Raw genomic sequence first — 57,373 nt, 5'->3', positions numbered from 1 at the left:
CGGTCACGCCGCCCTGGCCCGGGCCACCGGTGGTGCCACCGGGAGCCGGCGTGGTGGCCGTACCGCCGGGAGCCGGTGTGGTGGGCGTACCGCCCGGGACGGACGGCGTGCCCGGGGCGGGCGTTCCGCTGCCACCCGGGCTCGGGGTGCCGCTGGCGCTGGCCTGCGGGACCGGCACACCCAGCTCCTCGGCCAGGGCCACCAGCTCGTCGTAGTGGGCCTGGATCACCGGCAGGACGTCCTGTGCCAGCTGGATCACGGACTGCTCGGAGCCCTGCGAGATCTCGGTCTGGGTGGCCTGGATGGCCTGAACGTGCCCGGCCAGCTCGGCGGTCACCCACTGCCGGTCGAACTCGGCGCCGCTGACATTGTTCAACTGGTCCACCACGGCCTGCTGGTCGGCGGTCGGATCGGTCGGCAGCTTGACGCCGAGCTGCTTCGCCGTGCTCTGCACGGTCTGGTCGAGCTGGGTGTGGTCCGTGACGAACTGGGCGCCCAGGTCCTTCACCCGCTGGTTCTGCCCCTTCTGCTGGGCCAGCTTGCCCATGACCATTTCGGCCAGGTTCACCTGGTGGATCGCCTGTAGGTACTGCCGGTCCTGCGTGGACGGCTGGGCCGCCTGGGCCGCGGCTGCGGGCGCCAGCCCGACCAGGACCAGGGCGGCCAGCACCCCGAGCCGTTTGATACCCAACATCTTCCCTCCCCGTTGTCGTTGGACCGCACGGATACCCCGCTGAACGGGTTTAACCCCCGGTGCCGGGACGGGTGGTGCGGGCGGTACGCGGACCGCACGTGGGCGGGAAACGGACGTGGGCGGGAAACGGACGTGGGCGGGAAACGGACGTGGGCGGGAAACGGACGTGGGCGGGAAACGGACGTGGGCGGGAAACGGACGTGGCGCCCGCCGGGAATCCGGCGGGCGCCACGGGTGCTGCGGTGGGTCGGTGGATCAGCGACGGCTCGGGCCGCTGCCGATCTCCTCCCGCTCGGGGCGGGGCTCCACGGGCGGGTGCCCCGGGGAGACCGGCGCCTCGACCGGTTTCTCGATCGGGTAGAAGAAGCCCCGGATGGCCGGTCCGAGGGCACCGAGCCGGTTCATCTTCTTCGGCACCACCCAGCCGACGTACTCCAGTTCGCCGTGGCCGTGGCCGTCACCCATGCTGAGCGGCTGGTGGACCTCCTCGAACCGGCCGTCCGGCAGCCGCCGGATGATGCCGGTCTCCACGCCGTGCGCGAGGACCTCACGGTCGTGCTGCTGGAGGCCGAGGCAGATCCGGTGCGTGACGTAGTACGCCAGCGGCGGCAGGATCAGCAGCCCGATCCGGCCGGCCCAGGTCATCGCGTTCAGGCTGATCTGGAACTTGTCCGCGATCACGTCGTTGGCGCCGGAGAGCGTCAGGACGAGGTAGAAGGCGATGGCCATCGCGCCGAGACCGGTGCGGTGCGGGACGTCCCGGGGCCGCTGGAGCAGGTTGTGCGCCCGGTTGTCCTTGAGCTGTCGCGCCTCGATGAAGGGATAGAGCAGCGACAGATTCACCAGGATGCCGGGGAGCACCACCGTCGGCCAGAACAGCGGCGGAATGACGTAGCCGTCGCCGAGCGGGATGTTGATCTCCCAGGCGGGCATCAGTCGGGTCGAGCCGTCGAGGAACATGACGTACCAGTCGGGCTGGCTCGCCGCCGACACCACCCACGCCTCGTACGGGCCGAACAGCCAGATCGGGTTGATCTGGAACAGACCGCCCATCAGCGCGATGACGCCGAAGACGACCATGAAGAAGCCGCCCTGCTTGAGCACGTAGCGCGGGAACATCCGCTCGCCGACCACGTTGTCGTTGGTCCGGCCGGGGCCGGGCCACTGGGTGTGCTTCTGCTTGAAGACCAGCCCGACGTGGGCACCGATCAGCGCGAGCAGCAGACCCGGGATGAGCAGCACATGGGCGATGTAGAACCGACTGATGATGATCATGCCCGGGAACTCGCCGTCGAAGATCGACGAGGTGACCCAGGAGCCGACCACCGGGATGGAGAGCATGATCGCGGAGGCGATCCGCAGACCGGTGCCGGAGAGGCCGTCGTCCGGGAGCGAGTAGCCGGTGAAGCCGGCCAGGAAGCCCACCCAGAAGAGCAGCGAGCCGATGATCCAGTTCGTCTCACGCGGCTTGCGGAACGCGCCGGTGAAGAAGACCCGGAGCATGTGCACCACGATCGCGGCCATGAACAGCAGCGCGGACCAGTGGTGCATCTGCCGCATGATCAGGCCGCCACGGACGTCGAACGAGATGTCCAGGCTGGAGGCGTACGCGGCCGACATCGGGGTGCCCCGCAACGGCGCGTAGCTGCCGTTGTAGACGACCTCGGTGAGCGCGGGCTCGAAGAAGAAGGTCAGGAAGACACCGGTCAGCAGCAGGACGATGAACGAGAAGAGCGCGATCTCGCCCAGCAGGAACGACCAGTGGTCCGGGAAGACCTTGTTCAGCACCCGGCGCAGCGGTGTCGACACGCCGAAGCGGTCGTCCACCTCCGCAGCGGCCTTACCGGGCACCGCTGCCATGTCAAACTTTCGGCGCTTCATGGCCGCTCCCAGAAGTCTGGCCCGACGGTCTCGGTGTAATCGGACTTTGCCACGAAGAAGCCCTCGGCGTCTACCTCGATGGGCAACTGCGGCAGGCGCCGGCTGGCCGGACCGAAGATGGGCCGGGCATTGTCGGTGATCAGGAACTGCGACTGGTGGCAGGGGCAGAGCAGGCGGTTGGTCTGCTGCTCGTAGAGGCTGGCCGGGCAGCCCGCGTGCGTGCAGATCTTGGAGTAGGCCGCGTAGTTGCCCCACATGTAGTCACCGTGGCCAGCCCGCTCGTTCGCCTGGCGGGCCTCCACCGCGTCGGCCTCCCGCAGGTGGATCAGCAGGGTCACCGAGTCGGCGTGCTTGTTGCTCACCCCGTGCTCGATGCCCGGGAAGACGGTGATCTGGCCGCCGGCGCTGATGTCGGCCGGGCGGACCGGCCGACCGTCCTCACGGATCAGGCGGATCTTCTCGCCGTTCTCACCGGGGTGGAAGCCGGTGGTGAACATCTGGTTGTTCTCGTGCGGGTGCTTGATCAGACCACCCACCAGCGGCGCGGCGGCAACCGCGCCCACCGGCGCGAGCCCGGCCAGCAGCGAGATGCCCAGCAGCGGACGACGCTTCACACCCAGCTCGTCGGCGACGAACAGCATGGTCTGCCCGGTGATCTTGCGATCCACCTGGTCGACCTCGCCCTCGTGCCGGTCCTGGATGGCGACCTCCTTGGGCAGCAGCTTCTTGCCCCAGGTGAGGATGCCGAAGCCGATGCCGAGCAGGGCCACGCCCAGGGTCACACCGAGCAGCGGGGTGTAGAACTTGTCACCGCCGCTGCCCGGCTCGTACTCCCAGGGCCACCAGATGTAGATGACCAGGAAGGCGGTCGCGGCGAGGCCGGTCAGCAGGAAGAACGAGGAGACCAGCCGGGCGGTGCGACGCTCGGCCTTGCTGCCCGCGACGAACTGCGGCTCGTAGTGGACGATCTCGATGTCGTCCCGGCGCAGGCCCTCCTGGAAGACGTCGAAGCGGGTCAGCTTCGGGTCGTCCAGGTCGAGCGGCTCCCCGGCCGACTTCTCGGTGTGCGTGCTCATGCCGTCACCTCGCTACGGGCGGTGCCGAGCGCGGGCACCACGGCGCTGAATCGAATGATTCGCTCGGTCACGACTTGCCCGCAATCCACAGGGCAGCGAAGACGAGCGCGACGATGCCGACCAGGAAGATGGCCAGACCCTCGGTCGAGGGGCCGTACCGACCCAGGTTGAACCCACCCGGGTCCCGGTCGTTCTTCAGGGTCTCCTGGATGTAGGCGATGACGTCCGCCTTCTGCTCCGGAGTGATCTGGTTGTCGCCGAACACCGGCATGTTCTGCGGGCCGCTGAGCATCGCGGCGTAGATCTGCCGGTCGCTGGCGGGCCGGAGACTGGGGGCGTACTTTCCGGAGGAGAGGGCACCGCCGCCGCCACCGAACGCGTGGCACTGCGAGCAGTTGATCCGGAACAGCTCGCCGCCCTTGGCGATGTCGGCGTCCGCACGCAGGTCACCCTGGGGGACCTCCGGGCCGCCACCGAGCTCCTGGATGTACTGGGCGAGCTGACGGGTCTCCTCGTCGGTGAAGACCGGGGTCTTCCGCTCCGCCTGCGCCTCCTGGCGCGCCATCGGCATCCGACCCGAGCTGACCTGGAACTCGACCGAGGCCGCGCCGACGCCGACGAGGCTCGGCCCGCGCCCCTCGACCCCCTGCGCGTTCCGACCGTGGCAGCTCACGCAGCTCACGTCGAAGAGCGCCTTGCCCTCGGCGGCGGCCCCGGTGAGCGGCGGGTTGTCCTGCGCCTGGGCGCCCGGGGCGAAGGCGGTGTAGGCACCGCCGGCCAGCATGAGCGCGGCGATCAGTCGGACCGCGGCACCCAGCCGGCGGCGGCCCCTGCTGGGCGCCACGGACCGCTGGCGGCGCAGCCGCGCGAGCAGGCCGCGTCGGCGGTCGTTGTCAGAAGTCATGACCTGTGTCCTTAACCGGTTGGACCTTGTGTCTCGGGGACGGAGCGGCGCCGCGGCGCCAAGATCACTGAAGCCAGTAGATCATGATGTAGAGACCGATCCACACGACGTCGACGAAGTGCCAGTAGTACGACACGACGATGGCCGACGTGGCCTGGGCCGGCGTGAACCGGCCCATGGTGGTGCGGATCATGAAGATGATGAAGGCCACCAGACCGCCGGTCACGTGCAGGCCGTGGAACCCGGTGGTCAGGTAGAACATCGACCCGTACCCGTCCGAGTTGATCTTGATGCCGTGGTGGACCAGCTCGCGGTACTCGTTGAGCTGACCGAGCACGAAGATCAGGCCCATCACGAAGGTGATCGTGAACCAGCGCCGCAGCGCGTGCACGTCCCCCTTCTCGGCGGCGAACACCCCGAGCTGGCAGGTCACCGAGGACAACACCAGGATCACCGTGAAGGTGGTCGCGTACGGGATGTTGAGTTCCTCGGTGTGCTCCGCCCACTGCTCCGGTGCCGCCGCGCGGATGGAGAAGTACATCGCGAACAGCGCCGCGAAGAACATGAGCTCGCTGGAGAGCCAGACGATCGTCCCGACGCTGACCATGTTGGGTCGCGTCAGGGAATGGATCCGGCTCTTGTCAATGGCTGGGGCCGCAGTCACGCGGTCATTATTGCGCCCGATCAGGCCCGGCGAGCATCGGGGTGGCATAACGGTCTTTCCGACGGGCCGACGGACGGCGTCCGGTTCGCCTGGCCTAGCCTGAAAAGCGTGTGGCACCTCGATGCGATCATGACAGCCGCCCCGGCCGCCGGGGCGGGCCCCACGCTCGCCGCCGAGCCCCCGCCGCCGTTCGAGGTCACCCGGTTCTTCACCGAGACCCGGTTGGACTCCTGGCTGGCCGTCGGCCTGGTCCTGGCCGCCGGTCTCTACCTGTACGGGGTGCACCGGCTGCGGCTGCGCGGCGACCGGTGGCCGATCGCCCGGACGGTGTTCTTCCTCGGACCGGGCCTGGGCGGTGTCGCCTCGGTCACGGTCAGCGGGCTGCACGCGTACGACACCACGCTCTTCTCGGTGCACATGGTCCAGCACATGGTGCTCTCCATGATCGCGCCGATCTTCCTCGCGCTCGGCGCGCCGGTCACCCTCGCGCTGCGCACCCTGCCGAAGAACCCGCGCAAGCGGCTGCTGGCGGTCGTGCACAGCCGGGTCGCCCGGATCTACACCTTCCCGCTGGTCGCGTTCACGATCTTCGTGTTCAACCCGTTCGTGCTCTACTTCACCGACCTCTACCGGTACACCCTGGAGCACGCCTGGGCGCACGAGGTCGTGCACGCGCACTTCATCATGACCGGCTGCGTGTTCTTCTGGCCGCTGCTCGGCCTCGACCCGATCCCCAACCGCTGGCCGTACCCGGGCCGGGCGTTGCTGATGCTGCTGTCGGTGCCGTTCCACACCGTGCTGGGGCTCACCATCATGCAGAGCACCACCCTCTTCGGTGGCGACTGGTACCCGTCGCTCGGCCTCGACTGGACCGACCCGTGGGACGACCAGGTGGTGGCCGGCGGCATCGTGTGGGCCGGCGGCGAGTTCGTCAGCATCACCATGCTGGCGGTGCTGGTGGTGCAGTGGGTCCGCCAGTCCGAGCGGGAGGCCCGCCGGATCGACCGCGACCTGGACCGGCAGGAGGCCCGGGAACGCGCCGCCCGCACCCCGGCGTGACCTCCCCCACCAACAGCCGCCACCGCCCGTCACGGACCGATCCGGCCCGACCGGTACGATCACCCCGCAGCTACGACCTGGGAGCCAAGCCAGCGATGAGCGATCGTCTTTACACCGTCCTGCTCTACAGCGACGACCCGCAGGTGCGGGACCGGATGCGGCTCGCGGTGGGCACCCGTCCCGCCGCCGACCTGCGCGTCGAGTTCGTCGACGCGGCCAGCTACGCCGAGTGCATCCGACTGTTCGACGACTACGAGATCCACCTGATGGTGCTCGACGGCGAGGCGACCCCGGCCGGCGGCATCGGCATCGCCCGCCAGGTCAAGGACGACCGCGCCGACGCTCCCCCGACCTGCGTGGTGATCGCCCGCGCCGCCGACCGCTGGCTGGCCGCGTACGCCGAGGTCGACGCGACCCTGGTGCACCCGCTGGACCCGGTGACCACCGGCGCCACCGTCGCCGAGTTGCTGCGGCGGCACGCGGGCGCCGACCAGGCCGCCTGAGCCGGGCGCCCCGTCCCACGGTCCGGGCCCGCCCGGGGTCCGCGATCGCCCGGCCCGGTCCGTCACCGTCGACGCCGGTGCCGTCACCCGCACCCCACCGCCTGCTCGGGAGGCCCACCATGGGCGATCGGACCTGGCCGCACCTGCTCGCCTCGCTGCTGCGGGACGAGGAACTCTCCACCGCCGACACCGCGTGGGCGATGGGCGAGGTCATGACGGGCTCGGCCGCACCGACCCAGATCGCCGCCCTCGCCGTCGGGCTGCGGGCCAAGGGGGAGACGCCGGCCGAACTGGCCGGCCTGGTCGAGGCGATGCTCGCCAACGCCGTCCCGGTCGAACTGCCCGAAGAGGTCCGCGCCACCGCGCTCGACGTCGTCGGTACGGGCGGCGACCTGGCCCACACGGTGAACATCTCCACCATGGCGGCGCTGGTGGTGGCCGGCACCGGGGTCCGCGTGGTCAAGCACGGCAACCGGGCCGCCTCGTCCTCCTGCGGCACCGCCGACGTGCTGGAGTTCCTCGGTGTCCCGCTGGACCTCGACCCGGCCGGGGTGGCCCGCTGCGTCACCGAGGCGGGCATCGGCTTCTGCTTCGCCGCCCGGTTCCATCCGGGGATGCGCCACGCCGGCCCGGTCCGCCGCGAACTCGGCGTGCCCACCTTCTTCAACTTCCTCGGCCCGTTGACCAACCCGGCCCGGCCCCGGGCTGGCGCCGTCGGCTGCTTCGACCTGCGGATGGCGCCGGTGATGGCCGCCGTCTTCGCCGCCCGGGGCGACTCGGTCCTGGTGATGCGCGGCGAGGACGGGCTGGACGAGTTCAGCACCGCCGCCCCCACCCGCTTCTGGGTGGCCCAGCAGGGCACCGTGAGGGAGTCGCTGATCGACGCGACGGAGCTCGGGGTACCCCGGGCCACCCTGGCCGACCTCCGGGGCGCTGACGCGGCGTACAACGCCGGGGTGGTCCAACGGCTGCTGGCCGGTGAGCGGGGGCCGGTACGGGACGCGGTGTTGGTCAACGCCGCCGCCGCGCTCGCTACCCAGGGACCGCTCGACGGTGACCTGCCCACCGCCCTTCGGGCCGGACTGGACCGGGCCGCCGAGTCGATCGACTCCGGCGCGGCCGCGCGTGCGCTGGACCGCTGGATCGAGGTCGCCCGCTCGCTGTGAGCCGGACGGCGGCGGTGGCGTCCGCCACGACCGGCCCCAGGGTTGTCGGACCCCCGTGCCAAACTACAGCCGAGTAGTTTTCGCTGCTGCCGCGACGTCCACGCCCCGTCGATCTCGGTTCCCAAGCGACGTCGGCCTTCGTGGGTGGGCGGTCCCGCCGCCTGGCGTGCGCCGTCCGTGTCGACCGACGGTCCCACGACCGGCAGCCCGCACAGAGAGGAGACGCCCGTGTCCGAGCGCGAGCTGTACTGCGACAGCTGCCAGGGCGTCCAACTGTTCGAGGTCCCGCCCTGCGCGGACGGCCACGGGGCGGACTGCCCCGAACTGGTCTGCACCAACTGCGGCGCGGCGTTGCTGATCGCCACCTTCCGGTTCGGCCCTGCCCGGCTGGCGCGCCGTCCCGCCCCGCGAGGCGGATACCGGCACGCCGCCTGACCCGGCGCCGCCTGCCCGCTCGTCCCCACCGGGTTCGCCGCACCCGCTCCGAATGGGCCGCGTCGGCTCCGGGCGACGCCCCGGACCGCGCCCGGACGGCCGGGCGGGTACCACCCGGGCGTGTCCCGAGCAGGTCGGCGGTGCGGCGCTGGTCGTACTCGCCGATCGGTGGCCGGTACTTCGGTGCACACGACGAAGGCCGCCTCCCGGTCGGGAGGCGGCCTTCGTCGTGGTCCGGTCAGTGCTCGGCGGTGCGCCGGGTGCCGGTGTAGTACTCGAAGAGCAGGCCCGAGGCGGCCAGCACGACCGCCACCATGCCCAGTCCGATCAGCCAGAACTGCCAGATCACCAGGCCGAAGCCGGCGACGGCCGCGGCGAGCGCCAGGCCGAACGGCCAGTAGCTGCCCGGGCTGAAGAAGCCGATCTCGCCGGCGCCGTCGGCGATCTCACCGTCGGCGCGGTCCTCCGGACGCAGGTCGATCCGGCGGGCGACGAACCAGAAGAAGCCACCACACATCGCGCAGAGCAGGAACGACAGCAGCAGGGCGACGGTGCCGACCCACTCGACCCCGCCGGTCTCACCGGCGGTCCACGCCCCGTAGAGGATCGTGACGAAGAGCAGGAACGCCGCGATGACGGAGAAGATCTTCCACTCGGTTCTCATGCCCGCCCCCTCAGCGTCCCGCGCCGGCCGGTGCCCCGGCCGCGTTGTTGAAGTTGCGCTCGGTGCGCCGGGTGTCGAACGGCTCGGTGGTCGTCGCGTACGGGTCCTCACCGATCGACTCGAGCGCCTCCTGGGTCGACCGGCCGTCCTGCTTGGCAGCGAGGAACTGGTCGTACTCCGCGGGCGACACGACCCGCAGCTCGAAGTTCATGAAGGCGTGGTAGCTGCCGCACAGCTCGGCGCAGCGGCCGACGTACGCGCCTTCGGTCACCAGCTTGGAGATCTCGAACTCGTTGCGGATCTTGCCGGGGAAGACGTCCCGCTTGAAGAGCAGCTCCGGCACCCAGAACGAGTGGACGACGTCCTTGCTGGTCTCCTCGAACCGGATGGTCCGGTTGGTCGGCAGCACGAGCACCGGGATGACGTCGCTGGTGCCGAGCACCGAGGCGACGGTGTTCGCGTCCTTGCCCAGACCGTCGCGGTAGTTGAACTGCCAGTTCCACTTGAACGCGACGACCTCGACGACCACGTCCGGGTTCGCCGTCCGCCGCTCGACGTCGGTCTGCACCACCGCGGTGTAGTAGAAGAGCACCGAGACGACCAGGATCGGCGCGATGGTGTAGAGGAACTCCATCGGCATGTTGAACCGGGTCTGCACGGGCAGCTCGTTACCGCGCTTGCGGTAGCGGATGATGCACCAGAAGATCAGGCCCCAGACGAAGACGCCGACCGCGAGCGCCGCGATGCAGGACGCGATCCAGAGGTCGTACATCTTCCGGGACTCGGCCGAGATGCCGCCCTGCGGCCAGCCGAACCCGTCGAACGCCGCCCCGACGTCGCAGCCCGTCAGCAGGACCAGCGTCGCCGCTGCACCGAGACCGAGCCCGGCGAGCCGACCGGCACCCCGTCCCCGGCGCCCACCGGCTCCTGGGGAAGCACTGTGCCGTACGGCCGTCGGCCGTACCTCCGAACTCCTTGCGACCACCTGGTCCTGCCTCCCTAGCGCGCCGCGGTGTCTGTGTTCGGTTCCGCCGGCCCGGCCGGTGGAGTGACAGCACCGGCGGCAAAGGCGTCACCGACGGTCGCAGATTACTCGACCATGACGGACCGGACCGCCCTGGGGTCGCGTGTCCGCCCCGGTCGAGGGATCGCGGACGCCGGACACAGGCTACGTTGGCACCCGTGAGCCCTCCCCCGGTCTACCTGGACGCGGCCACCGCCACCCCGTTGCATCCGGTCGCCAGACAGGCGATGGCCGCAGCCCTGGCGGACGGATGGGCCGATCCCGGCCGGCTGTACACGCAGGCCCGCCGGGCCCGCCAACTCCTCGACGCGGCCCGGGCCGCCGCCGCCGAGACCCTCGCGGTACGCCCCGACGAACTCTCCTTCACCGCCAACGGCACGACTGCGGCCCACGGCGCGGTGCTGGGCGGGCTGGCCGGTCGTCGCCGGGTCGGGTCGGTGCTGGTGCACTCGGCGATCGAGCACTCGGCGGTGCTGCACGCAGCCGAGCGGCACGTCGCGTCGGGCGGCTCGGCCGTGTCGGTGCCGGTCGACCGGTCGGGCCGCCTCGACCTCGCCGCGTGGACGGCGGCGGTCCGGGCGCCCGGGGTGGCCTGGGCCAGCCTGATCGCGGCCAGCCACGAGGTGGGCACGGTACAGCCGGTCGCCGAGGCCGCCGCCGCGTGTGCCGGGGCGGGGGTGCCGCTGCACGTCGACGCCGCCCAGGTGGTCGGCCGGGCCCCGGTGCCCACCGGCTGGTCGGTGCTCACCGCCAGCGCCCACAAGTGGGGCGGCCCGTCCGGCGTGGGGCTGCTGGTGGTCCGCAAGGGCACCCGCTGGGAGTCGCCCTGGCCGGCCGACGAGGCCGAGTCGGGGCGTACCCCCGGGTCGTTGAACCTGCCGGCGGTGGTCGCGGCGGCGGCGAGCCTGCGCGCGGCGGCGGCCGACGCGGCGACCGAGGCTGCCCGGCTCGCACCGCTGGTGGAGCGGATCCGGGCCCGGGTGGCGGCGGACATCCCGGACGTCGAGGTGGTCGGCGACCCGCTGGACCGTCTTCCCCACCTGGTCACCTTCTCCTGTCTCTACGTGGACGGCGAGGCGTTGCTGCACGCGCTGGACCGGCGGGGCTTCGCCGTGTCGTCCGGGTCGTCGTGCACCGCGTCGACGCTGCGCCCCTCCCATGTGCTGGAGGCGATGGGGGTGCTCTCGCACGGCAACGTCCGGGTCAGCCTGCACCGGGAGACCACCGAGGCGGACGTCGAGCGGTTCCTGGCCGAACTGCCGGGGATCGTCGCCGACCTACGCGCCGAGGCCGGGGTGGTGGGGCTGTGACCGGGGAATCGGCTACGGCCGGGGCCGCGTCGCGCGGGCCGGTCGACGTGCTCGACTGCCTGGGCCAGCGGTGCCCGCTGCCGGTCATCGCGCTGGCCCGCCGACTGCCCGGCCTGCCGGTCGGCGCGGTGGTCCGGGTGCTCGCCGACGACCCGGCGGCAGCGGTGGACATCCCGGCCTGGTGCCGGATGCGCGACCAGGAGTTCGTCGGCGCGGTCGACGGCCCCGGCTACGACGTCCGCCGCACCCACTGACCCGCCCTGGACGGGCCGCCCGCTGGTCCTGCCGGTTCCCCTGCCTCTGCGTCCGAGGCTCGGGGTGGTCGCGGCGCCTCCGCCTCCGCGCCCTCGATGGAGCGGACGCCTGGTTTTCAGGTCAGCCGTCCTGGGCACAGGTTCCCCGACCGAGCGGAACAGGGTGAGTCCATACCCGCTCGGTCCCACGCCGTGACCGAGCGATGGCACGTCCGATGTGCCCGGAATGGAGCTGACGTGAGTGCACCGGATCTGACGCCCCTGTCGATGGACGAGTTGGCTGCCGAGTCGGCGACCGCGCTGCCGACCAAGGAGGTGATCTCCCTTCTCGACCTCAACGTGGACCTCGACCTCGCGCTGGACCTCGCGGCGCCGATCGACCTGGCGGTCGCCGCCAACGCCAACATCGCGGCCCCGATCGACGCCGCGGTCGGCGCGAACATCCTGTCCACCGGCTCGGAGGCCGCCGCCCTGTCCGACCAGGGCGTCATGATCGAGCAGACGCTCTCCGGAGAGGCGATCGCCACCGCTCCCCAGGACAGCACGATCGACCAGTCCGATGACGTCGTGGACCCGGGCAGCGAGGAACCCACTCCCACCGACCCCGGTGACGGTGACGTGACCGTGCCGACCGACCCGACCTCGATGCTCGACGGCGACCTGCTCAACGTCGACGTGAACGTCAATCTCGACGCCGACCTGGCCGCCCCGGTCGCGGGTGCCGTCGCCGCCAACGCCAACGTCGCGGCTCCGATCGACGCCGCGGTCGCTGCCAACGTCGCGTCGGTGGACTCCAGCGCGACCGCGATCTCCCAGCAGGACGCCATCATCAACCAGCACCTCGACGACGTGACCGCGGAAGCCACGGCCGACCAGACGGCCGAGATCACCCAGTAACGGACATGAGTGTCATCGCGCCGATCGACACGAACGACTCCTCGGGGCGGGGCGCTGCCGACGTGGCGCCCCGCCCCGACGGGCGGCGGCCGGACAGCGGCGATCACCTCCCGGGGCGGACGGAGGATTCCCGGCCGGAGGTGGTCCCGGCCCGCGCGCCGGGGCTGGAACTGCTGGGTGAGCTTCCCGGCTCCGGCTACCGCCAGCCACCCGGGCTGGTCCGCCGCGCCGACGGACAAACCTGTCAGCTCACCCGGCTGCTCTATCTGCTCCTCGATGCGATCGACGGACAGCGGACCTACCCGGAGATCGCGGAGGTCCTGAGCGGCACAACGTCACGGCTGGTGACTGCGGACAACGTCCGCACGCTGGCCGAGGCGAAGCTGGCCCCGCTCGGCCTCCTGCGAAGTGCCGACGGCACCGCGCCAGCGGCACCGAGGTCCAACCCCCTACTGGCACTCCGGTTCCGGTTCGTGGTGTCGAACCCGCGGGTGACGCGACGGATCACCGCCCCCTTCGCATTGCTGTTCCGGCCGTTCGTCGTCGCCGTCATGCTCGCCGCGTTCCTGCTGTCGACCGGATGGGTCCTGTTCGACAAGGGGCTGGCCTCCGCCACCCACCAGGCGTTCGACGAGCCCGGCCTGCTGCTGCTGGTCTTCGCGATCACGGTCGTCTCGGCCGGTTTCCACGAGTTCGGTCACGCGGCGGCCTGCCGGTACGGCGGTGCCATGCCGGGCACGATGGGCGTGGGCCTCTACCTGGTCTGGCCGGCCTTCTACACCAACGTCGACGACAGCTACCGGCTCGGACGGGCCGGCCGGATCCGGGTCGACCTCGGCGGGCTGTACTTCAACGCGATCGTCGCCGTCGCGATCTTCGCCACCTGGGCGGTCATCCGGTGGGACGCGCTGCTGCTCATCATCGCGGCCCAGGTGCTGCAGATGATCCGTCAACTGGCGCCGTTCGTACGCTTCGACGGTTACCACATCCTGGCCGACCTGACCGGCGTACCCGACCTGTACTCCCGCATCAGGCCGACACTGCTCGGGTTACTACCGACCCGGTGGGGCCGAGCCGAGTCCAAGGTGCTCAAGCCCTGGGCCCGGGTGGTGGTCACCGTCTGGGTGCTCACGGTGGTGCCGCTGCTCCTCGTGTCGCTGGTCCTCGTGGTGACCGCCCTTCCCCGGGTGGCCGCCACCGCGTGGCAGAGCCTGGGGAACCACGCCCGGCTCCTCGCCACCCACTGGGCGGCCGGTGACGTCCCCCGGGTCGGCGTCGGTCTGCTCGCGATGCTCGCGATCTGCCTGCCGCTGCTCGGCATCGCGTACCTGCTGGTCCGCCTCGTCCGGCAGACGGTCACCTCCGTGTGGCGCGCCACCGCCGGCCGGCCGAGACGCCGTGCCGCCGCGATCATCGCCGGCGGTGCCCTGGTGGCGGCGTTGGTCTTGACGTGGTGGCCGGACGGCGCGAAGTACCAGCCCATCCAGAAACACGAGCGCGGAACTGTCGCCGATGCCCTGCCGATGGCGAACCGGAAGCCCACCGCGCCGCAGGTGGACCGCCCACTACATGTGGGTCAGCGTCGCACCGTGACCACCGTCTGGCCGACGGCAGCCCCGCCGCCCACCGAGGAACAGCGCCTCGCGCTCGTCATGGTGCCCCGGAACCCGGACCAGTCGGGCAACGGCACACCCGCGCCCACCTGGGTCTTCCCGTTCAACCCGCCCGAGGCACCCCGCGCCGGGGACAACCAGGCTCTCTCGGTCAACACCCAGGACGGCTCCACCGTCTACGACGTCGCGTTCGCCCTCGTCTGGGCCACCGGCGACACCGTCGACAACCACAACGAGGCCTACGCCCTGGCCAACTGCCAGAACTGCCAGACGGTCGCGGTCGCCTTCCAGGTGGTGCTCATCGTCGGTCCCGCAGACGTGGTCGTGCCCCAGAACATCTCGGCGGCCGTCAACTACTCGTGCCGAGACTGCGTCACCTACGCGCTGGCCTCGCAGTTGGTCGTCACCCTGCCCGAAGGGTTGAGCGACGAGGCCAAGGCCAGGTTGAACGCGCTGTGGGAGGAGATCGAACGGTTCGGTCAGCGAATCGAGGGGCTGTCCCCGCAGGAGATCCAGGCCCAACTGGAGAGCTACAAGGAGCAGATCCTGGCCATCATCGAAGCCGACGCACCGGCCGGTCCGACCCCGAGTGGGGCGCCTGCCACAACCGCTCCACAGAGCCCGTCGGCGACGGCGACTCCTGCCGGCAGCCCCACGGACACCCCGTCCGCCAGCCCCTCCCCGGCCACGAGTCCGACGACGCCGGCCCCGACGACGCCGGCCGCGCCCACCGGCTCCCCGACCCCGCCGGACCCGAGCGCGGAGGGGACGACGCCGGAGCCGACCAGTGAGCCGACGCCGTCAGCCGCCTCGGAGCAGTCACCGATTCCGTGACCTCGTAGGGCCTGGCCGGTAGCTCCGCCATCGCGGGGCTACCGGCCGGCGCGGTCCTGCGGTTGCTCGCCGACGACCTGCGGGCCTGCGGGGCCGACCAGCAGGCGGTCGACCGGCTCACCTCGCTGGTGGGTCGGGCCGATGCGAAGACCTGGTGGGCACCGTGGGCGAACGTCGTACCGGACTGGTTCCGCACGTACGTCGGCCTCGAAGGGCTGGCCGACACCGCGTTCGTCTTCGAGTCGATGGTGGTGCCGGGGCTGTTGCAGACCGAGGAGTACGCGCAGGCGCTCACCCTGGGCACCGGCTTCGTCCGGCCGGACCACGCCGAACGCTTCGTATCGTTCCGACAGACCCGCGCTCGGCGGCTCACCGACGAGGAGCCGATGACCCTGCACGCGGTGATCGGCGAGGCAGCGCTGCGGTTGCGCGTGAACGGCGAGGAGACCCGTCGGGCCCAGCTTCGCCACCTCGCCGCGATGTCCGAGCTACCCAACGTCACGGTCCAGGTGCTCCGCCCCGAGGACGGACCGCACGCAGCTGGCGCAATCGGCAAATTCGTCCTGCTGGACTTCGCGCACGTCCGGCCGATCGCCTACACCGAGGTGCTCGACGGGGCGATGTACGTGCAGGACCCGGACGGGGTGCGGACCTATAGCATGGTTTCCGACAACCTGCGCCAGGTCGCCCTCTCCCCCGCCGAGTCGCGCGCGTTGATCACGGAGTTGGCTGGCGCCCGATAGCCACGGAGGCCGACATGCCCACCCCCGACCTGTCCCGTGCCCGTTGGTTCACCAGCAGCCGGAGCACCAACAACGGCGACTGCGTGGAGTGCGCGCTGCTGCCCGACCTGGTCGCCGTACGCGACAGCAAGGACCCGGACGGCCCGGTGCTGACCTTCACCAGGCCACAGTGGGTCGCCTTCCTGACCACTCCCCCGCACCGCCCCACCCTCTGACAGACGATGCCGGGGGCGGGGCAGCGGGGGGCGGGGGATCAGGGCAGCAGGTGCGGGCGGACGTCGTCGGCGGCCTCGTCGCCGTACGAGTGGGCCAGACGCTTGACGAAGATGTCGGCGTCGACGGTGTACTCCTGGGCACCCTGGTTCTCCAGCACCAGGGCAGCCGAGAGGCAGCCGACCTGGGCGGACCGCTCCAGGCTGAGTCCCCAGGAGAAGCCTGCGAAGAACCCGGCGCGGAAGCCGTCACCGACGCCGGTCGGGTCGACCGCCTTGGCGTCCCTGACCGCCGGGACGTGGATGTGCTCGACGTCCCGGCCGACGATCTCCACCCCGTCCTTGCCGAGGGTGGTGACCCGGATGGTGACCCGGTCCAGCAGTTGGGCGTCGGTCAGCCCGGCCTTGCTCTGCAGCAGCGACTTCTCGTACTCGTTGGTGAGCAGGTAGGTGGCGCCGTCGATCAGGCTGGCGACCTCGGACCCCTCCATGAAGGCGAGCTGCTGGGACGGGTCGGCGGCGAACGGGTAGCCGCGCTCCCGGCACTCCGCGGAGTGCCGCTGCATCGCCACCGGGTCGTTCGCGCCGACCAGGACGAGGTCGATCCGGCCGCCGAGCCGCTGCGCCACCGGGGCCAGCTCGATGTTGCGTGCCTCGCTCATCGCGCCCGCGTAGAAGGAGGCGATCTGGCACATCTCGGTGTCGGTGGTGCAGACGAACCGGGCGGTGTGCGCCACCTCGCTGACGTGCACCGAGTCGCAGTCCACGCCGTGCCGCTCCAGCCAGGAGCGGTAGTCGGCGAAGTCGACACCGACCGCACCGACCAGCACCGGGCGAAGCCCGAGCTGGCCCATACCGAAGGCGATGTTCGCGGCGACGCCACCGCGCCGGACGACGAGGTCCTCGACGAGGAACGAGAGCGAGACCTTGTCCAACTGGTCGGCGATGAGCTGTTCCGAGAACCGCCCCGGGAAGCTCATCAGGTGGTCGGTCGCGATCGAGCCGGTCACGGCGATCTTCATGTCATCCCTCGCGGTCGGCAGCAGAGCGCCGGTCAGCCTACCGGCCCATTCATCTTTTCACCGGCCCGCCTATCGGGACATGGCCCTTCGAGCGACGCTCGAGCGTCCAGGGTGGTAGCAGGGGTCCCCTGCAGGTGATTTCCGCACTGCAAGGGCCCCCTGCTACCACGAGGAGCAGGCAGACGGAACCGCGGCGGGTCGGTACGAAAACGGCGAGACCGCCCGGAAGGGCGGCCCCGCCGTGGGGCCCGGAGGAGCGACTCAGCGTCCGGGACGGACGACTCAGCTGAACGAGTCGCCGCAGGCGCAGGAGCTGCCCGCGTTCGGGTTGTCGATGGTGAAGCCCTGGGCGTCGATCCGGTCGGCGAAGTCGATGGTGGCGCCGGTCAGGTAGGGAGCGCTCATCCGGTCGACGACGACCTCGACACCGCCGAAGTCAGTGACAATGTCCCCGTCCAGGGAACGCTCGTCGAAGAAGAGCTGGTACCGCAGGCCGGAGCAGCCACCCGGCTGCACCGCGACCCGGAGCCGCAGGTCGTCGCGGCCCTCCTGCTCGATCAGAGCCTTGACCTTCTGCGCTGCGACGTCGGTGAGGACGACGGCGGTGGAGGCCTTGGCCTCGGTCGAGTCGGTCTGCGCTGGCGTGGTCACGTGGAATTCTCCCTGCGCGCGTCGGTGTGGTCTCTCCTGGCCAACATCCTCGCCGGTCCAGTGATTCCCACTGTGGTCCAGGTCTGATTGTAGGCCGCCCCGGGCCGGGGTGACCCGCTCGGCGGCTCCACCACCGGATCACCCGCGACGGTCAGCGGCTCCACTGCCGGGCCAGCCGGACGCCCAGCGCCCGCAGCCCCTCCGCCGGGCGGCCCATCGCCGCCTCCACGCCACCATGTTCCTCGCCCCCGAAATGTTCCACCAGGCTGTACGCATCGGTCACCCCGGCCGAAGCGGCCTCCCGCCGGCCGGTGCTGACCCGACCGGCGACCACCACGCAGGGCACGCCCCGGTCCCGGGCGGCGCCGGCCACCCCGGCGACCACCTTGCCGCGTAGCGACTGGTGGTCGAAGGAGCCCTCTCCGGTGATCACCAGGTCCACCGCGTCCAGCGCGGCCTCCAGCCCGATCGCCCGGGTGACCAGCCCGATGCCGGACTCGCAACGGCCGCCGAGGGCGAGGATCGCCGCGCCGAGTCCGCCGGCCGCGCCGCCGCCGGGCAGCGCGCCGAGCCCGCCCGGGCAACCCGGCAGGTCCTTCTCGAGTACGCCAGCGAAACGCTCCAGGGCCGCGTCGAGCAGCAGCACGTCCTCCCGGGTCGCGCCCTTCTGCGGGCCGTAGACGTTGCTCGCCCCGTGCAGCCCGAGCAGCGGGTTGTCCACGTCGGTGGCGGCGACCAAGGTGACGTCGCGCAGCCGGGGCACCCCGTCCAGGCCGACCACGGCGGCCAGCGCCGCCCCGCCGTACGGCAGGGCCCGGCCGGCCTCGTCCAGCGGGGTCGCGCCGAGCGCGGCGAGCATCCCGGCTCCGGCGTCGTTGGTGGCGGAGCCACCGAGCCCGATCACCACGGTCCGCGCGCCGCTCTCCACCGCGGCGGTGACCAGCAGCCCGAGCCCGTACGAGGTGGTGGTCTTCGGGTCCCGCTCGGCGGCGGCGAGCAGGTGCAGCCCGCACGCCTGGGCGCTCTCCAGGTACGCGGTCCCGTCGTCGGTGAGCAGGATCTCCCCCGCCGTCGGACGGCCCAGCGGGTCGACCGTCGGCACCGACAGCCGGCGCCCACCGAGCGCCTCGGCGAGGACCGCGACGAAGCCGGGCCCACCGTCAGCGAGCGGCCGGATGAGGAGTTCGTCACCACCGGCGACCTCCTGCCAGCCGGCGGCCACCGCGTGGGCCACCTCCTGGGCCGACAGGGTGCCGGCGAACTTGTCCGGACAGAGCAGCACACGCATGCCCAGCAGTGTGGCAGCCCACATCCGGCAGGGCTGCACCACGGCCACGCTGTGGGACCATGGGGTCGTGACTTCGACCTGGGTGGAACCCTCCAACACCGCGACCGCGCTGCTCCTTCTCGGCCGGGGCAGCGATCCCGCCACCGAGCGTGGCGTGGAGTGTCCGGGTGACCTGCCGGCGCCGAGTGACCCGGATCTGGTGGCCCGCGCGGCGGCGGCCAAGGCGGCGCTGGGCGACCGGGTCTTCGTGCTGGGCCACCACTACCAGCGCGACGAGGTGATCCAGTTCGCCGACGTGACCGGCGACTCGTTCAAGCTGGCCCGGGAGGCGGCGGCCCGTCCGGAGGCCGAGTACATCGTCTTCTGCGGCGTGCACTTCATGGCCGAGAGCGCCGACATCCTCACCTCGGACGCGCAGCAGGTGATCCTGCCCGACCTGGCCGCCGGCTGCTCGATGGCCGACATGGCGGTGCTCGGACAGGTCGAGACGGCCTGGGACGTGCTGACCGAGCTGGGCATCGCCGCCGACACCGTCCCGGTGACGTACATGAACTCCTCGGCCGACATCAAGGGCTTCGTCGGCCGTCACGGCGGCGTGGTCTGCACCTCGTCCAACGCCAAGCGGGCCCTGGACTGGGCGTACGAGCAGGGTTCGAAGGTGTTCTTCCTGCCCGACCAGCACCTCGGCCGCAACACCGCCGTACTGGAGATGGGCTTCTCGCTGGACGACTGCGTCCTCTACGACCCGCACAAGCCGAACGGCGGCCTCACCCCCGAGCAGCTCCGCGACGCGCGGATGATCCTCTGGCGGGGGCACTGCTCGGTGCACGGCCGGTTCACCCTGGACAGCGTGAACGACGTCCGGCAGCGGGTGCCCGGGGTCAACGTGCTGGTCCACCCGGAGTGCCGGCACGAGGTGGTCAACGCCGCCGACCTGGTCGGCTCGACCGAGTACATCATCCGGACCATCGAGGCGGCCCCGGCCGGCTCGGCCTGGGCGGTGGGCACCGAGCTGAACCTCGTCCGCCGGCTCGCGCTGGCCCACCCGGACAAGCAGATCATGTTCCTGGACAAGGCCGTCTGCTACTGCTCGACGATGAACCGGATCGACCTGCCGCACCTGGTGTGGGCGCTGGAGGAGCTGGTCGCCGGTCGGGTGGTCAACCAGATCACCGTCGATCCGGACACCGCCCACCACGCCCGGGTGGCGCTGGACCAGATGCTGGCCCTGCCCGGGGCCTGACGCGCGGCGGTGGCCCCCGGGTGCGAATACGTACCCCGGTCACCCTTTCATGGCATCCGGTCCGGTCTGCCCGAGTCATTCTCGTCACCGAGGGCTATGCTGCCCGTGCGACGACCGGGTGAGCCGTTTACCAGCGGCCCCGGTCCGGGTAGCGACAGTCGCGGACCCCTCAATCACCCCACACAGCAGCACCGACGCGCTGGAGGTTGCGTTGACCAACGACGTCCTGGTCGTACACGGAGGAACCCCGCTGCAAGGGCGGATCCGCGTGCGCGGCGCGAAGAACCTGGTCTCCAAGGCGATGGTCGCCGCTCTGCTCGGCGACAGCCCGAGCCGGCTCTTCGACGTACCGAAGATCCGGGACGTCGAGGTGGTCCGGGGGCTGCTCGGCCTGCACGGCGTGAAGGTCAGCGACGGCCAGGAGGACGGCGAGCTGGTCTTCGACCCGGCGAACGTGGAGAGCGCCAGCACCGACCAGATCAACGTGCACGCCGGGTCCAGCCGGATCCCGATCCTGTTCTGCGGCCCGCTGCTGCACCGGCTCGGCCACGCGTTCATCCCGGACCTGGGTGGCTGCCACATCGGGCCCCGCCCGATCGACTTCCACCTCCAGGCGCTGCGCGAGTTCGGCGCGACGGTCGACAAGACCCCGGAGGGCCTGCACCTGTCCGCGCCGAACGGCCTGCGCGGCACGAAGTTCGCGCTGCCGTACCCGAGCGTGGGCGCGACCGAGCAGGTGTTGCTGACCGCGGTGATGGCCGAGGGCGTCACCGAGCTGCGCAACGCGGCGGTGGAGCCGGAGATCATCGACCTGATCTGCGTGCTCCAGAAGATGGGCGCGATCATCAAGGTGCACACCGACCGGGTGATCGAGATCCAGGGCGTGCCGAAGCTGCACGGCTACACCCACCGGCCGATTCCGGACCGGATCGAGGCGGCGAGCTGGGCGGCGGCGGCGCTGGCCACCCGGGGCGGCGTGGAGGTGCTCGGCGCGCAGCAGGCCGACATGATGACCTTCCTGAACGTCTTCCGCTCCATCGGCGGCGAGTACGAGGTGACCGACACCCGGCCGCCGCGGCTGGGCGACCCCGGCCAGGAGGGCGGCATCCGGTTCTGGCACCCGGGCGGCGAGCTGCAGGCCACCGCGCTGGAGACCGACGTGCACCCCGGTTTCATGACCGACTGGCAACAGCCGCTGGTGGTCGCGCTGACCCAGGCCCGGGGCCTGTCGATCGTCCACGAGACGGTCTACGAGCAGCGGCTCGGCTACACCGAGGCGCTCAACTCGATGGGCGCGAACATCCAGGTCTACCGGGACTGCCTGGGCGGTACGCCGTGCCGCTTCGGCCGTCGTAACTTCCAGCACTCGGCGGTGATCGCCGGGCCGAGCAAGCTGCACGCCGCCGAGCTGGTCATCCCGGACCTGCGCGCCGGCTTCAGCCACCTGATCGCCGCGCTCGCCGCCGAGGGCACCTCCCGGGTGTACGGCGTCGACCTGATCAACCGGGGCTACGAGGACTTCGAGGCGAAGCTCGCCGACCTGGGCGCGCACGTCGAGCGGCCGTGACCGCCGGAGCCACAGGCGCGCACGTCCGACGACCGTGACCGACGGAGCTGGCGGGGCGGCCGCGACCGACGGAGCTGGCGGGGCGGCCGTGACCGACGGTGTTGTGGGCGGGGCGGCCCCGGCCAACGAAGCTGGACGGCCGCGACCAACGAGGTTTGGCGGGGCGGCGACCAACGAGGTTGACGGGGCGGCGACCAACGAGGTTGACGGGGCCGCCGTGACCGACGGGGCCACCCAGGCGGCCGTGATCGGTGGGTCTGACCGGACCGCGTGACCGGCGTGGCCGGTGGCCCGCAGACCCGGTCGAACGAGCCTCCGGGCATGACCTGACTCACCCGCGTTGGCGGCCGGTGCACCGTGATGTGCACCGGCCGCCAACGTTTGGCTACCCTTCACCACGTGCTCTCGCTGTTTCGCCGCAAGTCCGCCACCGTCGACGACGCCGCCACCGAGGTGACGCCGGAGGAGACGTCCACGTCTGCCCGCTCCCGGGGCTACACCCCGGCCAAGGGACGGGAGACGCCGAAGCGACCCACGGCCAACCGCCGGGTCGCCGCCGCCACCAAGCCGTTGAGCAAGGACGAGGCCAAGGAGCGGCGTCGGCGGCTGCGGGCCGAGGCGGCCGAGGAGTTCCGCCGGGAGGGCGGCCCGCGGGACCGGGGTCCGGAGCGGCTGCTCGCCCGTAACGTGGTCGACTCCCGGCGTACCGTCGGCACCTGGTTCTTCGGCGGCGCGCTGGTCGTGCTGATCGGCTCGTCGGCGGCCATGCCGCCGATCGTGCGGTTGGTCTCCAACCTGCTCTGGGCCGCGCTGGCGGTCGGCGTCGCGATCGACTCCGTGCTCATCAGCCGGAAGATCAAGAAGCTGGTCCGGGAACGCTTCCCCAACACCGGCCAGCGGCTGGGTTCGCTCTACCTGTACGCGATCATGCGGTCGATCACCTTCCGCAAGATGCGCGCCCCGGCCCCCCGGGTCAACCTCGGCGACCCGGTCTGACGTTCTTCCCACGGCAGTAGCGCGCTCCTGCGGTGGTAGCGCGCTCCTGCGGTGGTAGCAGGGGACCCCTCCTCATCATCAGGCGGTAACAGGGGTCCCCTGCTACCACCCGAACGCGTTCGCCGCATCCCCCGCTCAGACCGGGTGTGGGGTGCGGTAGAGGCGGGCCACCACGTCCTCGATGTCCGGCTCGACGATCGAGATGTCGCGGAGCGTGGCGAGGCCGGCCAGTTGGGCGACCACCTCGGCCACGCCCGCCGACTCCAGCGCGTAGACCAGCCGGTGCCCGTCGGCCTCCACCCGCTGCAACGGCGCGCCGGGCAGCGTCGGTGGTTCGGGCAGGACGACGTCCAGCTCGGCGACCACCAGCCGGCGGGAGCCGTACCGACTGTGCAGGGCGGCGATCGAGCCGTCGTGCACCACCCGACCGTGGTCGATCACCACGAGACGCCGACAGAGCCGCTCGATGTCGGCCAGGTCGTGGGTGGTCAGTACCAGGGTGGTGTCCCCGGTCCGGCCCAACTCGGCGAGGAAGCCCCGCACCGCCTGCCGGCTGACCACGTCCAGCCCGATGGTCGGCTCGTCGAGGAAGAGCACCTGCGGGCCGTGCAGCAGCGCGGCGGTCAGCTCGCCGCGCATCCGCTGGCCGAGCGAGAGCTGCCGAACCGGGGTGTCGAGGAAGGCGTCCAGGTCGAGCAGGTCCCGGCAGCGGCGCAGCCGGGTGGCGTGCGCGGCGGCCGGCACCCGGTAGATGTGCCGCAGCAGGTCGAACGAGTCGCGCAGGGGCAGGTCCCACCAGAGCTGAGAGCGCTGCCCGAACACCACGCCGATGCCCAGGGCCAGCCGGGTCCGGCGGGCGACCGGCTCCAGGCCGCAGACCCGGACCTGTCCGGCGGTGGGGGTGAGCACCCCGGTGAGCATCTTCAGGGTGGTGGACTTGCCGGCCCCGTTCGGGCCGATGTAGCCGAGCATCTCGCCCCGCTCCACCCGCAGGTCCACCCCGTCCACGGCGGTGACCACCCGCTTGTGCCGGCGTAGCCGACCGGCTCGGACCCGGACGGTGAACTCCTTGCGCAGTGCGTGCGCCTCGATCACGGTCACGCTCAGGACCCCGTACTCCGGTAGTGTCGGACACCGATTCGCCACGCCGTGGCGGCGATCGCGGCGGCGACCACCGCGACGCCCGGCGAGGCCCACCCCACCCAGGGCGGCAGGCCGAGCGGGTCGTCCCGGCCGAGCAGCGCCAGCGCCGGGTGGTAGCTGACGAAAGCGAACCCCAGCCCGTACGCGAAGACCGCGCGGAACCAGCCGCCGAAGACGGTGACCGGGTACGAGGTGAAGTCCCGCCCACCGTAGGTGATCGAGTTGGCCAGTTGCCCCGACTCGACCCAGTAGAACGAGACGGTCGCGGTGGCCACGAAGATCGACCCGAAGAAGACCACGCCGGCCAGCGGGGCAAGCACCACCAGCACCGCCCGGGCCGGGGTCCAGTCGATGCCGGCCGAGCCGACCGCCACCACCAGCACGGCCAGCCCGAGGAGCACCCTGGAGATCTTGCGCAGCGGCAGGTCCATCAACAGCAGTTGCGGCAGCGCGCCGAGCGGGCGCAGCAGCACCGTGTCGAACAGGCCGGTGCGCACGTACCGGGGCAGTCGTTCGACGTTGCCGACCAGCAGGTCGGCGGTGGCGAAGGAACACGCCGAGAGGGCAACCATCACAAACGTCTCGCGCAGGGTGAAGCCGCCCATCTCCCGGGTCACGCCGAAGAGGACGAAGACGGTGAGCACGTCGAAGAAGGTCGCCCCGACGTTGCCGACCAGGTCCACGGTGAACGACACCCGGTACGCGGTCTGCGACCGGGCCTGCGCACCGAGCAGGGCCCGGTACGCCCTCAGCGTCGAGCCGGCCGGGTCAGCCACCCTGCACCACCAGCCGACGCTCGGCGCGGCGTTGCACCAGCCGGCAGGCCGCCAGGATCAGCGCCGCCCAGACCACCTGCACCCCGACGAGGGCGAACGAGGTCAGCGACGGATCGACCTCTACCAGCACGTCGAGCGGGGTCTGGAAGAGGCTCGGAAACGGGGTGACGATCCACATCGCCTGGTAGAGCCCCTCCGGCAGGAAGCGCAGCGGGAAGTAGAGCCCGGACAGCACACCGGCACTGAGCGTAAACAGAATCATCGGGCCCCGGACGTCGTGCAGCCAGTAGGCGGTGCTGTTGACCAGATACCGGCAGCCGAAGCAGGTCACCACGGCCAGCAGCACCGAGAGCGGGAACAGCAGCCCGGTGGTCCAGCGGGTCGGCAGGTAGACCTCGAAGAAGACCGGGCCGACCAGCACCGGCGGCAGCATGCGGGCCAGCACCGCGTACCCGGCGCGGCCCAGGTCAGTGGCGAGGTGGCTGGTCACCGGGTCGACCGGGCGGAGCAGGTCGGCGACCACGTCCCCGGTCCGGATCCGGTCGGCCAGTTCGGTCTCGCTCCACAGGAGGACCACGCCGAGCAGGCCCTGTCCCATCCAGACGAAGGTCACCAATTGGGCCGGGTCGTAGCCGGCGACCGGGCCGGCCTCGCGAGCCACGGCGAGCAGGAGGTACGTACGGAGGAAACCGAAGACGGTGTTGGTGACCGCGCCGGCAACCGCAGCTTGCCGATACGTGGCGTATCGGCGGAAACCCGATCCGACTATCGCAACAAATGTCCGAAACCGTAGGATAACGTTTGAGTGCCGGACCGGTCCCACAGTGGCGGTAACGGAGCCCACGCCGTTACCCTCCTTCCGCAGCTACGCCAGTGCCGGAACGAGCGACTCTACCGACCCGCCCGCACCGCCAGCGCGACAATTTCCGACGAGGTGACACCGCCGTGAGCGACCGACGCGATCCGGCCCCCCGGGCGCGGCGCGCGGGCGGGCGGAAGGTCACCGGATGAGCGGCTTCGACCGCTGGCGCGACCCGGCCGAACCGTCCTGGATGGTCGAGCCGACCACCGAGTGGCACCCCCAGTTCCCAGGTCAGCGGTACCCGGGAGACATCGGAATCCAGCAGGTCCCGCCCCGGGACAACCGGGGCCGGGCCACCGCCACCGGCCGGGCCGAGGTCATTCCCCTAGTGCCGGCCGGGCCGGACAGCCGGTACCGGCGCGGGTACTCCCGGGACGACCACGGCGACCCCGACGGCCCGAGCGGGCACGGCCGGGGGAACGGGCACCGGTATCCGGTCGACGACCCGTACGCCCGCCCGCCGACCGGCCCCGCACGGCCACAGCAGCAGGACCGGTACCCGGACGAGCCACCGGCCGCTGACGCGTGGCACACCGGTGCACCGTCCCGCCCCGACCTCCGGCACCCGCCGGCCGGCTGGACGGTCGAACGCGAACGACCCCGGGAGCGGGACGGGGAATGGGACCGGCACCGGGAGCCGGACCGCGCCGGCGGCTGGCACGGCGACCGCCCGCACCACGACCCCGACCGGTGGGCGGCTGGCGATGCCCGGACGTACCCGCCCGTCTCCCCCGCGCCCCGGTCCGAGCCGGGCTGGTTGCCGGAACCCGGGGAGCGCCGCCCACCGGCCGCCTCCTGGTACGACGCACCCCAGGAGCGCCCGCCCTACGGCGCCCGCCGGCACGACGCAGCCGACCGCCCGGGATCTGGATACGACGCAGCCGACCGCCCGAGGCCCGGACACGAGGTACCCCGTCCAGGTGCCGGACACGAGGCACCCCGTCCGGGGGCCAGGTACGACCACCCGGACGCCGGGACGGACGAGCGAGGCGGCTGGGCGGCACGCCGTACCCCGACGGGTCGGGAGTCGTCCCGCCCGCCGGGCACCCCAGCCGAACGCCCGGCTGCCGCCTCCCCGTGGCCCGACCGCCCGGCCGACCCCGCCGCACAGTGGTCGGAACGGCCGGCCGACCCCGGCGCAGGGCGGCCGGAACGCCCGGCCGACACCGCACGGCGGCCGGAACGCCCGGCCGCCGCACCAGACCAGCGCTGGTTCCCCGACCGGGACGACGTACCCAGCCACCCGTACCGGCTCCGGGACGACAGCCAGCAGCGGCCGCAACCGCCCCGGGACGACGCTCAGCACCGCCCGCAGTGGGCGCGGGACGACACCCGGCCGTACCCACGGCAGCCCGCCGACCGGGACGAGCCGTCGACACGTCCCCACTGGTCGGGCGGGCGGGACGAGCCCACGCCCCGTCCGTGGGGCCAGGCCCCGGCCGACGCCGAGACCACCCAGGCGTGGTCGTATCCGGGGCGGCCCGGCACACCCGAGGGCCCCCGACCGCAGCCCCGGCCGGCAGCGGAGGACGCCTGGTCACCCTCGCGGCACACGCCGGACGAAGCCCACTCCCGACACAGGCCGGACGAGGCGCCGTCCCGGCACGCGCCCGACGACGCGCACCCGCGGCCCCGGACCACGCCGGACGAGGCGCGCACGCCGGACGACGCACACTCGCGGCACATGCCGGACGGCGCGCACTCGTCGCCGTGGTCCACCCGGCCGGACGAGTCGGCTCCGGCCCGGGCGCACCAGCAGTGGGTGCCGGAGGTCGAGGACACCGCCCGCATCACGCAGACATGGTCGGGCACCCCGGAGGGGGCAGCCGACACCGACGCGGCCCGCCCCACGCCCGCCGAGCCGGTCGCTGCCCCACTCCGGCCGGACGACGTACGGTCGGCCCCGGACGGGCAGCGGGCTTCCGGCGAGGAGCACCCGACCGCCGAGGACGCTCGCCCGGTCACGTCGCCACCGACGGCACCGACCACCGGCGAGCCGGCCGAAGCGAGCACGTCGTCCCTGGCGAACGACGGGTCCACCACGCCGCCGGTGGTGGGCGCGACAGAAGCCGTACCGGTGGTGGGCGGGCCGGAAGCCGTGCCGGCCGAACCCGGCTCCGCGCTCCCATCGGTCGCCACACCGCCTCTCGGGAAACTGCGGCTGGAGTTCCTGCCGTCCCCGGGGGTCGCGCACGACTCCGGGCCGGACGACAGAACGACTGCCGCAGAGCCAGACCCCACCCGTCCGACGGCGGACGAGAGCCGGGCCGAGACGGCGACGACGGACGACCGTCCCGCCGCACCGCCCGACGACGCCGCACCGACCGACGACGCCGAACCGACCGCGTCGACGGACCGGAACGCCGAGGTGCCGGGCAACCATGTCGACACGGACGGGACCGGGGCCGGCCAGGACGTGCCGCCTGACCACGCTCGTCCGGCCGTCGACCACACTCCTGACGGCGGGAACGCGGTGGCGGACGGCCCGGTCCAGACGCCCGCCCTGGACACCGTCAGCGACGTGGCCACGCCGGTGCCGCCGGCACGCGACGTCGTCACCCCCGAGCCGCACGCGGGGCCCGAGCCGCACGCGGGGCCCGAGCCGCACGCGGGGCCCGAGCCGCACGCGGGGCCCGAGCCGCACGCGGGGCCCGAGCCGGCCGACCGGAGCCAGCCTGTCGACGACAGCGGCCCGGCACCGGAGGACGTTGCCGGTACGCCGGCGCGGGACAGCGCCGACAGCAGCCCACCGTCCGATGACGACGGCAACAGTGGACCGGACGTCGCCTGCCCCGAGCCCGACCACGGACGGACGCCGAACGAGCCGCAGGGCGGGTCGACCCACCCGACCGTGGAGCCGGGCGAGGACGCGGTCGGCAGTCCATTGGAGGCCACCGACGCCAGCGAACCGGCCGCCGCCCTGTTGCCCGCCAGTGCGGGCGAGCCGCTGTCCGGCAGTACAGGCGAGCCGGTCCCCGCCGTCGAGCCCGTGCCGCCGGCCGCGCCCGTCTCCGCACCACCGGCGCCCGCCGCACAGGACTCCGCGTCACCGACGTCCGTCGCACAGGACTCCGCGTCACCGACGTCCGTCGCACAGGACTCCGCGTCACCGACGTCCGTCGCGCAGGTCTCCGCACCGCCAGCGACGGCCGACAGCCCCATGCCCGGCGAGGCGGTCATCGTCAGGCCGCGAGCAGCGGAGACGAGGGACGACCAGGTGGCGGCCGGGTGGCTGCCGGTGTCCGCGCCGCCCGCGTCGATGCCGTCGGGGTCCGCTCCCCAACTGTCGGACAGGCCGGTGTCCGCTCCTCCCGTCGTTCCGGTTCCGATCTCGGCGCCTCCGGTGAGCGCACCGGTGGCCACGTCGCCACCGCCGGCACCGCCACCGGCACCGGCACCGGCACCGGCGGTCACCCACCAGGCGGCGGAAGCCGACGCATGGTTCCGTCCGAAGCAACCAGCCCACCCCGCCCCGCAGCCGTCCACGCCGGCACAGCCCGTCTCCGCACCGCCGGGACAGCCTGTCTCCGCACCGCCGGTGCAGCCCGTCTCCGGACCACCGCACGCGCCGACCTCCGCGCCACCGCACGCCGCGCCGCCGGCAAAGCCTGTCTCCGCACCGCCGGGACAGCCCGTCTCCGCACCGCCACACGCGCCGACCTCGGGACCGCCGGGGCGGCCGGTCTCGGCCCCGCCGGGGCGTCCCGTGTCCGGGCCACCGAACCGGCCGGTCTCCGCGCCGTCCGGCCACTCCCCCGTACCGCCGTCCGGAACGGTGCCGGGCGGCGACGGGTCGGCGGCCCGGTCGACGAACCCGTCGTCCCCGCAGACCCGGTCCGATCCCGAGCAGTGGCTGGCCCGACAGCGGTGGCGGCTCCACCCGGAGACCCTGCGCGAGGTGGTCGACACGCCGGACGTCCTCCGGGAGGTCCGCACCGGCCTGACCGAGAAGCTGGGCAACACGGTCGACAACCCTTCGCGCGCCCGGCTGCTCAGCCTGCGGGCGGTGGTGAACCGACTGTTGGGCGACCTCGACGACGCGCTCGAGGACGGCCGGCTCGCCCTCACTTACGCCGAGGCGACGGGCCAGCTACGGCGCACCGCGTTGGTGCAGGCCCGGCTCGCCCGGGTGCTCCAGTGGCGGGGCGAGTTCGCCGAGGCCGACCGGCTTCTCACCGAGGCGAACTCCCCGGAGCTGCCCGACCGGCTGCGGGCCACCCTGCACGAGCACCTCGCCCGGTCCGGTTACGAGCAGGGCCGCCACATCGAAGCCTGCCAGCACATCGAACGGGCCCTTGACCTGCGTCGGGGTGAGGACCGGGAACTGGTGGCCCGGACCGGGGTGACGTTGGACGCGATCGCGGCGCGGGCCGCCGCCGGCTTCGGACCGCTACCCAGGAGCCGCGACGACATCCTCCAGAAGCGCCGGGCACCGGTGCCGAGCCTCGACGAGGGTCAGCACCGGTGGGGGTACGCCGACGTCGACGGCGAACTGGTGGTGCCCGCCGAGTACGCCGAGGTGCAGCCCTTCCGCGAGGGCGTCGCCTGGGTACGCCGTCCGGACGTCGCCGGCTGGGAGCTGATCGACGATACCGGCGCCACCCTGATCGGGGCGTCCTACCTCGCTGTCCGCTCGTTCTCCGACGGCCTGGCCTGGGTGTCCCGGGACGGAGCCGGCGGCTGGCAGGCCGTCGACAGCACCGACCGGGTGGTCGTCCCGCCGGGCTTCGACGACGTACGGCCGTTCCGGCGCGGTGTCGCGACGGTGCTGGTCGACGGCGTCTGGGGGGCGGTCGACCGGTCCGGGCGGATGGTGGTGCGGCCCCGGTACGCCGGCTTCACCACCCCGCTCGCGGATGGACGGTACGTCGACGGGTTCACCGACGAGGGGCTGGCCGTGGTGGACCTCGGCGGCCGACGCGGGGTGCTGGACCGGTCCGGCCGGATGATCGTCCCACCGGAGCACGCTGCGGTGGTCGTCCACCCGGTCGCCTTCCTGGTCCGGGACGGGGCGGGCCGGTGGGGCGCGCTGGACCGGCGGGGCGAGCCGCTGATCCCGCCGGCGCACGGCAGCCGGGCCCGGCTGCTGGCCGAGATCGACCACCTGCTGGCGGACACCGAACCGCTGCTCTGAGCGGGTGCCGGCCGCGGGCCGCCCCGGTCGACCGTCTCGGGTTCGGGCTAGTGCCTCGTCTTTGAACGTTGACCGGGTGATCGGTCGGCTCCGGAAAGTGTCGTACCGCTGGTGTTGGCTGGGTCAATGCCTCGTCGTCGGGATCCGGGTGCGCCTCTGGTGGTGCATCGGACTGCCCGTGTCGGGTTGCGGGTGACGTCGGGGCAGCGTCGGCGGTGTTTCGGGTTGCTGCGGTCGGCCGGTGACGTGTGGGCGTGCGTGTTGGAGGTCAACGCGTGGCGGCGCCGCCGGCAGAACGCGCCGTTGACGGGCTATCAGGAGTTGTGCCGGGAGTTGTCAGCGTCGGGTCCGGGCACGTTCGCCGAGTTGGACACCAGGGGCGCGCGGTCGGTGTTGCGGCGGTTCTCGGATGCGTGGTTCGCGGCGGCGAAACGCCGCAAGACCGGGGACGTGTCGGCGCGGTTCCCCAGGCGTCGGCGGGGGTTGGTGCCGGTGCGCTGGTATCACGGCACGTTCACCCTCGACGGCCGGCGCGTGCGTATCCCTACCGCGCGAGGTACCCGGCCGTTGTGGGTGCGTCTGGCTCGCGAGGTGCCGTATCCGGTCGAGCAGGTCCGCTCGATCACCCTGCTGTGTGAGGGCGGTCGCCTGTTCCTGGACGTCACCGCCGAAGTCCCGATTACGGTCTATCCGCCTGGTGTGGGGCCGGACCCCGGCCGGGTGGCCGGCGTCGACGTGGGCATCATCCATCCGTTCGCGGTGGTCGGGCCTGGTGGGGAGGCGTTGTTGGTGTCGGGGCGGGCGATCCGCGCCGAGCACCGCATGCACCTCGCCGACTCCAAAGCCCGCCGCCGGGCCGTCGCCCGCCGAGCACCGAAACCAGGCCAGCGCGGGTCACGCCGGTGGCGGAAGTATCGGGCCCGGGTCCGGCGGGTGGAGGGCCGCCATCGGCGGCGGGTGCGGCAGGCCCAACACGAAGCCGCCCGCACCGTCATCGGTTGGGCTGTCAACCAGCGGGTCGGAGTGCTCAAGGTGGGCGACTCGCGTGGCGTCCTGGACCTGCCGGCCGGGCGGCGGCACAACCTGCGGCTACGGCAATGGCAGATCGGCCGCCTCCTACAGATCCTCACCGACAAGGCCACCCTCGCCGGCATCACCGTCCACCTCGTCGACGAGCGCGGCACCTCCTCCACCTGCCCCACCTGCGCACGGCGGGTGCCGAAACCGCGTGGACGGACCCTGACCTGCCCGCACTGCCAGTTCTCCGGTCACCGCGACGTCGTCGCGGCGGCCAGCATCGCCACCCGCACACCGGGCGGCGGACCCACCACCACCGGCACGCAAGTTGTGTTGCCTGGGGTGGTCACGCACCGTCGAGCCGGCCGGCACCTACCCGGCGCCGGCCGGTCCCGACGTGACCCCCGCCGCCCACCCGGCGGCGCGAAGGTCAGGATGGCCCGCTGTGGCCCGCCCCACCAACCAGTGGTGGGGAGTCGCTCGCCCAACCAGCGAGGATCCACAACAACCCACCGGACAGCCGGTGAACGTTAGTGGGCACAGCATTAGGGTCGGGGCATGGAATTCCGTCACCTGGGCCGTTCCGGCCTGATGGTCAGCGAAATCTCGTACGGCAACTGGATCACCCACGGGTCGCAGGTCGAGGAGGAGGCCGCGCTGGCCTGCGTCCGGGCCGCGCTCGACGTGGGCATCACCACCTTCGACACCGCCGACGTCTACGCCGGCACCCGCGCCGAGGAGGTCCTCGGACGGGCCCTGCACGGCGAGCGCCGGGAGGGGCTGGAGATCTTCACCAAGGTCTTCTGGCCGACCGGGCCCGGGCGCAACGACCGGAGCCTGTCCCGCAAGCACATCATGGAGTCGATCAACGGCTCACTGCGTCGGCTGCGCACCGACTACGTGGACCTGTACCAGGCCCACCGGTACGACTACAGCACCCCGCTGGAGGAGACGATGGAGGCGTTCGCCGACATCGTGCACTCCGGCAAGGCGCACTACATCGGGGTCTCGGAGTGGAAGGCGTCGCAGATCCGCGCGGCCCACCAGCTCGCCCGCGAGCTGCGGATCCCGTTGGTCTCCAGCCAGCCGCAGTACTCCATGCTGTGGCGGGTGATCGAGGCCGAGGTGGTCCCCACCTGCGAGGAGCTGGGGATCGGCCAGATCGTCTGGTCGCCGATGGCGCAGGGCGTCCTCTCCGGCAAGTACCTGCCGGGGCAGCCGCCGCCGGCCGGCTCCCGGGCCACCGACGAGAAGTCCGGGGCGACCTTCGTGGCCCGGTTCCTCACCGACGAGGTGCTCACCACCGTGCAGCGGCTCCGGCCGCTCGCCGACCAGGCCGGGCTGACCATGGCCCAGCTCGCCATCGCCTGGGTGCTGCAGAACTCGAACGTCTCCTCGGCGATCATCGGCGCGTCCCGCCCGGAGCAGGTGCACGACAACGTCAAGGCGAGCGGCGTGCAGCTCGACGCGGACCTGCTCAAGGCCATCGACGAGGTCGTCGACCCGATCACCGAGCGGGACCCGGCCCGGACGGAGAGCCCCGCCCGGCGGCCCTGACCCGCCGCACCGGTCCGGGACCGTCGTGCACCGACGGTCCCGGACCGGCCCGGTCGGCCAGGTCCCCGACGGGCGACCGTGGGCGGACGTGCCGGGCACGGGCCATGGACGGACCAGGGCCGGCCGGTCGGGTCAGGACGACCAGAAGCGGATCAGGTCGAGGCCGAGCGCGTAGAGCGGGGCGGGCAGGCCGAGGGCGTCCCCGACGGCGAAGACCGCGCCGAAGAACCACCCGGCGATCCGCGGGTTCCACAGCAACGCGAAGAGCAGGATGAACCCGTACGGGGCGAACAGGTCGTACATCCGTCGCCACTGCGGGTTGAGCCACGGCTGGATCATGTTGCCGCCGTCCAGCCCCGGCACCGGGAGCAGGTTGAGCGCGCTCGCGGTGAGCTGGAGGAAGGCCAACAGCGCCAGGGCGGCCAGGAACTCCAACGGGGCGGAGCCGGTCAGCCGCAGCGCCAGGATCAGCACCAGGGTGAACAGCACGTTGGTGGCCGGGCCGGCCAGGCTGACCAGGGTGTGCCGCAGCCGGCCGGGGATCCGGTGCCGGTCCACCCAGACCGCCCCGCCGGGCAGCCCGATGCCGCCGAGCAGCACGACCACCACCGGCAGCACGATCGACAACAGCGGGTGGCTGTACTTCAGCGGGTTGAGGGTCAGGTAGCCCCGGTGCGCCACGCTCTGGTCGCCGGCCCGGAAGGCCACGACCGCGTGGGCGTACTCGTGCAGGCAGAGCGAGACCAGCCAGCCGGAGACGACGAAGAGGAAGACATCCAGCCGGACGTTGCCGACCCGGTGCCAGGTGAGCACGGCGCTGGTGACGAAGAGCGCGACCAGCGCCAGGAAGACCGGACTGGGTCGGAACGCCGCCCGGGGCACCCCGAGCACCAGCGGCTCGCCACCGCCGGGGCGGTCGTACCCGGTCACTCGGCTGTGGGGGCGAGGCTCATCCGGTACTCGACCCGGTCGTCCTCGACCAGGTCGACGGAGGTGACACCGGACGAGGCGAGCTGCCGCCAGGTCTGCCCGATCCAGGACTCGGCGTCCGCCTGGCTGCTGAACGTCTCGGTGGGTCCGTCCACCGACTCGCCGTTCGCACCCTCGTACCGCCAGCTCCACGGCATGCCGTGTCTCCCCTCGCTGATGCGTCCCGCCCGGGACGGCCGTTGCCAGCCTAGTCGGCGTACCGGCCGGCGGACATGGACGGCCGTCCCCGCCGGTGCCGCCTAGCACTCCGGGCCGCGCGGCGGGGCGGTTCGCGCGTTCCCCGCCGCCACCACCGGCTGCCGCGACATCATCGGCCAGGGCTGTCCGGTGGGACTGGAGGTGTGCTGGTGCGGGACATGGCGGTAGCGCCGGTGGTCACCGGCGTCGAGGTGGGCGGCCTGGCCGACATGGTCTGGGAGAACGCCCGGCGGGACCCGGAGGCGGTGCAGTTCCTCCGCCCGGACCCGGATCCCCGGTCTTGGCCGTGTCCGGACGGTCACCGGCACGGCGCCCGACGCCCGCAGCGGGCAGACGGCGACGCCGTGCCGGTGACCTGCCGGCAGTTCCGCGACGAGGTGGCCGCCCTGGCCCGGGGATTCGTGGCGGCCGGGGTGGCGACCGGGGACCGGGTGGGCCTGCTGAGCCGGACCCGGTACGAGTGGACCCTGGTCGACTACGCCCTCTGGTCGATCGGCGCGGTGCCGGTCCCGGTGTACGACACGTCGAGCCCCGACCAGGTGGCCTGGATCCTCGCCGACGCGGGGGCCGTGGCGTGCGTGGTGGAGAGCGCCGACCACGCCCGGACGCTGGCCGACCGGCGGTCCGACCTGCCGACGCTGCGGCAGGTGTGGCGGATCGACGCCGGCGATCTGGTCGACCTGGTGGACCGGGGACGCGGCGTCGACCCGGAGACGGTGGCGGCCCGTCGGTGCGGGATCGGCGGCGACGACATCGCGACGATCGTCTACACCAGCGGCACGACCGGCCGTCCCAAGGGCTGCGTGCTGACGCACCGCAACCTCCTGCTCGACGTCGGCAACGCGACCGCCGTCCTGCCGGAACTGTTCCGCGCGGGGCGTCCACGGTGCTGTTCCTGCCCCTGGCGCACACGTTCGCCCGGCTGGTCCAGATCGGGTCGGTGCGGGCCCGGGCGACCCTGGTGCACGTTCCCGACCCGCGCGGGCTGGTCAAGCAGCTCCAGCGGTTCCGTCCCACGTTCGTGCTGGCCGTGCCGAGGGTCTTCGAGAAGCTGCACGACCGGGTCCGTCAGCAGGCCGACGTGCGTCGGGGGTGGCGGCCGGTCGCCGCGTTCCGGGGGTGGCTGACCGGGGTCGCGTACCGGGTCGCGGTGGCCTACAGCCGGAGCCTGGACAGCGCCGCCGGGCCGGGGACCGGGCTGCGGCTGGCGCACCGGTTGCTCGACGTGGTCGCGTACCGGCGGCTGCGGGGGATGCTGGGCGGTCGGTGCCGGCTGGCGGTCGTCGGCGGTGCGCCGCTGGGCGAGCGGATGGCGCACTTCTTCCGGGGGGCCGGGATTCTCCTGTTGGAGGGGTACGGCCTGACCGAGACCTCGCCCGCGCTGGCGGTGAACCGTCCCTCGGCGATGCGGATCGGCACGGTCGGCCGGCCCCTGCCGGGCGTCCGGCTGGCCGTCGCCGACGACGGTGAGATCCTCGTCCGGGGCGACGTGGTGTTCCGCGAGTACTGGCACAACCCGGAGGCGACCCGGCAGGTGTTCACCGCCGACGGCTGGCTGCGCACCGGCGACCTCGGCAGCCTGGACGCCGACGGCTATCTGCGGATCACCGGCCGGAAGAAGGAGATCATCGTCACCGCGGCCGGCAAGAACGTGGCCCCCGCGCCGATCGAGGCCCTGATCCGCGCGCACCCCCTGGTCAGCCAGTGCATGCTGGTCGGCGACGGCCGGCCGTACGTGGCCGCGTTGGTCACCGTCGACCCATCGGAGTTCGCCCGCTGGCGGGACGCGCACGGACGGCCCGGCGCCACCGTGGCCGAGCTGCGCGAGGACCCGGCGCTGCGCGCGGAGATCCAGACCGCCGTCGACCGGGCCAACCGGTCCGTTTCGCACGCGGAGGCGGTCAAGGCCTTCCGCATCCTGCCCGGCGACCTCACCGAGGCCGCCGGGGAGCTCACGCCCACCCTGAAGGTCCGGCGCGACGTGGTACGCGAGCGGTACGCCGCCGACGTGGCCGCCCTCTACCCCGACCGCTGAGGTACGCCCACCTGCGGACTCGGAATGCGAACGGTGGCCTAAGGTACGGGCATGTCCGTAGACGGGTGGAACACGGTCCTGGTGCTCGGCGGTATCCGGTCCGGCAAGTCCGAGTTCGCCGAATCGCTGGTGGCCGACGCGGCCAACGTCCGTTACGTGGCGACCGCGACCGGCGGGGACCCGGACGACGCCGAGTGGGCGGCCCGGCTGGCGGCGCACCGCAGCCGTCGGCCGGAGAGCTGGACCACCGAGGAGACCGGCGACGACCCGCGCCGGTTGGCCGACGTGCTCGCCTCGGCGCAGCCGCACGAGACGCTGCTCGTGGACGACCTCGGCGGCTGGGTGACCGTGCTGCTCGACCCGGTCCACCAGCCGGCCGACGACACCGTCACCATCGCCGAGCTGGCCGACGCGGTCCGGTCCTGCCCGGCGCGGCTGGTGCTGGTGAGCCCGGAGGTGGGACTGTCGCTGGTGCCGACCACCCCGCTCGGGCGGGCCTTCGCCGACGCGCTCGGGACGGCCAACCGGGCCGTCGCCGACGCCTGCGACGCGGTGGCGCTGGTGGTGGCCGGTCAGCCCTGCTGGCTGAAGCCCGGCACCCCCCTGCCCGACACGGCCCTGCCCGCCGCCGCCCCGGACGGCCCCACCGCCACCGCCACCGCCCAGGTCCCGGCCGGCGGTGGTAGCAGGGGTCCCCTGTTACCGCTTTTTGATGAGCAGGGGACCCCTGCAACCACCCCAGCCCCAGCAGCCACGTCGCCCGACGCGTCCCGGGTGGCTGTCCCGGCGCAGGCCGGCCCCGCCGGCCCGGACGTCCTGGTGACCGCCAGCACCGACGCGAACACCGGTCCGGCGGCGGAGCCGCCCCTGCCGGAGGTGCTGACCCCGGTCGTCGCGCCGTCCCCGGACCCGGCGGTCGGTACGTCCTGGGCCGCGCCGACCATGGCGCTGCCGATGGTCGCCACCGGCCTGGTCATCCAGGGCGGCATGGAACTGCCGCTGCCCGACGAGCACGCCGGCCCACAGGCCCTGGAGCACCTCGCCACCCGGGACGTACCGGGGACGGGCCTCGGGGTGCTGGAGCGGGTGGTCGGCTTCGCCGCCGCCACCCAGGGCACGCCCACCCCGAAGGCGTGGGGGTCCGTACGCGTGCTGCTGCTGCACGGCGACCACGAGGGCGGGGTCGCCGCCGGTTCGGTGGCCGGCGAGTCCGCCCGGCGGGCCGCGCAGGCGCGGGCCGGCGTCGGCGTGCTGGCCCGGCTCGCCGCCGAGAGCGAGGCGACCATCCAGGTGGTGGACGCCCCGACGGCGGCCCCGATCGAGGACGGGCCGGCGCTGACCGGCGACGCGGTCGAGTCGGCGCTGCGACACGGCTGGCGGCTCGCCGAGGAAGCCGCCGAGGCGGGCGTACACCTGCTGGTGCTGGCCGCCTGCGGCGCCGGCACCGATGCCGCGGCGGCGGCGGTGCTGGCCGCGACGGCCGGGGCGGAACCGCCGGCCGTGCTCGGCCGGGTGGTCCGCGACGGCCGGGTCGACGACGCCGCGTGGATGACCCGCTGCGCGACGGTCCGCGACGCCCTGCACCGGACCCGGGGCTCCGCGCGGGAACCCAAGGCGGTCCTGGCCGACCTGGGTGGTGGTGACATCGCGGTGGCCACCGGGATCCTGCTCGGCGCGGCCGCCCGCCGCCTTCCGGTGCTGCTGGACGGCCCGGTTGGCGTGGCCGCCGGCATGGTCGGCCGCGATCTGGCCGGGCAGACCCGGCACTGGTGCCTGCTGCCCGACCACGGCGGGCACCCGGCCGTCCGGCTCGCCGCCGACGTGCTCGGCCTGACCCCGCTGCTGGATCTCCGGCTCGACCTCGGCGAGGGGGCGAACGCCCTGGCCGCGCTGCCGCTGCTGCGTTCGGTGCTGGCGCTGGCCGCCGCGCTGCCCGCCCGGGACGACGACGCCGACACCCCGGAACCGGCCGACGACGAGGAGGCGCCCGAGTTCGCCGAGCCGGAGCCGTCCGGCCCCGGACCGGCCACCACCGGCTCGGACGACGAGGAACGGGCGGACACTCCCGGCCAGCATGCCGGCTGAGCACCATCTCGGTGCCGGCCTGCGGCTGGCGGTCACCACGTTCACCATCGCCCCGCTCCGTCCCGGCCGGGTGGACCGGGCCGCCGCCGGCCCGGCGATGGCAGTCGCGCCGCTGGTCGGGGCGGCGCTCGGGCTGGTCCTCGGTGGGGTGCTGCTCGGCCTGGCCTGGGTGGCCCCGCCCCTGGTCGCCGCCGTGGTGACGGTCGGCTGCGGCGCGCTGCTCACCAGGGGCCTGCACCTGGACGGACTGGCCGACACGGTCGACGCGCTGGGCTCGTACCGGCGGGGCGCCGCCGCGTTGGAGATCATGAAGAAGCCGGACGTGGGCCCGTTCGGGGTGGCCGCGCTGGTGCTCGTCCTCCTGACGCAGAGCGCGGTGCTCGCGGAGCTGGCCACCCGGTCGTGGCCGACGACCCTCGCGGCGGTGGTCACCGCGACCGCCGCCGGCCGGTTCGGGGTCACCCTGGCCTGCCGGCGCGGGGTCCCGGCGGCCCGCCCGGAGGGGCTCGGCGCGCTGGTGGCCGGCACGGTCGGGCCGGTCGCGGTGGCCGCCGGGGCGGTCGCCGTCGCGCTGCCGGCGCTCGCGGCGGTGCCGGGTCGCCCGTGGCAGGGGCCGCTCGCCGTCGCCGCCGCGCTCGCCGCCGTGCTGCTGCTCCTGCGCCACCTGGTACGCCGACTCGGCGGGGTCACCGGCGACGTGCTCGGCGCCAACGTGGAGGTCGCCACGACCGTGGTCTACCTGGGAGTAGTCCTGTCTGGCTGAGGACGGCTCACCTGCCGGGTAGCGTTCTCCCCCGACAGCACCGGCACGGCAATGGGGGAAGAATTGCTCATCACGGACGATTTCCTACCCCTTCCGGTACCGGAGACACTGACCGCGACCTATCTGGTCCCGATGCGCGGGCTGCCGAGGGTGAGCACCCGGACGGCGGTGGCCGGGCTGACCGGACGGCTGGCCGAACCGGTGCACGGGCTGGCCCGGCAGATGCTGGCGAGCCCGCTGATGAGCGTCGACACCCGGCCGATCGAGGAGTTCCCGGCGATCCCGCCGGACCTGCTGACCGCGTTCGGGGCGACCGACGCGCAGCTGGGGCGGCTGGCCGAGGCGACCCACGTGGTGGTGGTCCGGGCCGAGTACCGGCCGGGATGGCCGCCGGCCCACGAGTGGGCCGCCCGCGCGGTGGCCGCCGCCGTCGCCGAGACGGTCGGCGGGGACGTGGTGGACGTGTTCGGGTTGCAGTTCCTCGACCCGGCGACCGCGCTGCGTTCGCTCCCCGACGAGCAGGGCCGGATCCGGCTGGTCGACTGGGTGCTGGTGCCGTACTCCTCGGACACCGGCGGGCTCTGGTTCACCACCAAGGGGCTGCGCCGGTTCGGGCTGCTGGAGTTGCAGACCCAGGGGGTGCCGGACCACCTGACCCGGGCGTGGGGCGCGGTGCTGACCGGGGCGGCCCGTCGGCTGCTGCGGACCTGGACCGACGGGCTGGCCGGCGAGGAGGTGCCGGCGTTCGTCCAGCTTCCGGTGCTCACCACCGTGACCGGGCACGACATCGCGGTGGCGTACGGCAACCCGGAGCAGCACGGGGCGACCGCGCCGGTGCTGCTGCGGCTGGAACTGGATCCGGCGACGGATCCAGAGGCGGACTCGTTCCTCAGCCTGCACCCGCCGACCGGACACCCCGGGCCGCCCGGACGCTACTTCGCCTCGGCCTGCGCCACCCTGTTCTCCGGCATCCAGCCGGACGTGCGGTACGCCCGCCAAGGCGACGCCATGTCGAAGGCGGTGGCCACCGCCCGGGCCGCGCTGCCGGACGTCCGGGCCCGGTTCCTGGCCGGCGCGCTGCCGGCCGAGACGCAGCTCGTGGTGAAGTACGGCCTCCCCGGTGACGACGGCCCGGAGTTCGTCTGGGCGGCGGTGACCTCGTGGGACACCCCGGAGCGGATCAGCGCCACCAGCGCCAGCGACGCCACGAACGACCCGCAGGTCCGCATCGGCGCCCCCGTCGTGGTGGAGTCGACCGACATCGTCGACTGGGCCCTGCTGGCCCCCACCGGCGTCCTCGAGGGCGGCTGGACCCAGGCTGTCCTGGACTCCGGCGACAACCCCCGGGCTACTTGACGGAGGGCTGGACGAAAGGCGGGCGGGTCACGCGCATGCGGGCGCGGCGGCCCCGTACGTCGATCTCGACCTCGTCGCCGTCGGCCAGGTTCGCGGCCGTGTCGAGCAGGGCCAGGGCGATGCCCTGCTTGAGGGTGGGCGAGAAGGTGCCGCTGGTGACCGTGCCGACCGGGGCGTCGCCGACGTGCGCGGTCATGCCGGCACGGGGGATCGCCCGGTCCACCGCCACCAGGCCGCGCAGGGTACGACGCGGACCGGCGGCCTTCTCGGCGAGCAGCGCGTCCCGGCCCCAGAAGGCCGGCTTGGTCCAGCCGACCGCCCAGCCGCACCGGGCCTGCACCGGGGTGATCTCCAGCGACAGGTCCTGCCCGTGCAGCGGATACCCCATCTCGGTGCGCAGGGTGTCCCGCGCGGCCAGACCGCAGGCGCGCAGCCCGAACTCCGTCCCGGCGGCGAACAGAGCGTCCCAGACGACCACCGCGTGCGCGGCGGGCACCACCAGTTCGTAGCCGAGTTCGCCGGTGTAGCCGGTCCGGCAGACGGTCAGGTCCACGCCGTCGAGGGTGGCGGTGGAGAAGCTCATGTACTCGTGCGCGGTGGGCAGGCCGAGGGCCTCCAGCAGCGCCGCCGAGCGCGGCCCCTGCACGGCCAGGACGGCGTACGCCTCGTGCTCGTCGGTGACGGTGACCGACGACGGCGCGGCGGCGCGCAGTCGACGGGTCACCTCGGCGGTGTTCGCGGCGTTCGGGATGAGGAAGACGTGCCCGTCGTCGTGCAGGTAGGCGATGATGTCGTCGACCACGCCGCCGGTGGCGTCGTCGCAGCAGAGGGTGTACTGCGCCCGCCCCGGGCCGATCCGGCCGAGGTCGTTGCTGAGGCAGGAGTTGACGAACTCGGCCGCGCCGGTTCCCGTCACCCGCACCTTGCCGAGGTGGGATACGTCGAAGACGCCGACGGCCTCCCGGACCGCGGTGTGCTCCTTGAGAACGCCGCCCCCGGCGTACTCCAGGGGCATCTCCCAACCCCCGAAGGGGGCGAACTTCGCACCTGCGGCGGCGTGCCGCTCGTGCAGCGGGGAACGACGGGGCCGGGTCGCGGTCACGTCGGAGGTCACGTCGGTCATGGTGGAAACTTACCGGGGGCCACGCTGGTCGTTAGCATCGGCGGGACCCGCCAGGACCACGGGCGGGACAGCATCGTCCCCGGCCGGGTAGGTTGCCCCCGGAGACCATCACCGCCGGACGCAACCCGCGACCGGCCCGGCCCGCCCGGAGTAGCTTCAGTGACATCGCCCAGCACCACCCTGAGCCTGGTCGACACCGACCCCGCCGAGCTTGCCGTTGACGCCATCGTGATCGGCGTACACAGCCAGACCGGTGAGCAGGACGCTACCAGCGGGCCTGCCGGTTCCCTGCTCCTCGGCAGCGGCGCGGAGAGCATCGCCGCCGCCTTCGACGGCAAGCTGACCGAGACGCTGGCCCTGCTCGGCGCGACCGGCGCTCCCGGCGAGGTGATCAAGCTCGCCACGCTGGGCACGATCACCGCGCCGCTGGTCGCCGCGGTCGGGCTGGGTCCGGAGCCGACCGGTGCCGCCCCGGCCCCGGAGACGCTGCGCCGGGCCGCCGGATCGGTGGTCCGCGCGCTGGCCGGCGCCGGGCGGGTGGCGCTGAGCCTGCCGCTGCCCGACGACGCGGACGCCCCGGCGGCGCTGCGCGCGGTCGCCGAGGGCGCGCTGCTCGGCGGGTACCGCTTCGCCGGCTACAAGACCAAGCCGCAGCCGACCCGGCGGGAGCCGGTCGCCGAGGTGCTGGTGGCGGTCCCGGACGCCGGGGACGCGACCGCGCTGGCCGAGGCCGAGCGGGCGCGGACGGTGGCCGGCGCGGTCCGGCTCAGCCGCGACTGGGTGAACATCGCCCCCAACGAGAAGCGTCCGCCGGTCTTCGCGGAGCTGGTGGGCGAGGCCGCCCGGGCGGCCGGCCTGACCGTCGAGGTGCTCGACGAGGCGGCCCTGGCCGCCGGGGGCTACGGCGGCATCATCGCCGTCGGGCAGGGCTCGGAGGCTCCGCCGCGCCTGGTCAAGCTCACGTACACCCCGGCGGGCGGTGCCACCGGCAAGCGGGTCGCGCTGGTCGGCAAGGGCATCACCTTCGACACCGGCGGCATCTCCATCAAGCCGTCCCAGGGCATGTGGGAGATGAAGTCCGACATGGGCGGTGCGGCGGCGGTCGCGGCGACCATGCTGGCCGTCGCGGCGCTGAAGCCGTCGGTGGCGGTGACCGCGTACGTGCCGATGGCGGAGAACATGCCGTCGGGTACGGCGTACCGGCCGGGTGACGTGATCACCATGTTCAACGGCAAGCGCGTCGAAGTGCTCAACACCGACGCCGAGGGCCGGATGATCCTGGCCGACGCGATCGCGCGGGCCTGCGCGGACGGCTGCGACTACCTCTTCGAGACCTCCACTCTGACCGGTGGGCAGGTGGTCGCCCTCGGCAAGCGGGTCGCCGGGGTGATGGGTACGCCGGAACTCTGCGAGCGCGTCCGGACGGTCGGCGACGCGGTCGGCGAGCCGGCCTGGCCGATGCCGCTGCCGGAGGACGTCCGCAAGGGCATGGACTCCGAGGTCGCCGACATCTCCCAGATCAACGCGGGGATGGACCGGGCCGGGCACATGCTCCAGGGCGGCACCTTCCTGCGCGAGTTCGTCACCGACGGCGTGGCCTGGGCGCACATCGACATCGCCGGGCCGAGCTACCACTCGGGTGAGGCAACCGGCTACTGGACCAAGGGCGGCACCGGCGTGCCGGTCCGGACCCTCGTCCAGCTCGTCGAGGACATCGCCGCCGAGGGCTGAGGTGGTAGCAGGGGTCCCCTGTTACGCACAAAGCGGTAACAGGGGACCCCTGCAAACACCTCAGGGCGCCGCCCGACCCACCTCAGGGCACCGCCCGACCCACCTCAGGGCGCCGCCCGACCCACCCGGAGCGTCGCCGGGCAGGGCCGGCACGACTCCGGTCAGTAGAGCTGGGGACGGCGCGGTCAGTAGAGTTCGGGGCGGCGCTTGCGTCGCTCGTTGTAGTCGCGCATCCGTTGCGGGTAGCCGACCAGCCGCACGTCGTAGATGGGGATAGCGAGCCGGTGGGCGAAGCGGCGGGCGTTCTCCGGTGAGTCGATGCGCCGCCGGGTCCACTCCCCGTCGTCGGCGATCAACATCACGGTGGTCTCGGTCACGGTGGTCTGCGGTTCGATGAACGCCTCGACCCCCCGTCTGGTCCGGACGAAGTTCTCCAGGTGTTCCAGCGCGGCGCGCTCGGCCGCGCGCCCCGATCCCGTGTCACCGCTGGGCTTGCGTCGTCGTCGGAACAGGGCCACCGGCCATCCCCTCCACCCACCGTCTCGAGAAGGCTTCCGCCAAGCGTACGTGTCCTCGACGTGTCGTTGAGCACCTCAGTACGCGCCCTGCGAGGGCAGGTGACAAGATGACCGAGGCGAGTATGCCCTTTTCCTGGCATGACCCTCGTAGCAGCGACGCGACCTGGGAGTTGAGTGTGAGCGAGCCGAACGACGCGACCTTCGACGTTGTCATCCTCGGAGGAGGCAGCGGCGGCTATGCGGCGGCACTGCGCGCCGCCCAACTGGACCTCAAGGTCGCGCTGATCGAGAAGGGCAAGCTCGGCGGCACCTGCCTGCACAACGGCTGCATCCCGACCAAGGCGCTGCTGCACGCGGCGGAGATCGCCGACAGCACCCGGGAGTCGGAGCAGTTCGGTGTCAAGGCCGAGCTGGTGGGCATCGACATGGCCGGCGTCAACTCGTACAAGGACGGTGTCGTCGCCCGCCTGTACAAGGGCCTCCAGGGCCTGGTCGGCAGCTCGAAGAACATCACCTTCGTGTCGGGCGCCGGCCGGCTGGTCGGCCCGAACGTCGTCGAGGCCGACGGGAAGCGTTACACCGGCCGCAACATCGTGCTGGCCACCGGCTCGTACGCCCGCAGCCTGCCCGGCCTGGACGTCGACGGCGAGCGGATCATCACCAGCGATCACGCGCTGACCCTGGACCGGGTGCCCGCCTCGGCGATCGTGCTCGGCGGCGGCGTGATCGGCGTCGAGTTCGCCAGCGTGTGGAAGTCCTTCGGTGTGGACGTGACGATCATCGAGGCGCTGCCCCGGCTGGTCGCCGCCGAGGACGAGGAGTCGTCGAAGGCGCTGGAGCGGGCGTTCCGCAAGCGGAAGATCAACTTCAAGGTCGGCAAGCCGTTCGAGAAGGTCGAGAAGACCGAGCAGGGCGTCAAGGTCACCATCGCCGGTGGCGAGACCATCGAGGCCGAGGTGCTGCTCGTGGCCGTCGGCCGCGGTCCGGTCACCGCCGACCTCGGGTACGAGCAGCAGGGCGTCAAGATCGACCGGGGCTACGTGCTGACCGACGAGCGGCTGCGTACCGGCGTGCCGAACGTCTACGCCGTCGGTGACATCGTCCCCGGCCTCCAGCTCGCGCACCGCGGCTTCCAGCAGGGCATCTTCGTCGCCGAGGAGATCGCCGGCCGGAACCCGGCCGTGATCGACGAGGCGGGCATCCCCCGGGTCACCTACTGCGACCCGGAGCTGGCCTCGGTCGGTCTCACCGAGGCCAAGGCCAAGGAGCAGTACGGCGCCGACAAGATCAAGACCTACAACTACAACCTGGGTGGCAACGGCAAGAGCCAGATCCTCAAGACCACCGGCTTCATCAAGCTGGTCCGGGTCGAGGACGGTCCGGTGGTCGGCGTGCACATGGTCGGCGCCCGGGTCGGTGAGCTGATCGGCGAGGCCCAGCTCATCTACAACTGGGAGGCCTACCCGGCCGAGGTGGCGCAGCTCGTGCACGCTCACCCGACCCAGAACGAGGCCCTCGGCGAGGCGCACCTCGCGCTGGCGGGCAAGCCGCTGCACGCACACGCCTGATCACACCCACATCCGCGACGTCCGGCGGCAAGCGGGCGAGGATCCGTACCCAGGTTACGAAGGAGTCTTGAAAGATGCCGGTATCGGTCACCATGCCCCGGCTCGGCGAAAGCGTCACCGAGGGCACCGTCACGCGCTGGCTCAAGCAGGAGGGCGACACGGTCGAGGTCGACGAGCCGCTGCTCGAGGTCTCGACCGACAAGGTCGACACCGAGATCCCGTCCCCGGCGGCGGGTGTGCTGAGCCGGATCGTGGTGGGCGAGGACGAGACCGCCGAGGTCGGCAGTGAACTCGCCGTCATCGCCGGAGAGGGCGAGCAGGCCGGCGGCGCTCCCGCCGAGCAGGAGGAGCAGGCGGCCCCGGCCGAGCAGGCCGAGCCGACCGCCGCCGCCGAGGGCACCGGCCCCGAGCCGGAGCAGGAGCAGGTCAAGGCCGAGGCCGCTCCGGCCCCGTCGGGCGAGGGCACCCCGGTCACTCTGCCGGCCCTGGGCGAGAGCGTCACCGAGGGTACGGTCACCCGCTGGCTCAAGCAGGTCGGCGACACGGTCGAGGTCGACGAGCCGCTGCTCGAGGTCTCGACCGACAAGGTCGACACCGAGATCCCGTCCCCCGTCGCCGGCACCCTGCTGGAGATCAAGGTCGCCGAGGACGAGACCGCCCCCGTCGGCGCCACCCTGGCGGTAGTCGGCGCGGCCGGTGCCGCCCCGGCCGAGGCCAAGCCCGAGCCGAAGCCGGAGCCCAAGGCCGAGGCCAAGCCAGAGCCGAAGCCCGAGGCCAAGCCCGCCGCGCAGGAGCCGACCCCGGGCGTGTCCTACAACGAGCCGGCCGCCGAGGCCGAGACGGCGGCACAGCCGGTTAAGGCCGAGCAGCAGGCCACCCCGGCCGCCCCGCAGCGTCCGTCCGCCCCGGCGCAGGCCGGCGGCGAGGAGGGCGCCGGCTACGTGACCCCGCTGGTACGCAAGCTCGCCGCCGAGCACGGCGTCGACCTCTCCTCGATCAGCGGCACCGGGGTCGGTGGCCGGATCCGCAAGCAGGACGTGCTGGACGCGGTGGAGAAGGCCAAGGCGGCCAAGGCCGCGCCGACGCCCGCCGCCGCCCCGGCGCAGGCCCCGGCCGCCCCCGCCCAGCCGAAGGCGCAGCCCAGCGCCAAGCGGGGCACCACCGAGAAGATGCCCCGGATCCGCGCGGTCATTGCCAAGCGGATGCAGGAGTCGCTGCACGAGATGGCGCAGCTCACCACGGTGGTCGAGGTGGACGTCACCAAGGTCGCCAAGCTGCGGGCCCGGGCCAAGGACGCCTTCCTGGCGCGGCACGGCGTGAAGCTGTCCTTCCTGCCGTTCTTCGCGCTGGCGGCGGTCGAGGCGCTCCAGGCGTACCCGGTGGTCAACGCCAGCATGGACCTCGACGCCGGCACGATCACCTACCCGAAGTCCGAGAACCTGGGCATCGCGGTGGACACCGAGCGGGGCCTGATGGTGCCGGTCGTGCACGACGCCGGTGACCTGAACCTGGGCGGGCTGGCCAAGCGGATCGCCGACCTGGCCGACCGGACCCGGACCAACAAGATCGGCCCGGACGAGATCGCCGGGGCGACCTTCACCCTCACCAACACCGGTAGCCGGGGCGCGCTCTTCGACACCCCGATCGTGCCGTCGCCGCAGTCGGCGATGCTCGGTACCGGTGCGGTCGTCAAGCGTCCGGTCGTGGTGAACGACCCGGAGCTGGGCGAGGTGATCGCCGTCCGTTCGATGGTCTACCTGGCCCTCTCCTACGACCACCGGCTGATCGACGGCGCCGACGCGGCCCGCTTCCTGGTCGCGGTCAAGGAGCGCCTGGAGGCCGGCAACTTCGAGGCGGAGCTCGGCCTGTCCTGATCCTGTTCACCACGAAGGGGCGTCCCTGCCGGGGCGCCCCTTTCGTGTTCATGGACTTCCGGCTCGCCGAAAGCCAGGGCGAGGCGCTCGACGTGCTGGCGATGTCGTAGCACCTCGTAGCACACCTGGATAGACTCGACCCATGGCCGAGCCAGCTCACCGAGAAATCAGCCAGCGCGAACTGCGTAACGACTCCGGTGCGATCATGCGTGACGTCGAGCACGGCGCGTCCTTCGTCATCACCCGCAACGGCACCCCCATCGGGAAGCTCATCCCGCTGCGGCGGCGCACCTTCGTTCCACGGACGGAGGTGCTGGCCGCGTTCGCCACCGCCCCGCTCCTCGACGCGGAGAGGTTCCGTCAGGACATCGATGCTCTCGCCGAGCAGGACCTGCTCGACCGTGAGTGGTGAGCCACCGAGCCGAGGGCTCGTCGACACCAACATCGTCATCCACCTGCCCGCTCTGGCACCGGACCAACTACCAGACGAGCTGGTGATCTGCGCGGTGACCCTCGCCGAACTGTCCGCCGGCCCGCACCACACCGACGATCCCCGGGAACGGGCTCGGCGTACCAGCGTCCTGCAACACGCTGAGGCGACGTTCGACCCACTTCCGTTCGACGCCGAGGCGGCGAGATCCTTCGGACTGCTGGCAGCGGCGGTACTGCTCACCGGCCGCACCCCCCGCCGCAGGGTCGCGGACCTGATGATCGCTTCCGTCGCACATGCTCACGACCTGCCCCTGTACACCACCAACCCGAGCGACTTCGTCGGTCTCGAAGACCTGGTCACTGTGCGAGCAGTGGAGCGGCCGTAGCTCGACGGAGACTCGCGGGCCGGTCGAGGCGATGCCCGCGGTCGATGTGATCCATGTAGGGTGATCGTCAGCGTCGCGGTGCATCCGGCAAGGAGACCGCCGGGGGCATTGAGGCGCGGGACCCACGGGACGATCGTGCACCCACCCCACGAGCCGACGGGCCGCCTCATGGCCTTCGGCACCCGGAGGACGCGCCTTGTCGACCACTCCGCACACCGTCATCAGCACCGACGCCGACCTGGTCACGCTGATCAACGTGTTCACCGTGCTCCCGGACCGACAGGCCGAACTGGTGGCCGCTCTCGACCGCACGACGAAGGACTTCTTCGCCACGGTGCCGGGGTTCCGGTCGGCCAACGTACACGCCAGCCAGGACGGCACCCGGGTGGTCAACTACGCCCAGTGGGCCAGCGCCGCGCACTTCCAGGCCATGCTCCGGATGCCCGAGGCTCGTCCGCACCTGACCGAGATCGGCACGCTCATCGAGCACAGCGATCCGAAGCTGTACGACCTGCGCAGCATCCACCACCCCGACCCGGACCCGAGTCTCAGAGGCGATCGCTGACGTCATCGGGCGTCGCGTTCCGCGGCGGCATGCCACCAGCCGGGCGGTGTCGGCCCGGTGACCGTCGCGGTCGGTTGGTCGGGATGCAGCCCGAGGCGGCGAAGAGCGGCGGCCCGGACCCGGACGTCGAACCAGCCGTGCCAGTGACCGTCAGAACCAACACCGCAGGCCAGATCGAAGTAGATCTCGCTCGACCCGAACGGCATCCAGTCGATGCCACGGTCCCGCAGTCAAGCGCGGACGGCAGCCAGCGGCTGTCGGCAGCCAGGCGTGTTCTCGTAGGCCGCGATGGTGACCCAGTCGTCAGCACTCACGGCGACCATGATGCCGGACAGAACGTCCTGCGGTGGCCGCGCACACCCCTGACGTCGCGGCCCGAACTGGGCCTCGACCGCGTTCGCCCGGCCGCACCTCCAGATCTTGGACAGTTACCGTCCAACGAAGACGGTAACTGTCCAAGATTCGGCGGCACGACTGACCCACGCCGGCCCAGACCCGGCGTGGGTCAGGCCGGCGTGGGTCAGGGCCGCGCGGAGGCCTACTCCGGCCGCTCGGTGACGAACACCCCGAGCCCGTGTACGCCCTCGACGAGCCCCTCGGTCTTGAGCACGATCATGGCGTGATTGACCACCCCGGCTGACACGCCGTGCTCTCGACACAACTGAGCAGTGGACGGCAACTTGTCACCGGGGGCGAGTTCTCCGGACGCGATCCGCTCACGGATGTGCTCCGCGAGCTGCGCCCATTTCGGTTTGGCGGGCATGGTGACTCCCTGGTCTGCACCGCCATTTGATCACGCCCATCTTCTACTGACAAGTAAGCGGTAGTCGGTGGTTGATCTCTGAGTGGTACTAAGTATAAGTTGACGACGACCGGCTCCCTGGTCTGCACACCTGGAGCTGGTCGTCCTGCAGGACGCGCCCGGCCGACCACTTCCCCGCCGGTCGGCCGGGTGCCCCGCCGCGCCCCGTACCGGGAGGACCCATGACGCCACCGCGACCCTCCGACCCCGTACCCCTGGCACCTCGGCACCGGCCGACCTGGCGCGGCTGGCGGCGCTGGTGTTCCTGCGGCCTGCGCTGGTCCTCCTGCCCCGACCGCAGGTTTCCGGTGCCCACCGAGCCGCCCCGCGATCCTCGCCGGCGCAACGGCGGGCACTGGTGACACCGCCCCGACCGCACACTCCCGTACGCCCGATCTGGTTGTGCCGGGCCTGCGCCCACCCGTGGCCGTGCGCGGTCGCGCGCCTCACCCTCAGCCGGGAGTACGCCGACGACCGGATCGGATTCTGCGTCTACCTGGCCGGGCAGCTCCACGAGGCGGTGACCGACCTCTACCGGCTCAACCCGCACGACGTGCCCGAGCCGCCGCAGCTCTTCGCCCGCTTCCTCGGCTGGGCCTGCGGGGATCGGGTGACCGGAGTGGACCACGATCCGGGCTGACCGCGCCTCCGGCATCGTTTCGCGCGAAGATGGGGCATGCGGATCCTCATGGCCGGCGCGTCCGGCTTCCTGGGCACCCGGCTGATCGCCCGGCTCGCGGCCGATGGACACGAGATCACCCGACTGGTACGCCGACCGACGAGCCACCCGGGCGAGGTGCAGTGGGATCCGGGCACCGCGCGACTCGACCCGGCGGTGGTCGCCACGTCGGACGCGGTGATCAACCTGGCCGGGGCCGGGGTCGGGGACAAGCGCTGGAACGACGAGTACCGGGCGTTGATCCGTTCCAGCCGGGTCGACACCACGAGCACCCTGGCGATCACGATGGCCCGGCTGCCGACCGAGGACCGCCCGAAGACGCTGCTGAACGCCTCGGCCGTCGGCTGGTACGGCAACACCGGCGACCGGTCCGTGGACGAGGACGCCCCGGCTGGCGAGGGGTTCCTCGCCGACGTCGTCCGGGCGTGGGAGGGAGCGACCCGCCCCGCCGAGGAGGCCGGGGTACGGGTGGTGCGACTACGCACCGGCCTGCCGCTGCACCGCGACGGCGGCCTGCTCAAGCCGCAACTTCTCCCGTTCCGGCTGGGCATCGGCGGGAAGCTCGGCAACGGCCGGCAGTGGCTGCCGTGGATCGCAATGGTCGACTGGCTCGACGCGGTGGTCCATCTGCTCGACCGGGAGGACGTGGCCGGCCCGGTGAACGTCGTCGGCCCGAACCCGGTCCGGAACAAGGAGTTCACCCGGGAGTTGGCCCGGCAACTGCACCGACCGGCGATCATGCCGATCCCGGCGCTGGCGTTGAAGATCGCGTTGGGCGGTTTCGCCCACGAGGCGCTGACCAGCGCCCGCGTCCTGCCCGGGGTGCTGACCCGGGCCGGCCGCCCCTACCGCGCCGGCTTCCCCTTCCGCCACCCGGACCTGCCCGGCGCCCTACACGCCGCTCTGCACGAATAGCGGCCACGCCGCAGCGGACGTGGCTCCGGGGCCGACCGGTCGGTGCCGACGCACCGTGGCGGGCGGAGCGAGCCCGCCGGGCCGAGCCACCGCCGGGGCGCGCTCCGGTCTAGTCGGACACGGGGAAGGGTCCCCCACGCCGCGGGCGTCGCCCGGTGAGGGACCCTCCTGTGCGGTTCAGCAGCCGATGACCCAGTGGTTCGTGCCGGTCTGCTTGAGGGTGGTGCTGGTGAAGGTGTTGTAGAGGCCCATCCGCTCGTTCGAGCCGGCGGCGTAGGCGTACCCGCCGGACTGGTAGGCCCGGCCGGCGGTGACGTGGGCGTAGTTGCTGGCGGTCACGCAGGTGGGGGTGGGCGGGGGCGCCGTGGTGGGGCTGGCGGTGGGCGACGGGCCGGTGGAGCCGCCCAGGCCGAAGTAGAGCGCGTCCCGGTACGCCGAGCAGATGGTGTCCAGGAAGTACGCGGCGGCGGTACCGCACTGGTCGGCACCGCTGCCCGGGTCGACCGGGGTGCCGTGGCCCATGCCGGAGATCCGGTAGACGCGTACCTGGTCGCCGCTGTACGTCTCCAGCGTGGTGCCGGCAGGCAGGTTGGTGGTGCTGATCGGGGTCTGGGAGATGCCGAGCACGTTGGTCCACTGGTCACGGGACTCGGTGGCGTTGGCCGCGCCCACGACGAAGTCGGAGGTCCCGTGCCAGATGGCCACCTTCGGCCGGGCGCCGGTGTAGCCGGGGTAGCCGTTCCGGGCCAGGTCGCCCCACTGGGCGGGGGTCTTGTTCACGCCGGGGTTCATGCAGGAGAACGCGTTGATCGTGCTGGTGGCGCAGCGGTACGGCACCCCCGCGATGACGGAGCCGGCGGCGAAGGTGTCCGGGTAGGTGGCGAGCATGGCGGAGACCATCGCGCCCCCGGCGGAGAGCCCGCTGATGTACACCCGGCCGGGGTTGATGCCGTAGTTCGCCCGCGCGTAGTCGACCATCTGCTTGATGGAGAGCGCCTCGCCCTGGCCCCGAGTGGTGTCGCCGACCTCGAACCAGTTGAAGCAGGTGCTGGAGTTGTTGGCGGACTTCTGCTCGGCGAGGATCAGCGCGAACTGCCACTGGTCGGCGAACTTGCGCCAGCCGGAGTTGTTGAAGTAGCCGGTGGCGTTCTGCGAGCAGCCGTGCAGCAGCACCACGGCGGGGGCGTTGCCCGGCAGGCCGTCCGGTCGGTAAGAGTACATGCCGAGGTTGCCGGGGTTGGAACCGAAGCCGCTGACCGGGGTCAGGCTGGCGGCCTGCGCGGGGGTGGCGGCCATGGCGGCCCCCGTGACGGCGAGGACGGCTCCGGCCAGCGCGGCGGCGAGCCGGGAGAGGACGGACGGGGGTCGACGCACGGCGGCCTCCAGATGTGAACTGAGTCACTTCAATTGCCGCGACGTTACGCCGGAATGACGAATCCATGACATGGCGCCCGTTAACACATTCACACTCTTAAACGTGTGGACACGCCGGCTGTCCCGCACTTCGGTGTCTGGCCGGTCTGTCAGGTGACGGTTGGTAACGTCCGCTCCGTGCCGACTTCCCCGTCCATGGTCACCGGGCCGCCGCCCGCGCCGTCGTCCGTCCCGCCCCGGAACCGCCGGGCAGACCTGGTGATGGCGCTGGTCGCGCTCGCCCTGGCAGTGTGGGTGACCAGCGGCCTCTGGCAGAACCCGAACGGACGGGCGATCACCGTCAACTCCAGCGACCAGGCCCTCTTCGAGTGGTTGCTGGCCTTCGGCGCGCACGCGCTCACCCACGGCGACAACCCGCTCTTCACGTACCTGCTCAACGTCCCGGACGGGGTCAACCTCGCGGTCAACACCTCGATCACCGTGTACGCGGCGGTGTTCGCGCCGCTGACGTACCTGATCGGGCCGCCCGCGACGTTCCTGGTCATCCTCACCCTCAACCTGGCCGCCACCGCGCTGGCCTGGTACTGGCTGCTCTCCCGGCACCTGGTGCCCACCCGGCTCGCCGCCGGCGTCGGGGCGCTGGTGATCGCCTTCTCCCCCGGCATGGTCTCGCACGCCAACGCCCATCTGAACTGGAGCGCCGGCTGGCTGGTGCCGCTGCTGGTCTGGCGGCTGTTCGCGCTCCGCGAGTCGGGCCGCTGGCTGCGCAACGGGGCGATCTTCGGGGTGCTGGTCGCGGTCGCCTTCTCGATCGCCGCCGAGGGGCTGTTCTTCACCGCCCTCGCCCTCACCGTCTTCCTCGCCGTCTGGGCGGCGCACCCGGCGAACCGGGTCGCCGTCCGGGCCGCGCTGCCGTGCTTCCTGCGCGGGATCGCGGTCACCGCCGTGGTCGCCGGGGCGCTGCTGGCGTACCCGCTCTGGCTGCACTTCGCCGGGCCGCAACGGTTCCACGGCACCGGCTTCGACCCGGTGGTCCACTCCGAGGACATGGCGGCGTACCTGGCGTACCCGCGCCGGTCGCTGGCCGGCGAGGCCGGCCTCCGTACGTCGCTGGCCCCGAACCCGACCGAGGAGAACTCGTTCTTCGGCGTTCCGTTGCTGCTGCTCGTGCTGGTCTGCTTCGGCTTCCTCTGGCGACACGCCACCGCCACCCGTCGGGCCACCCTCTTCGCGCTCGGGGTGACCGCCGTGGTGTTCACCGTGCTCTCCTGGGGGCCGCAGGCCGTCGTCGACGGCGAGCGGACCGGGTTCCCGCTGCCGTTCGAGTGGCTGGGCCAGCTTCCGGTGATCAACGCCGCGCTGCCGGCCCGGCTGGCGCTGGTGGTCGCCCCGGTGATCGGGCTGCTGCTGGCGTACACCGTCGACCGGCTGCGCGCCGACCCGCCCCGGCACCGTCCGACCGGGCTGGCCTGGGCGGTCGGGTACGCGGTGGCGCTGCTGCCGTTACTGCCCACCCCCCTGCTGACCATCGCCCGCGAGCCGATCCCGGAGTTCATCACCTCGGGCGCGTGGCGGAAGCACGTCTCCCCCGGTGGGGTGCTGACCCCGATCCCGCTGACCGTGGACGTCACCCCGGACGGGCAGCGCTGGCAGGCGTACGCCCTGGCCCACCAGCAGGGTGAGTTCGCCCTGCCGGCCGGGTTCTTCCTCGGCCCCGGCGGGCCGGACGGGCGGGGCCGGATCGGACCGGTGCCGCGTACCTTCGACTCGCTGATGGACCAGGCCGGACGGACCGGACGGACGCCGATCATCACCGACGGCACCCGGGAACTGGTCCGCGCCGACCTGCGGCACTGGCGGGTCGAGGCAATCGTCCTCGCCGACCAGGTACACGGCGCGAAGTACGACATCGACGAGGAGGCGCTGCGCCGCACCGCCACCGAACTGCTCGGCCCCCCACAACGCGTCCACGACGTCTGGCTCTGGTCCCTCCCACCGCGCTGACCCCCACCCTCTCGCCCTCGCCGCTGGTCGCCGCCCTCGCCGCCCGTCGGCCGGGCGGGGCAGTGAGGCGGCTCACCGGGGTGGCGGGGTGGGGTGGGGCTAGGGTGGGAGCGTGAGCACGACGACCTCTGGTTTGAGCGCGGTTCGCGCTGGGCTCCTCGACTACCAGACCGCCTGGGACGAGCAGCGCCGACTGCACGAGGCGGTGGTGGCCGGCGAGAGCCCCGACACCGTACTGCTGCTGGAGCACCCGAGCGTCTACACCGCCGGTAAGCGCACCGAACCGTGGGACCGGCCGATGGACGGCACCCCGGTGATCGACGTGGACCGGGGCGGCAAGATCACCTGGCACGGGCCGGGCCAGCTCGTCGGCTACCCGATCGTGCGACTGCCCGACCCGGTGGACGTGGTCGCCTACGTCCGCCGGACCGAACAGCTCCTGATCGACGTCTGCGCCGAGTTCGGGCTGGTCGCCGACCGGGTGGAGGGGCGCAGCGGGGTGTGGGTGCCGGCCGACGACCGGGGCCCGGCCCGCAAGGTCGCCGCGATCGGCATCCGGGTCTCCCGGGGCGTCACCCAGCACGGCTTCGCGCTCAACTGCGACTGCGACCTGACGTACTACGACCGGATCGTGCCCTGCGGCATCCGGGACGCCGGCGTCACCTCGCTCAGCGCGGAGCTGGGCCGCCCGGTCACCGTGGCCGACGCGCTCCCGGTGGTCGAGCGACACCTGGGCACCCTCGTCCAGAGCTGAGCCGCCACGCTCGCGGCCGTCGTCGGTCAGTCGACGGCGGAGGTGCCGCGTCGTAGCCACGGCTGGCCGAGGATGATCGCGACCCCGATGCCGGCGCCGATCACCGTCTCGACGCCCCGGTCGAACAGCAGCGGCCCGACCGGACGGGCCTGCACGAGCTGGCCCATCAGCAGCGCCGTGGGCGTGATGAACAGCAGCGCCAGCCCGTAGTTACGGCCGACCAACAACTCCGTGACGATCTGCAGCCCCGCCACCACCAGCACGGTGGTGACCGCCGAGAACCCCGGGGCCAGCAACGCCGCACTGGTCAGCAGACCGAGCAGGGTGCCCAGGACCCGATGACCGGCCCGCACGAGCTGGGCGGTGCGGCCAACGGCGCTGAGCGGCGCGACGGCTGCCACCATGGCCCAGTACGGGTGGCCGATCCCGACGGCCGTGGCCACGCCGCCGGCGAGCGCCACCGCGAGGGCGTACCGGGCCGGCTCCCAGCCCCGCACGCGCGCCAACCGGCCGGGGCGGCTTCGCTCCTGCGACGGCCGGGCGGGACGGCTGATCCCGTCCGCCGACCGGGCAGGACGGCTACGCCCCTGCGACGGCCTGGCCGGACGCCTGCGCCCGTCCGCCGACCGGGCGGGATGGCCGGCCTCCCGGCGGAGGAGACCACCGACGTTGCCGACGACCAGCGCGAAGAGCGCGCTCAGCCCGGCCGTCGCGGCGGCGACCGGCACGTCGGAGAGGGCGTGCGGGACCAACGCGGCGGCACCGAAGCCAAAGACCAGGAACAGCGGCCCCGGTGGGTGCCAGTCCTGCGCGGCGGCGAGGACGGCGCCCAGGGCGGCGACGAGCGCGGCGACCGGGACCGCCGCCCAGGCCCGGAACTCCAGGGCGCCCACGAGCACCCCGAGCACGACCGACCCGGTGAGCGCGGCGCCGGCGCTCGCCTGCATCGCCGCCCGGGACAGGTGCACGTGGTTGCGCCCGTACAACGACGTGAAGGCCCCGAACACGGCGTAGAGGGCCCAGCCGGGGTGCCCCAGCGCCAGCACCGTGAGCAGCGGGACCAGGACGCTGACGCCGGCCCGCAGGGCGACCCGGTGGGCACCCTGTTGCTGCCCGACGTGCAGCAGGCTGCGCAGCGCCGTCCGAAGCCGTTCGCCCATTCCCTCTCCCCCACCCGGTCGTGCGGGTCCGGCGACAGCCGCGAGCGCAGGCCCTGACCGCTCGTGCATACCGCGCCCGGGCCGCCCGAAACGTCGGGCGGCCCGGACGGGCACCAGTGCCGGCTGCGCTACGGCGTGAGTCGGTGCAGGTCGCGCGGGAAGGCGGTCACCTCGCGTACGTTGGCCGCGCCGACCAGCCGGGCGACCAGGCGTTCGAGGCCGATGGCGAAGCCGCCGTGCGGCGGCATGCCGTGCCGGAACGCGGCGACGTAGTCCGCGTACGGCTCGACCGGTTCGCCCCGCGCGGCGAGCGCCGCCAGGTAGTCGGCGTGCCGGTGCAGCCGCTGCCCGCCGGTGACCAGCTCGACGCCCCGGAACAGCAGGTCGAACCCGTTGGAGTAGCCCGGCCGCGCCGGGTCGGGGTGGGTGTAGAAGGGGCGTTTCACCATCGGGTACCCGGTGACGAAGAGGAAGTCGGAGCCGTGCTCGTGCCGGGCCCACTCCCCCAGCGTCCGCTCGTGCGCCGGCGCGAGGTCCGGCTCGTCGGCCGGCGCGCCGGCGATCGTCAGCGCCTCGGTGAAGTGCACGGCGGGGATCTCCGCCGGGACCGCCGGCACGGCCGCGCCGAGCAGCGCCAGGGCCGGCCCGGCCCGGTCGGCGACGGTGTCCAGCAGTCCGGCGAGGGTGTCCCGGAGCACCGCCATCACGTCCCGGTGGTCGGCAACGAAACCCAGCTCGGCGTCGAGCGAGGTGTACTGCGCCAGATGCCGGGCGGTGTCGTGCGGCTCGGCCCGGAACACCGGTCCGACCTCGTAGACGCGTTCGAGGACGCCGACCATGAGCTGCTTGTAGAACTGCGGCGACTGGGCCAG

General features: G+C 72.6%; 51 protein-coding genes and 1 pseudogene (2 of these 52 running past the window's edge). 30 read left to right on the top strand and 22 right to left on the bottom strand.

The window, feature by feature from the left end; all coding sequences use genetic code 11:
• From GA0074692_RS01490 to ctaE, 5 genes are all read right to left on the bottom strand, one after another.
• Positions 1-694, bottom strand: the 5' portion of a protein-coding gene (locus GA0074692_RS01490) for a DUF4142 domain-containing protein (protein WP_091638701.1). 26 nt of this gene lie to the left of the window's left edge; 694 of the gene's 720 nt are visible here — the first part of the coding sequence; the start codon lies at positions 692-694; the stop codon falls past the left edge of the window.
• Positions 695-949: 255 nt separating this feature from the next.
• A complete protein-coding gene (gene qcrB, locus GA0074692_RS01485; RefSeq protein WP_091638700.1) occupies positions 950-2,575 on the bottom strand; it encodes a cytochrome bc1 complex cytochrome b subunit in 1,626 nt (541 codons plus the stop codon).
• Positions 2,572-3,651, bottom strand: coding sequence for a cytochrome bc1 complex Rieske iron-sulfur subunit (qcrA, locus tag GA0074692_RS01480; protein ID WP_091638699.1), 1,080 nt, complete (start codon positions 3,649-3,651; stop codon positions 2,572-2,574). Before qcrA ends, qcrB begins: the two co-directional genes overlap by 4 nt.
• 67 nt (positions 3,652-3,718) lie before the next feature.
• On the bottom strand, positions 3,719-4,555 hold the full coding sequence (gene qcrC / locus GA0074692_RS01475) for a cytochrome bc1 complex diheme cytochrome c subunit (protein ID WP_091638698.1): 837 nt from the start codon (positions 4,553-4,555) through the stop codon (positions 3,719-3,721).
• A 64-nt stretch (positions 4,556-4,619) separates the two neighbouring features.
• A complete protein-coding gene (ctaE, locus tag GA0074692_RS01470; RefSeq protein WP_091638697.1) occupies positions 4,620-5,219 on the bottom strand; it encodes an aa3-type cytochrome oxidase subunit III in 600 nt (199 codons plus the stop codon).
• Positions 5,220-5,348: 129 nt separating this feature from the next.
• On the opposite strand from ctaE, the gene GA0074692_RS01465 reads away from it, so the two are divergent.
• The 4 genes from GA0074692_RS01465 (at position 5,349) to GA0074692_RS01450 (ending at position 8,382) form a co-directional block, all read left to right on the top strand.
• Positions 5,349-6,278 carry a cytochrome c oxidase assembly protein gene (locus GA0074692_RS01465; RefSeq protein WP_091652321.1) on the top strand — a complete coding sequence of 310 codons (930 nt, stop codon included), beginning with the start codon at positions 5,349-5,351 and terminating at the stop codon, positions 6,276-6,278.
• Between the two features lie 95 nt (positions 6,279-6,373).
• The gene (locus GA0074692_RS01460; RefSeq protein WP_091652317.1) at positions 6,374-6,781 is read left to right on the top strand and encodes a hypothetical protein; all 408 of its coding nucleotides are present in this window, start codon (positions 6,374-6,376) and stop codon (positions 6,779-6,781) included.
• Positions 6,782-6,900: 119 nt separating this feature from the next.
• Complete coding sequence (gene trpD / locus GA0074692_RS01455) at positions 6,901-7,947, top strand: anthranilate phosphoribosyltransferase (protein ID WP_091638696.1); 1,047 nt, start codon at positions 6,901-6,903, stop codon at positions 7,945-7,947.
• A 228-nt stretch (positions 7,948-8,175) separates the two neighbouring features.
• On the top strand, positions 8,176-8,382 hold the full coding sequence (locus GA0074692_RS01450) for a hypothetical protein (protein ID WP_091638695.1): 207 nt from the start codon (positions 8,176-8,178) through the stop codon (positions 8,380-8,382).
• Between the two features lie 238 nt (positions 8,383-8,620).
• Here GA0074692_RS01450 and GA0074692_RS01445 read toward each other — a convergent pair whose 3' ends face one another.
• Together GA0074692_RS01445 and ctaC are read right to left on the bottom strand one after the other, a co-directional pair.
• The gene (locus GA0074692_RS01445) at positions 8,621-9,046 is read right to left on the bottom strand and encodes a cytochrome c oxidase subunit 4 (RefSeq protein ID WP_091638694.1); all 426 of its coding nucleotides are present in this window, start codon (positions 9,044-9,046) and stop codon (positions 8,621-8,623) included.
• 10 nt (positions 9,047-9,056) lie between these two features.
• Positions 9,057-10,031, bottom strand: coding sequence for an aa3-type cytochrome oxidase subunit II (gene ctaC / locus GA0074692_RS01440; RefSeq protein WP_091638693.1), 975 nt, complete (start codon positions 10,029-10,031; stop codon positions 9,057-9,059).
• Positions 10,032-10,228: 197 nt separating this feature from the next.
• Between ctaC and GA0074692_RS01435 the strand changes: the two genes are divergently transcribed.
• From GA0074692_RS01435 to GA0074692_RS01410, 6 genes are all read left to right on the top strand, one after another.
• Positions 10,229-11,380, top strand: a complete 1,152-nt coding sequence (locus GA0074692_RS01435; protein WP_091638692.1) for a cysteine desulfurase family protein — start codon at positions 10,229-10,231, stop codon at positions 11,378-11,380.
• Positions 11,377-11,634: a sulfurtransferase TusA family protein gene (locus tag GA0074692_RS01430; RefSeq protein ID WP_091638691.1), complete on the top strand. Its 258-nt coding sequence runs from the start codon at positions 11,377-11,379 to the stop codon at positions 11,632-11,634. The genes GA0074692_RS01435 and GA0074692_RS01430 overlap by 4 nt, the downstream gene beginning before the upstream one ends.
• A gap of 237 nt (positions 11,635-11,871) precedes the next feature.
• Positions 11,872-12,531 (top strand): hypothetical protein, encoded by a 660-nt coding sequence (locus GA0074692_RS01425; RefSeq protein WP_218106519.1) that lies wholly within the window; start codon positions 11,872-11,874, stop codon positions 12,529-12,531.
• A 5-nt stretch (positions 12,532-12,536) separates the two neighbouring features.
• Complete coding sequence (locus GA0074692_RS01420) at positions 12,537-14,978, top strand: zinc metalloprotease (protein WP_091638689.1); 2,442 nt, start codon at positions 12,537-12,539, stop codon at positions 14,976-14,978.
• A 62-nt stretch (positions 14,979-15,040) separates the two neighbouring features.
• Entirely contained in the window at positions 15,041-15,721 is a 681-nt protein-coding gene (locus GA0074692_RS01415) for a DUF5753 domain-containing protein (protein WP_218106516.1), read from the top strand.
• Positions 15,722-15,735: 14 nt separating this feature from the next.
• Entirely contained in the window at positions 15,736-15,936 is a 201-nt protein-coding gene (locus GA0074692_RS01410) for a DUF397 domain-containing protein (protein ID WP_091638688.1), read from the top strand.
• 38 nt (positions 15,937-15,974) lie between these two features.
• Here the strand turns inward: GA0074692_RS01410 and GA0074692_RS01405 are convergent, their stop codons facing one another.
• The 3 genes from GA0074692_RS01405 to GA0074692_RS01395 all read right to left on the bottom strand — a co-directional run bounded on the left by GA0074692_RS01405 (position 15,975) and on the right by GA0074692_RS01395 (position 18,918).
• Positions 15,975-16,955: a carbohydrate kinase family protein gene (locus tag GA0074692_RS01405; protein WP_091638687.1), complete on the bottom strand. Its 981-nt coding sequence runs from the start codon at positions 16,953-16,955 to the stop codon at positions 15,975-15,977.
• Positions 16,956-17,237: 282 nt separating this feature from the next.
• On the bottom strand, positions 17,238-17,606 hold the full coding sequence (erpA, locus tag GA0074692_RS01400) for an iron-sulfur cluster insertion protein ErpA (RefSeq protein WP_091638686.1): 369 nt from the start codon (positions 17,604-17,606) through the stop codon (positions 17,238-17,240).
• A gap of 151 nt (positions 17,607-17,757) precedes the next feature.
• Complete coding sequence (locus tag GA0074692_RS01395; RefSeq protein WP_176738654.1) at positions 17,758-18,918, bottom strand: glycerate kinase family protein; 1,161 nt, start codon at positions 18,916-18,918, stop codon at positions 17,758-17,760.
• A 43-nt stretch (positions 18,919-18,961) separates the two neighbouring features.
• Between GA0074692_RS01395 and nadA the strand changes: the two genes are divergently transcribed.
• The 3 genes from nadA to GA0074692_RS01375 all read left to right on the top strand — a co-directional run bounded on the left by nadA (position 18,962) and on the right by GA0074692_RS01375 (position 22,700).
• Positions 18,962-20,137 carry a quinolinate synthase NadA gene (gene nadA / locus GA0074692_RS01390; protein ID WP_091652306.1) on the top strand — a complete coding sequence of 392 codons (1,176 nt, stop codon included), beginning with the start codon at positions 18,962-18,964 and terminating at the stop codon, positions 20,135-20,137.
• Between the two features lie 211 nt (positions 20,138-20,348).
• Positions 20,349-21,704: a UDP-N-acetylglucosamine 1-carboxyvinyltransferase gene (gene murA / locus GA0074692_RS01385; RefSeq protein ID WP_091638685.1), complete on the top strand. Its 1,356-nt coding sequence runs from the start codon at positions 20,349-20,351 to the stop codon at positions 21,702-21,704.
• 399 nt (positions 21,705-22,103) lie between these two features.
• A complete protein-coding gene (locus GA0074692_RS01375; RefSeq protein WP_245730064.1) occupies positions 22,104-22,700 on the top strand; it encodes a DUF3043 domain-containing protein in 597 nt (198 codons plus the stop codon).
• Positions 22,701-22,835: 135 nt separating this feature from the next.
• Here the strand turns inward: GA0074692_RS01375 and GA0074692_RS01370 are convergent, their stop codons facing one another.
• The 3 genes from GA0074692_RS01370 to GA0074692_RS01360 are packed head-to-tail and all read right to left on the bottom strand — an operon-like array spanning position 22,836 to position 25,280.
• Positions 22,836-23,801 carry an ABC transporter ATP-binding protein gene (locus GA0074692_RS01370; RefSeq protein WP_091638682.1) on the bottom strand — a complete coding sequence of 322 codons (966 nt, stop codon included), beginning with the start codon at positions 23,799-23,801 and terminating at the stop codon, positions 22,836-22,838.
• A 2-nt stretch (positions 23,802-23,803) separates the two neighbouring features.
• On the bottom strand, positions 23,804-24,619 hold the full coding sequence (locus tag GA0074692_RS01365) for an ABC transporter permease (protein ID WP_245730063.1): 816 nt from the start codon (positions 24,617-24,619) through the stop codon (positions 23,804-23,806).
• Positions 24,612-25,280, bottom strand: a complete 669-nt coding sequence (locus GA0074692_RS01360) for an ABC transporter permease (RefSeq protein WP_245730061.1) — start codon at positions 25,278-25,280, stop codon at positions 24,612-24,614. Before GA0074692_RS01360 ends, GA0074692_RS01365 begins: the two co-directional genes overlap by 8 nt.
• A 346-nt stretch (positions 25,281-25,626) precedes the next feature.
• On the opposite strand from GA0074692_RS01360, the gene GA0074692_RS35545 reads away from it, so the two are divergent.
• The 3 genes from GA0074692_RS35545 (at position 25,627) to GA0074692_RS01345 (ending at position 33,189) form a co-directional block, all read left to right on the top strand.
• Positions 25,627-30,615, top strand: a complete 4,989-nt coding sequence (locus GA0074692_RS35545) for a WG repeat-containing protein (RefSeq protein ID WP_245730060.1) — start codon at positions 25,627-25,629, stop codon at positions 30,613-30,615.
• A gap of 159 nt (positions 30,616-30,774) precedes the next feature.
• Positions 30,775-32,166 (top strand): RNA-guided endonuclease InsQ/TnpB family protein, encoded by a 1,392-nt coding sequence (locus GA0074692_RS01350; protein ID WP_176738252.1) that lies wholly within the window; start codon positions 30,775-30,777, stop codon positions 32,164-32,166.
• A 24-nt stretch (positions 32,167-32,190) separates the two neighbouring features.
• Positions 32,191-33,189 (top strand): aldo/keto reductase family protein, encoded by a 999-nt coding sequence (locus GA0074692_RS01345; RefSeq protein ID WP_091638679.1) that lies wholly within the window; start codon positions 32,191-32,193, stop codon positions 33,187-33,189.
• Positions 33,190-33,321: 132 nt separating this feature from the next.
• Here GA0074692_RS01345 and GA0074692_RS01340 read toward each other — a convergent pair whose 3' ends face one another.
• Both GA0074692_RS01340 and GA0074692_RS01335 read right to left on the bottom strand, forming a co-directional pair.
• Positions 33,322-34,119: a site-2 protease family protein gene (locus GA0074692_RS01340; RefSeq protein ID WP_091638678.1), complete on the bottom strand. Its 798-nt coding sequence runs from the start codon at positions 34,117-34,119 to the stop codon at positions 33,322-33,324.
• Positions 34,116-34,316, bottom strand: a complete 201-nt coding sequence (locus GA0074692_RS01335) for a hypothetical protein (protein ID WP_091638677.1) — start codon at positions 34,314-34,316, stop codon at positions 34,116-34,118. The genes GA0074692_RS01340 and GA0074692_RS01335 overlap by 4 nt, the downstream gene beginning before the upstream one ends.
• 210 nt (positions 34,317-34,526) lie before the next feature.
• On the opposite strand from GA0074692_RS01335, the pseudogene GA0074692_RS01330 reads away from it, so the two are divergent.
• The 4 genes and pseudogenes from GA0074692_RS01330 (at position 34,527) to GA0074692_RS01315 (ending at position 40,616) form a co-directional block, all read left to right on the top strand.
• Positions 34,527-36,412: pseudogene (locus GA0074692_RS01330) on the top strand (AMP-dependent synthetase/ligase).
• A 51-nt stretch (positions 36,413-36,463) separates the two neighbouring features.
• Positions 36,464-38,497 (top strand): bifunctional adenosylcobinamide kinase/adenosylcobinamide-phosphate guanylyltransferase, encoded by a 2,034-nt coding sequence (locus GA0074692_RS01325; RefSeq protein WP_091638676.1) that lies wholly within the window; start codon positions 36,464-36,466, stop codon positions 38,495-38,497.
• Positions 38,487-39,260 carry an adenosylcobinamide-GDP ribazoletransferase gene (locus tag GA0074692_RS01320; RefSeq protein WP_091638675.1) on the top strand — a complete coding sequence of 258 codons (774 nt, stop codon included), beginning with the start codon at positions 38,487-38,489 and terminating at the stop codon, positions 39,258-39,260. Before GA0074692_RS01325 ends, GA0074692_RS01320 begins: the two co-directional genes overlap by 11 nt.
• Positions 39,261-39,323: 63 nt before the next feature.
• Positions 39,324-40,616: a DUF2314 domain-containing protein gene (locus tag GA0074692_RS01315; RefSeq protein ID WP_091638674.1), complete on the top strand. Its 1,293-nt coding sequence runs from the start codon at positions 39,324-39,326 to the stop codon at positions 40,614-40,616.
• On the opposite strand, the gene gcvT is transcribed toward GA0074692_RS01315, so the two are convergent.
• Positions 40,609-41,739: a glycine cleavage system aminomethyltransferase GcvT gene (gene gcvT, locus GA0074692_RS01310; protein WP_091638673.1), complete on the bottom strand. Its 1,131-nt coding sequence runs from the start codon at positions 41,737-41,739 to the stop codon at positions 40,609-40,611. The genes GA0074692_RS01315 and gcvT overlap by 8 nt on opposite strands.
• 159 nt (positions 41,740-41,898) lie before the next feature.
• Between gcvT and GA0074692_RS01305 the strand changes: the two genes are divergently transcribed.
• On the top strand, positions 41,899-43,470 hold the full coding sequence (locus tag GA0074692_RS01305) for a leucyl aminopeptidase (protein ID WP_091638672.1): 1,572 nt from the start codon (positions 41,899-41,901) through the stop codon (positions 43,468-43,470).
• 185 nt (positions 43,471-43,655) lie between these two features.
• On the opposite strand, the gene GA0074692_RS01300 is transcribed toward GA0074692_RS01305, so the two are convergent.
• On the bottom strand, positions 43,656-43,988 hold the full coding sequence (locus tag GA0074692_RS01300; protein WP_091638671.1) for a hypothetical protein: 333 nt from the start codon (positions 43,986-43,988) through the stop codon (positions 43,656-43,658).
• A 122-nt stretch (positions 43,989-44,110) separates the two neighbouring features.
• On the opposite strand from GA0074692_RS01300, the gene lpdA reads away from it, so the two are divergent.
• From lpdA to GA0074692_RS01275, 5 genes are all read left to right on the top strand, one after another.
• Positions 44,111-45,556 (top strand): dihydrolipoyl dehydrogenase, encoded by a 1,446-nt coding sequence (gene lpdA / locus GA0074692_RS01295; RefSeq protein WP_176738652.1) that lies wholly within the window; start codon positions 44,111-44,113, stop codon positions 45,554-45,556.
• Between the two features lie 74 nt (positions 45,557-45,630).
• Positions 45,631-47,430 carry a 2-oxoglutarate dehydrogenase, E2 component, dihydrolipoamide succinyltransferase gene (sucB, locus tag GA0074692_RS01290; protein ID WP_091638669.1) on the top strand — a complete coding sequence of 600 codons (1,800 nt, stop codon included), beginning with the start codon at positions 45,631-45,633 and terminating at the stop codon, positions 47,428-47,430.
• 142 nt (positions 47,431-47,572) lie between these two features.
• Complete coding sequence (locus GA0074692_RS01285; RefSeq protein WP_091638668.1) at positions 47,573-47,842, top strand: type II toxin-antitoxin system Phd/YefM family antitoxin; 270 nt, start codon at positions 47,573-47,575, stop codon at positions 47,840-47,842.
• Complete coding sequence (locus GA0074692_RS01280; RefSeq protein ID WP_218106514.1) at positions 47,832-48,248, top strand: type II toxin-antitoxin system VapC family toxin; 417 nt, start codon at positions 47,832-47,834, stop codon at positions 48,246-48,248. Before GA0074692_RS01285 ends, GA0074692_RS01280 begins: the two co-directional genes overlap by 11 nt.
• A gap of 196 nt (positions 48,249-48,444) precedes the next feature.
• A complete protein-coding gene (locus GA0074692_RS01275; protein WP_091638666.1) occupies positions 48,445-48,813 on the top strand; it encodes an antibiotic biosynthesis monooxygenase family protein in 369 nt (122 codons plus the stop codon).
• Between the two features lie 2 nt (positions 48,814-48,815).
• Here the strand turns inward: GA0074692_RS01275 and GA0074692_RS01270 are convergent, their stop codons facing one another.
• Both GA0074692_RS01270 and GA0074692_RS01265 read right to left on the bottom strand, forming a co-directional pair.
• Positions 48,816-49,019 (bottom strand): hypothetical protein, encoded by a 204-nt coding sequence (locus GA0074692_RS01270; protein WP_091638665.1) that lies wholly within the window; start codon positions 49,017-49,019, stop codon positions 48,816-48,818.
• A 332-nt stretch (positions 49,020-49,351) separates the two neighbouring features.
• A complete protein-coding gene (locus tag GA0074692_RS01265; RefSeq protein WP_091638664.1) occupies positions 49,352-49,576 on the bottom strand; it encodes a winged helix-turn-helix domain-containing protein in 225 nt (74 codons plus the stop codon).
• Positions 49,577-49,973: 397 nt separating this feature from the next.
• On the opposite strand from GA0074692_RS01265, the gene GA0074692_RS01260 reads away from it, so the two are divergent.
• Positions 49,974-50,255: a hypothetical protein gene (locus GA0074692_RS01260; protein WP_342672817.1), complete on the top strand. Its 282-nt coding sequence runs from the start codon at positions 49,974-49,976 to the stop codon at positions 50,253-50,255.
• 36 nt (positions 50,256-50,291) lie between these two features.
• A complete protein-coding gene (locus GA0074692_RS01255; protein WP_091638663.1) occupies positions 50,292-51,209 on the top strand; it encodes a TIGR01777 family oxidoreductase in 918 nt (305 codons plus the stop codon).
• A gap of 177 nt (positions 51,210-51,386) precedes the next feature.
• On the opposite strand, the gene GA0074692_RS01250 is transcribed toward GA0074692_RS01255, so the two are convergent.
• Positions 51,387-52,505, bottom strand: coding sequence for an extracellular catalytic domain type 1 short-chain-length polyhydroxyalkanoate depolymerase (locus tag GA0074692_RS01250; protein ID WP_176738651.1), 1,119 nt, complete (start codon positions 52,503-52,505; stop codon positions 51,387-51,389).
• Positions 52,506-52,760: 255 nt separating this feature from the next.
• Between GA0074692_RS01250 and GA0074692_RS01245 the strand changes: the two genes are divergently transcribed.
• The gene (locus tag GA0074692_RS01245) at positions 52,761-54,587 is read left to right on the top strand and encodes a DUF6311 domain-containing protein (RefSeq protein ID WP_091638661.1); all 1,827 of its coding nucleotides are present in this window, start codon (positions 52,761-52,763) and stop codon (positions 54,585-54,587) included.
• Between the two features lie 112 nt (positions 54,588-54,699).
• The gene (lipB, locus tag GA0074692_RS01240) at positions 54,700-55,341 is read left to right on the top strand and encodes a lipoyl(octanoyl) transferase LipB (protein ID WP_091638660.1); all 642 of its coding nucleotides are present in this window, start codon (positions 54,700-54,702) and stop codon (positions 55,339-55,341) included.
• Between the two features lie 26 nt (positions 55,342-55,367).
• Here lipB and GA0074692_RS01235 read toward each other — a convergent pair whose 3' ends face one another.
• Together GA0074692_RS01235 and aspS are read right to left on the bottom strand one after the other, a co-directional pair.
• On the bottom strand, positions 55,368-56,501 hold the full coding sequence (locus GA0074692_RS01235) for an FUSC family protein (RefSeq protein ID WP_091638659.1): 1,134 nt from the start codon (positions 56,499-56,501) through the stop codon (positions 55,368-55,370).
• 128 nt (positions 56,502-56,629) lie between these two features.
• Positions 56,630-57,373: the 3' portion of an aspartate--tRNA(Asn) ligase gene (aspS, locus tag GA0074692_RS01230; RefSeq protein WP_091638658.1), read on the bottom strand. Its footprint extends 543 nt past the window's final position; 744 of the gene's 1,287 nt are visible here — the last part of the coding sequence; its start codon lies off the right edge, out of view; its stop codon occupies positions 56,630-56,632.

It is taken from the genome of Micromonospora pallida, from assembly GCF_900090325.1.
Lineage (GTDB): Bacteria > Actinomycetota > Actinomycetes > Mycobacteriales > Micromonosporaceae > Micromonospora > Micromonospora pallida.
The sequence above is the reverse complement of the archived record's forward strand: the minus strand, read 5'-3'. Positions and strand labels throughout refer to the sequence as shown.

Excerpts from the sequence above, each read along its gene's own strand:
- GA0074692_RS01325 (WP_091638676.1), top strand. The coding sequence starts at position 36,464 with ATGTCCGTAGACGGGTGGAACACGGTCCTGGTGCTCGGCGGTATCCGG.
- GA0074692_RS01410 (WP_091638688.1), top strand. The coding sequence starts at position 15,736 with ATGCCCACCCCCGACCTGTCCCGTGCCCGTTGGTTCACCAGCAGCCGG.
- GA0074692_RS01320 (WP_091638675.1), top strand. The coding sequence starts at position 38,487 with ATGCCGGCTGAGCACCATCTCGGTGCCGGCCTGCGGCTGGCGGTCACC.
- GA0074692_RS01405 (WP_091638687.1), bottom strand. The coding sequence starts at position 16,955 with ATGAAGATCGCCGTGACCGGCTCGATCGCGACCGACCACCTGATGAGC.
- GA0074692_RS35545 (WP_245730060.1), top strand. The coding sequence starts at position 25,627 with ATGAGCGGCTTCGACCGCTGGCGCGACCCGGCCGAACCGTCCTGGATG.
- GA0074692_RS01270 (WP_091638665.1), bottom strand. The coding sequence starts at position 49,019 with ATGCCGTTCGGGTCGAGCGAGATCTACTTCGATCTGGCCTGCGGTGTT.
- GA0074692_RS01395 (WP_176738654.1), bottom strand. The coding sequence starts at position 18,918 with ATGTGGGCTGCCACACTGCTGGGCATGCGTGTGCTGCTCTGTCCGGAC.
- gcvT (WP_091638673.1), bottom strand. The coding sequence starts at position 41,739 with ATGACCGACGTGACCTCCGACGTGACCGCGACCCGGCCCCGTCGTTCC.
- GA0074692_RS01335 (WP_091638677.1), bottom strand. The coding sequence starts at position 34,316 with ATGCCGTGGAGCTGGCGGTACGAGGGTGCGAACGGCGAGTCGGTGGAC.
- GA0074692_RS01250 (WP_176738651.1), bottom strand. The coding sequence starts at position 52,505 with ATGGCCGCCACCCCCGCGCAGGCCGCCAGCCTGACCCCGGTCAGCGGC.
- GA0074692_RS01345 (WP_091638679.1), top strand. The coding sequence starts at position 32,191 with ATGGAATTCCGTCACCTGGGCCGTTCCGGCCTGATGGTCAGCGAAATC.
- qcrA (WP_091638699.1), bottom strand. The coding sequence starts at position 3,651 with ATGAGCACGCACACCGAGAAGTCGGCCGGGGAGCCGCTCGACCTGGAC.
- GA0074692_RS01265 (WP_091638664.1), bottom strand. The coding sequence starts at position 49,576 with ATGCCCGCCAAACCGAAATGGGCGCAGCTCGCGGAGCACATCCGTGAG.
- GA0074692_RS01285 (WP_091638668.1), top strand. The coding sequence starts at position 47,573 with ATGGCCGAGCCAGCTCACCGAGAAATCAGCCAGCGCGAACTGCGTAAC.
- GA0074692_RS01465 (WP_091652321.1), top strand. The coding sequence starts at position 5,349 with ATGACAGCCGCCCCGGCCGCCGGGGCGGGCCCCACGCTCGCCGCCGAG.
- GA0074692_RS01445 (WP_091638694.1), bottom strand. The coding sequence starts at position 9,046 with ATGAGAACCGAGTGGAAGATCTTCTCCGTCATCGCGGCGTTCCTGCTC.
- GA0074692_RS01420 (WP_091638689.1), top strand. The coding sequence starts at position 12,537 with ATGAGTGTCATCGCGCCGATCGACACGAACGACTCCTCGGGGCGGGGC.
- GA0074692_RS01460 (WP_091652317.1), top strand. The coding sequence starts at position 6,374 with ATGAGCGATCGTCTTTACACCGTCCTGCTCTACAGCGACGACCCGCAG.
- lpdA (WP_176738652.1), top strand. The coding sequence starts at position 44,111 with ATGCCCTTTTCCTGGCATGACCCTCGTAGCAGCGACGCGACCTGGGAG.
- trpD (WP_091638696.1), top strand. The coding sequence starts at position 6,901 with ATGGGCGATCGGACCTGGCCGCACCTGCTCGCCTCGCTGCTGCGGGAC.
- qcrB (WP_091638700.1), bottom strand. The coding sequence starts at position 2,575 with ATGAAGCGCCGAAAGTTTGACATGGCAGCGGTGCCCGGTAAGGCCGCT.
- sucB (WP_091638669.1), top strand. The coding sequence starts at position 45,631 with ATGCCGGTATCGGTCACCATGCCCCGGCTCGGCGAAAGCGTCACCGAG.
- GA0074692_RS01255 (WP_091638663.1), top strand. The coding sequence starts at position 50,292 with ATGCGGATCCTCATGGCCGGCGCGTCCGGCTTCCTGGGCACCCGGCTG.
- GA0074692_RS01235 (WP_091638659.1), bottom strand. The coding sequence starts at position 56,501 with ATGGGCGAACGGCTTCGGACGGCGCTGCGCAGCCTGCTGCACGTCGGG.
- qcrC (WP_091638698.1), bottom strand. The coding sequence starts at position 4,555 with ATGACTTCTGACAACGACCGCCGACGCGGCCTGCTCGCGCGGCTGCGC.